We start from the raw sequence: 55387 nt of genomic DNA, 5'->3' as shown, positions 1-55387 counted from the left end.
CGCGGCCGTCCGTCACGCCGCGAGGCACATTCCGCCGTGCGGCGGGGCTGCCGCGCGCCCGGAGCTGCGGTCGCGCCCCGGGACGACCGAGGTGACCGAGGTGACCGAGGTGACCGAGGTGACCGACGTGGGTTCGGTCCCGGTCCGGGCCGGCCTCGCCCGAGCCGGGCGGGCAAGCTCACCGTGGGCCAGCGCGAGGAGATCGGCCAGTCCCAGGCCCAGGGCACGGGCGGCGGCCGCGAGGACTTCGGACGAGGCCTCCTTGCGGCCCCGCTCCAGCTCGGAGAGATAGGGCATCGAGATCCGGGCGGCGTCGGCCACATCCTTGAGCGTGCGTTCCTGGGCGAGGCGCTCACGGCGCAGTACGTCACCGACGACGTGCCGCCAGAGGGGCTCTTTGGCCGCGGGGGTCGGCGCCACTGTGGCCGGGCGGAGTGGAATGACGCGGGCTTGGTTCGGCACGTGGCTGCTCACCCCCTCAGGGTAGGAGCGTTGCGGTCGGCTGGGAGGCAGCAGAGTTCCGCCCCGTGCGAAATCACGCGTTCCGGCCGCCGATGCCCGCAGTGAGAGTGCCGGTGCGCGTTGCGGCAGCAACGGCGTTACGGCTTCCCCGGTTTGCGGGCCATGAGGTGGGCCTGCTGGACCTTCTCGTCCCGGCCGGGCTCGCGCAGCATCCGGGCGTCCACCACCAGCCCGGCCTGCTGAAGCAACTCGGCGACACGGTCGGGCGACAACCGGCGGAAGTCGAGCGACACCGGGTGGCCGAACGGCCGGGCCAGGTGCAGAGGTTCGTCGCCGACCTGGAAGGCGAGCAGCAGGTGGCCGCCCGGGGCCAGCACCCGGTGGAACTCGGCGAACACCACCGGCAGCCGCTCCGGTGGGGTGTGGATGATGGAGTACCAGGCGACGATGCCGCCGAGAGCGCCGTCGGTGAGGTCCAGGGCGGTCATCGAACCCTCGTCGAACCGCAGCCCCGGGTACGCCTCCCTGGCCAGCGCGACCATCGCAGGCGACAGGTCGACGCCAAAGGTGTTCAGCCCGAGTGAATTCAGGTGCGCGGTCACGAGGCCGGGGCCGCACCCGAGATCGGCGACCGCCCCCGCACCGGCGGTCCGCACGAGTTCGGCGAACGCCGCGAGAAGCGCACGGTCCAGCGGCCTGGCCTCGAGTGCGGTGCGGAAGCGCTCGGCGTAGTCGACGGCGACGGCGTCGTAGAACGCCCGGGTGGTGCGCAGGTAGGAGGGTTCGGCCACGGTCGAGGACAGTAGTCCCCCACGGCCCGCGCCCGACACCCCTCGCCGGCGCCCGCCACCACAGGGAGCGCTCGACCGAGCCACTCCTCGCAGGAGGAACCGTTCGCCCCGTGGCCCGCTCGCCCGTGGCCCGCTCGCCGCGTGGTCACGTGCCGGCGAACTCACGGCGGGGCGGTGAAGCCCCATTAGGGTTTGCGGCGTGGGGATCAGCGAGTGGGCAGAGACCGTACGAGCCGATGACGACGAGCGGGACACACCACCCCGGTGGCGCGTCCCGCTCGTCGCGACGGCCGTCGTCGTGCCGCTGTACCTCCTGTGGGCCGTCTGGCTCGCGACCGGTGGTGGCGACCTGGCGGCGCAGCTCGCCTGGGCGGGGTTCATGGAACGGCACCCCACCTCGGCGTACAACCTCTCCTGGTACGGGGGCGCCCACACCGCCAACTACAGCCTGCTGACGCCACCGCTCATGGCCGTCTTCGGCGTGCGCGCGGTGTCCGTCGCCGCCGGTCTGGCCGGCACCTGGCTGCTGGCCTGCCTGTTCGTACGCAGCGGAGTGCGGTGGCCCGGCCCGCCCGCCGTGCTCGGGGCGCTGGCTCTCTGGTGCGATGTCGCCTCCGGTCGTACGACCTTCGCGCTGGGCGTCGCGATCGGGCTGCTCGCCGTGCTGTACGTACGCAGGACGGGCGTCGCGGTGGTGTGCGCGGCGCTCGCTGCCATGGCCAGTCCGGTGGCCGGGCTCTTTCTGGTGGTGGCGGGGGCCGCGTATCTGCTGGACCGGCAGTGGCGCAACGGCGCCGCTCTCGTGCTGCCGCCGTTCGCCGTGGTGGGCGCCGTGACGCTGCTCTTCCCCTTCCACGGCGAACAGCCCATGGCGGCCGGGAAACTGTGGATGCCGCTGGCCGCCTCCGCCGCCGTGGCGGTCGCGGCGCCACGCGACTGGCGGGTGGTGCGGTACGGAGCCGGGGTGTACGGCGTCGGCGTCGTCCTCACCTATCTCATCGCCTCGCCGATCGGCACGAACGTCGAGCGTCTGGTGGGTCTCGTCGGGCCGCCGGTGCTGCTCGCGGCGGTGCTGGCGGGAGGGCTCGGCAGACTCCTGCGGGCCGTGCTCGCGATCGGGCTGGCCGTGAACACCTACTGGCTGATCGACAAGACCGAGGACGATCTGGTCGTCTCCGGCGAGGTGCCCGCGTGGGCCGCGCACACCGACGGTGTCGTACGGGAGTTGCGGCGGCTGGGCGCCGACCGCACGCGCGTCGAAGTCGTCCCCGCCCGCAACCACCGCGAGGCGAGCGTTCTCGCCCCGCACGTCAATATGGCGCGCGGCTGGAACCGGCAGCTGGATGTGGAGCGCGGGCGGCTCTTCTACGACGGGTCACTGACACCGGCGACGTACCGCCAGTGGCTGGACCGCTGGGCGGTGGGCTTCGTGGTCCTGCACCACGGGCGTCCTGACGGGCCCGCCGAGGAGGAGGCTGCGATCGTCAGGAGCGGGCCGGGCTGGCTGGAGCGGGTGTGGCAGGACGGCGGCTGGACGGTCTACCGGGTGCGGGACGCGGTTCCGCTGGCCGCGGCACCGGCGACGGTGGTCAGCGGCGACGACGCGGAGCTGGTCGTACGGATGCCGGCGGCCGGATCGGTGACGGTACGGGTCGCGTACTCGCCGTGGCTGCGGGCGCAGGGGGCGTGTCTGCGGCAGGAGGGCGAGTGGACGCGGCTGACCGTGCCGCGGGCGGGTGAGTACCGGCTGGACTCGCCCTACCGTCTGTCGCGCTCGGGCGGCTCCGGCTGCTGACGGTGGCCGGCGCCGAGGGCTGGTCGGGTTCTGGCACCGACTTCCCTGCGGGTCTCAACCGAGCTGGGCGGGAACCGTGAGGGACTGAAGATGCCGACGGAGGATGTCGCGCGCGGCATCAGGGGCGACACCGCCCGGGTACAGCACTCCCCCGAAGGCAAGACCGTCCAGAAGCGCGGCAAGCCGCAGCGTCTCCAGCTCGATGTCGAGGCCGGCGGGAATGCCGCCGGACTTCTGGGCCTCGTACAGCACCCGGGCGATCAGCTCGCGCATCTCGTCATGCATCCTGCGGGCGCACCGCCGGAATTCGGGGCGGGTTCCTGCGGCGGTGACGAACGCCGTCCAGAGCACGGCTTCTTCGCGGCGAGTGTCGTCGAGGGGGAGGAATTCGGCGAGCAGTTCCTCGGTGCGGACCCGGCGGTCGATACCGGCGTCCGGTTCGAGGAGCTGCTCCGCATGGCGGCGGATGCGGTTGTCGATGCGCCGCCGGAGCTCCTCCATCGTAAAGATCATCAGCTCCGTCTGGCCGGCGAAGTAGTGCCGCACAGAACCGATGGCCAAGCCCGCCTCCTGGGCGACGTTGCGCAGTGAAGCACTTTCCAGCCCATCCCGGCCCACAACGCGCAGCACCGCCTGTGCGACGTCCTGACGTCGGGCTTCGGCCACGACAACTTTTGGCATACTGTCTTTATAGCATGGTCACGCTAAATAAACTCCGTCCGCCGGACGCGGACAGGCTGGAACAAAGGGGGAGCTGTGGTGAATATCTGGTTACTCGTCACGATCATCGCCGTCGTGGCAGTCGCAGTGGTGGTCAAGCGGCTGATGGGCGAACCACTCAACGCCCGCGACTTGTTCGGACCACCGCTGGTACTCACCGGACTCGGAATCTGGGCACTCACCGAAGTCGAGGAACTGTCCGGGACCGACCTCGGCTGGGTGATCGGCGGAGCGGTGGTAGGCGTGGGGCTCGGCGCGCTGCGCGGAGCAACCATCCACGTCTACCCCAAGGACGGGATTCTCTTTCAGCGCTATACGGGCAGGACGTTCCTCGTCATCGTCGGGTCCCTGGTGGTGATGGCGGGTTTCGGCTTCCTCGCCGTACGGATGGGCATGCACGAGGAAGCGCGGCCGATCAACCTGTCCATCGGCGTCGGCTTCCTGGGCGAGGCGCTGGTCGTCGGCGCGCGGGGCCTGGCGAGCGGAGTCCCCTTCGCCCCCGAGAAGCCGAGCCTGCTCGACAGATATTCCGGGCGCTGAGCGCGGCGGAATCCGACAACGCGTCACCACAAGACTGCTGACACTTGCTATGAAGGCCGGTTACGACACCGACATCGTGGCTCGGGAACAAGGGACGACCGCCTCGTCGAGGTCGCGTCGGCCCGAGCTCCGGCTCCGGCGCTGACGGCCGGTTGTCAGTGGCGTGTGCCACGCTCGGATCATGATTGACCACATCTCGGTACAAGTGGCGGATCCGGCGGCCAGCGCCGCCTTCTACGACCGCGTACTGGCCCCGCTCGGCGGCAAACGGCTGCTCGACTTCGGTGAGGTGATCGGTTACGGCACGACGCAGCCGACCTTCTGGATCGGTCCGGTGACGACGCAGGGGCAGGCCCGCGAGGTGCATATCGCCTTTGTCGCGGCCGACCGCTCGAAGGTACGGGCGTTCTACGCGGCGGCCGTCGAGGCGGGGGCGGAGGTGCTGCACGAACCACGGGTGTGGCCCGAGTACCACGCGGCCTACTACGGCGCGTTCGTCAGGGATCTGGACGGCAACAACGTGGAGGCGACCTGCCATATGCCGGAGTGAGACCGGGGCGCGGCAGCCCTTCTTCCACCTGGGTTCGGTGCGCGCCCGGGACAGAACAGCCGGTCATCCGCATGCTGGGGTGCGGGCCGTTCCTCGGCTCGTCGGCCTGGCTCGGATCGCGCCGGGCCGCCCGCGCCGCACGGGCCTCTCCGTAGATCGTCGTCGTGAGATCGTCATCGTGGCTGTCATGACGCCTCGGCATGGGCCGCCCGGAGCCGGGCGGCGGTTGCCGAGGCGTCGTAGCCCGGGGCTACGCCGTCGACCAGGATCACATCACCGGCCATATGCCGGGTACGCAGCGGCAGAAGCTCCTGGTAGGCCTCGGATTCGTACCACCCGCGCGCCTGCTCCATGCCGCCGAAGCCGATGATGACGAGCGCGCCCGGCCACTCGCCCTCGCGAAGCTCGACGGTCGCGCCGTGGACGAGGAAGCGACCGCCGAAGGGGTCGAGGGTGGACTGGATCCGCTCCATGTAGTCGAAGATCTCGTCGTGCAGATGCGGGGCGGGCAGCAGGTGCCCGACGGCGTAGGCGGTCATGATGTCCTCCCGGTGCGGGGGCTCGTTCGGGGCTCGTACAGGGCTCGTTCGGATGTCTTCGATCCTGCCGGGGTAACGGGAGGCCGTCGATTACCCGCGAGGTAATGGCGGCAGGGTGCTCCCTGCCCAGGTCACAGACCCAGTCCCGGCATTCACCGGCTGTGGGGAGCCAGAAAGGGAACCACGACGCTCAGCGCGGGCTTCCCTCAGAGAAGTACCGGGTCGGGGCCCTGATCTGCAGAGCTGGTCAGGCCCCTCAGTGGTTTCTGGGGCCCGTATGCCCAAGGACCCTCCGTCAACGGCGGGCCCTTGGGCCGGACTCGGCCTGCGGAGGATTGCGTCAACCAGCGGGCCGGGGTTGCGGCGGTACCGCGGCGTGCGCCGATCCGGGCGAGGCTCCCGCTCCCGTGACACCTGTGGGCCGGGGGGCGCGCCGCCACAGGCGTCCCAGGGAGCGGTAGAAGCGGTCCGGCAGGAACGCGGCATCGGCGACGATCATCGCGCCGGAGAAGAGCGGCAGTCCCATGAGCACCGCGATATTCACGTGCATGCCCAGCAGAACGATCAGGACGGGGTATTTGAGCCTGCCGAACAGGACGAACGGAAAAGCGACCTGCACCAGCACCGTCAGGTAGCCGACGACGGCGATCAGCACGTGATGGCCGTCGATCATCTGGGACAGACCGGGCCAGGGCCGGAACAGGTCGATGTTCAGGACGTAGTGGAGGGCGGTGCCGTTGCCCCAGCTGGGGCCCTGCACCTTGTACAGGCCCGCGCACCCGTAGAGGAAACAGACCTGGACGGCGATGACGAACATGCCGCAGTTGTGCAGCACGGTGGTCAAGATGTCGCGGGTGTCGCCGAGTTGGTACCGGAGACTGCCGCCGCGCGGGCCAGTCGTCTTGCCCACCGGCGCTCGGAGCCCGGTCCTGCGCGCGTCGAGGGACCAGCGCCGGCCGGACGCGGTGAAGACGAGGTAGACGGCCATGAGGACCATGAGATTGTCCCCGCCGTCCGCCATGAAGATCGCCTTGGCGTGGAACGACACCACCACGACCGCGAACAGCACGGACACCGCCCGGGTCCGCCAGCCCAGCAGGAACAGAGCACACGTGACGAGAGCCACGGCGTAGCAGACCTCGAAGTACACCCGGCTGTCGGACAGGGTGAGGACGCTGAACCACCCGCTCTGGTCGAGCATCTGTCTGGCCAGCGCGGGCGTCCACGGTGAACCGGGGCCCCACATCTCGTCGCGGTGCGGAAACTCGCGGAGCAGGAAAGCGAGATAGAGCAGCCCGTACCCGATGCGCAGCACCGCCGCCGCATACAGGGAGACCGGCCGCTCGGTCAGGAGGACGAGGAACGCGTGGACCCCCTCGAGTACGCGTTGCGGCGTCCGTACGGCCGCCGGCTCGGTGGTGCGTCGGGACGTTGTGGGCGCGGCGACCGGTGCCTGCTCAGTCCGTTCCATGCGAGGCCACCTTCCACCAGGGCAGATACCGGGTTTCGACCCGCGCCGGTGCCGCGGTGGCCGGGCGGAAACCGCCCGCTGCGCCGGGCGCGGCGATGGGCAGGGTGATCACCCGAAGCTGGATGGACTCGAAGGTGCCGCCGCGTTGGGCGGCGACGCGATCCGCTGCGATGTTGCGCAGATACTTCTGCATCATCAGAGCCCGTTCCGAGCGCGGCCGGTCGTCGCCGCCGTGCGTTCTGAGGTAGGAATTCCAGGCCTGGCGCAGCATGTTCTGTGCCGTATGGCTCGGGAAGACACTGTGCTTGACGGCGGAATCGTCCATGGTGCTCAGATCGATCCAGTCGCTCACCCGTGCGGTGCCGTCCGGTGCTGTCAGCCTGGTCCTCGCCGAGATCTGCCGGTTGACCGACTGCGGATTCGGGGCGAAGAGCCGCCAGTTCTGCTCGAACACGGGCAGGACCCACGCGTTGATCTGCCGGCTGTACGCCTGCGAGATGGCGTTCGGGGGCGCAACGTACAGAAACACCAGGAGCACATGGACCAGGGCCACTGCCAGACAGAGGGCCACCGCGGCTCCCGTTCCCGCGCTCAGCGGGCGGGGTGACCCCGAAATCCCACGGGTCCTGCGCGGTCCCCCGCCACCGTCCTGCGCTGCCGGCTCAGCGCCGGTCCGCTGCGATTCCTTCACATTCGTCGACTCAACGCCGCCCAGCACGGTCCCACCCGGTCCTTCCCATCCCGACTGCTCGCACCTGCTGCTCCCTGCTTCCGCATGCGGCGCGCGACGGAATCGATGACGATCCCGCCGCGCGCCACCCGTCCCACTCGCCTGTGGGGCGACTACCTGTGCGCGCACTCCGCCGAAGCGACGCACGCGCGGCTCACTGCTCCCACCGAACTGCGGGGGAAGAACTCACTCGGTGGTGAACTGCGCCTTGTGCTTCCCCTCGTCCTTGTCGGGCTTCCCCGGCTTGTTGTGGTGGCCTGGCTTCCAGGGCTTCACCGGCTTCGGCTTCGAAGGATTCCAGCAGTGGTCGCAGTAATGTCCGCCGGTGTGTCCGCCCGAGCTGGTGCCGTGGGCATCACCACCGTTGGCATCACCACCGTTGGCATCACCACCGTTCGCGTCACCACCGTTCGCGTCACCACCGTTGGCATCACCACCGTTCGCATCACCACCGTTCGCATCACCACCGTTCGCATCACCGGTGGTCGCATCACCGGTGGTCGTGGTGGTGGCGGCGCCATCGGTCGTGGTGGTGGCCGCGCCATCGGTCGTGGTGGTGGCTGCGCCATCGGTCGTGGTCGTGGTCGTGGCCGCGCCGTCGGTTGTGGTCGTGCCGACGCCACAGTCATCCGGCCTGGTGATCACGTTGGTGTCCAGCGTCACGGCCCCGTTTCGGGCCAGCGCCCGGCCTTGGATGTTCGCCCCACTGACGACGGTGATCGAGGTGAGCGCCATGATGGTGCCCGCGAAGATGGAGCCGGCTTGGATCGTGGCCGATTCGCCGACCACCCAGAACACGTTGCACGCCTGGGCACCGTTGGCGAGGACAATGCTGCTCGTGGTTGTCGTTGTCAGGCCCTCAGGAATCTTGAAGACCCAGACGGCATCGGGGTTGTTCTGGGCGTCCAGGGTCCAGATACCGTTGACCAGGAGACCGGCCGTGGCGCCGTAGGTGCCCGGAACCAGCGTCGGAGTCACCGGCGCCGCGGAGATGTTGGATTGTGTGGGCTCGGCGAAGGCGAAGTCGTACGCCGTGCCCAGGTCGTCCTGCGCCTGCCCAGCCACAGCGTCCCCGGGGTGGAACGTACCGTCCACCACCACCCCGGGCGGGAATCCGCCCAGGGCCATCGACGGAGATACGCCGACGTCTCCGGTGATCACAGAACTGCCGGTGTTGGTGACAGCCGAACCGGCCAGCACCGCGAAGCTTTGCGCGGTACCCAGAGGTACAAGTGTTGCTGCTTTTGCCTGTGTAGGCGTCACTGCCACAACGGCCAAGGCGACCAGCAGGGCAAGTACCCCCGCGATCCAGGCCGTCATTGTGCGCCGATGCGGCGCATCGGGAATATTCAGTGTCATCGAGGAGCCAACTCCTGTGAGGGTGGTGACGCCCGGCGTTCACCGCCGGACGGAATCGCCTCTTCTGTCAGCGGCAGATTACGGCGATACCCCTCTTCGGCTATGATTCATCCGGGTGATGTCGCCGGAACTCACCATATAAATTCAAGAATGTATGACAAATATTGAGCCGACTGGCTGTCATTCATCCCGTGCGGCAAGCCACCGCCGTCGCTGCAGTCAATCACTCCTGACAGGCCGACCATCGGCCACTGCCCGTCAGCGGAGTGGGGAGCCGGGGTTCGTCCGCACCATTGATTTTCTCCACTGGGGGTGCTCACCTCGGGTTACGCCATGACACGTCGGCGGCACACAGAAAAGCGCGCCGGTACCGACCGCCGGCCCGCTGCTCACTGCCATTCCTGTGAAGTCGGAGGCAGAAGACGACTTCGACTCCGAATACTCCACGCCTTTGCGACATTTAACAAGCGGCAGCAAATGCCCTCTGGACGCATTCCGGAAACATAGGCCGGGCCGGATGCGAATTCGTGGATCCAGAGATCTTTAATGGCTGAGGTTACGGCGGTCGGAGGTCGAGGCCAGTCCTGGCGACGAGGCCCTCGATGAGAATGGGACCTGCACACTCCAGCCGATGCGGTGCGGCAGCAGGTCCAACCCGGCCAGGTGTGTGCCACGCCCAATCGGCGTCGCACCACTTCGTTGATCAGCCGGGGCCGGACAGTCCGCATGGTCCACGCACCGAGGCCCCGGCCCGCGCCGGATCGGCACGAAGCTGATCCGGCGCGGCCGGGGCCGCAGTTGAGCCGGTGGGACGCTGGGGCTCAGATCGTCGCCGTGTCGATCACGAAGCGGTAGCGGACGTCGCTCGCCAGCACCCGCTCGTACGCCTCGTTGATCTGGTCCGCGCGGATCAGTTCGATCTCCGCGCCCAGGCCGTGCTCGGCGCAGAAGTCGAGCATCTCCTGGGTCTCCGCGATACCGCCGATCCCCGAGCCCGCTAGGCTCTTGCGGCCGCCGATGACGGAGAACAGGTTGAGCGAGACGGGCTCCTCGGGAGCGCCCACGTTCACAAAGGCGCCGTCCGTCTTCAGCAGGCGCAGATACGCGTCCAGCGGCAGCGGCGCGGACACGGTCGAGACGATCAGGTCGAAGCTGCCGGCCAGCTCCTTGAAGGTCGCCTCGTCGCTCGTCGCGTAGTAGTGGTCGGCGCCCAGCTTCAGCCCGTCGTCCTTCTTGCGCAGCGACTGGCTGAGCACGGTCACCTCGGCACCCAGCGCATGGGCGATCTTGACGCCCATGTGGCCGAGGCCGCCCAGGCCCACGATGGCGACCTTCTTGCCGGGGCCCGCGTTCCAGTGGGCGAGCGGCGAGTAGAGGGTGATGCCGGCGCACAGCAGCGGGGCCGCGACGTCCAGCGACAGGCCGTCGGGGATGCGCAGCGTGAAGGCCTCGTCGACGACGATGTGGGTGGAGTAGCCCCCGTAGGTCGGCTCGCCGCTCTTGTCGAGGGCGTTGTACGTACCGACGTTGCCGCCCGAGCAGTACTGCTCGAGACCGGCCTTGCAGTTGTCGCACTCACGGCAGGAGTCGACCATGCAGCCGACGCCCACCCGGTCGCCGGCGGCGAACTTCGTCACACCGGGACCGACCTCGGTGACGATGCCCGCGATCTCGTGGCCCGGCACCATCGGGAAGATGCCCTCGGCCCAGCCGTCGCGGGCCTGGTGGATGTCGGAGTGACAGATGCCCGCGTACTTGATCTCGATGAGCACGTCGTGCTCGCCGACAGGACGACGCGGGACGGTGGTCCGCTCCAGCGGCGCCTTGGCGGCGGGAGCGGCGTATGCGGAAACGGTGGTGGTCATGGCTGTGAGCCTGCCGCGGGGCGGGGCACTTACCCAGCCCTCTGTTGTGCCTACGTCCAGCGTGCGTACGACTGGCAGGGTCAGGATGGACATGCTCCCCGGCCGGTAATACTTGGCTGTATGGACCAGCGAGCCGAACTCAGCGAATTCCTGCGCTCCCGCCGTGCCCGGCTGCAGCCGGAGGACGTCGGCCTGCCGCAGCTGGGCCGCCACCGTCGTGTCCCCGGGCTGCGCCGTGAGGAGCTGGCGCAGCTCGCCGGGGTCTCCGTCGCGTACTACACACGTCTCGAGCAGGGCAACGGACGCAATGTGTCCACCGAGGTGCTCGACGCGATCGCGCGGGCCCTGCGCCTGTCCGACGTCGAGCGGGACCATCTCAGCCACCTCGCGAAGCCGAAGCAGAAGAAACACCGGCGCATGGGCCGACCGCAGCAGCTGCGGCCCGCCGTGCAGCAGCTGATGGACGCGATGGACGGGGTGCCCGCGTACGTACTCGGGCGCCGGCTGGACATCATCGGCTGGAACCGCATGGCCCGCGCACTGCTCGGCGACTTCGCCGCACTGCCGCCGCAGGAGCGGAACATGGCCCGGCTCGTCTTCCTCGACCCCAACGCGCCTGATCTGTACGTCGACTGGGAGTGCAAGGCGACCGAGGTGGTGAGCGTGCTGCGGATGTACGCGGGCTGCTCGGCCGACGACCCGCAACTGCCCCCGCTCATCGGCGAACTGTCGGTCAAGAGCGAAGAGTTCCGCAAGCTCTGGGCCGCGCACACGGTCCAGGACAAGGGCCACGGCACCAAGCGGCTGCACCATCCGCTGGTGGGCGAGATGACCCTGTCGTACGAGACGCTGAGGCTGCCCGACGACCACGATCTGTCGCTGGTCGCCTACCACGCGGAGCCCGGCACGCGCGCGGCCGAGTCGCTGCGGCTGCTGGCCGGCTGGGGCGTGGACGAGGTGGCGGACGCCGACGCGCTCTAACGCCGTTACAGCTTGGCCTGGAAGAAGGCGACGGGACGCTCACGGCGGTAGCCGAGACCCGCGTTGACGGCCAGCATCGGGCCGTTGTCGTCGGCGACGGTCGTCGCGATCTCCCGTATGCCCGGTTGAAGCGCGCTCACCGTCCCCAGCATGTGGCGCTTGACCGCACGGCCGAGCCGGCGGCCCCGGTGGGCCGGGGTGACCACGGTGTCGTACTGGATGGCGCGGACGTCCGACGGGTCTCTCAGCACCAGTTCGGTGTAGGCGGCGACCTCGGCACGGCCCGTCGCGGCGCCCTCCACCGCGCCGTCGTCCGCCACGTGCAGCACCACCGAGGACAGGACCACGCCGCCCCGGTCCACAATCACCTGCGCGGCGGCCCGCACCCGGTCCGAGTCCCACACGTGAGCCCGCTCATCCAGGTCGCCGGTGGGAGCGTCCTCCATGGCGTTGTGGGCCTCGGCGAAGGCGTCGGCGAAGGCATCCGGCACGACGCCCGCCCACTGGCCGTAGGTGTAGCCCTTGGGCAGTGCGAGCTGCTCCGGGTGCGCGGCGAGCGCGCCCTGGACGTTCTGTACGTACCAGGCGAGCGGCAGCACATTCTCGAAGCCGAGCCCGGTGGCGAACTCCTCGCCCGCGCCGCCCGGTTCCAGGACGGTGGAGACCGACGTGCGTCCGTCGGCAGCCAGTTCGGCGCGTACGGCCGCCCAGAGCGCCGCTCCGACGCCGCGCCGTCTCGCCTCCGGACGTACGGTGAGCGCATCGAGGAAGGCGGTGTGGCGGTTACCCTCTTCCGTGAAGAGGACCAGCGAGGCCACCCCGTCGTACGAGCCGTCCCCCGAGCCCTCGTTCGAGCCGTCCTTCGGGCCGCCCTTCGAGCCGTCGGACGCTGTCGCGACGAGATGGAGCGTGCGCCCGCTCACCGAGGACTGCCGCAGCTTTCCTTCGGTCTCGACGCGGCCGGGTACCGGCACCCCGGCCGGCAGATCGTGGCCGTGCGCCGCGGTGACCACCGCGTGCCAGGCGTCGACAGCGGATTCGGCGGGCGGTACGGGGAGCTGTGTGATCGTCATATCGATGACGGTACGGGGAGAACGGACGAGGGCGGCGGCACCCCACGGGGTGCCGCCGCCCTCATGGGCATGACGTGGTGGCTCAGGCGGCCGAGCCGGCCTTCCACTCGCTCCAGCTCAGGTTCCAGCCGTTCAGGCCGTTGTCCGGCTGGACGGTCTTGTCCTTGGAGTTCTTCACGATGACGACGTCGCCGACGATCGAGTTGTCGAACAGCCAGGCGGCGGGCTGGTTCGGGTCACCCGCGCCCTTCACATCGTTCAGACCGACACAGCCGTGGCTGGTGTTGGCGCTGCCGAAGATCGAGTCGGCACCCCAGTAGTTGCCGTGGATGAACGTGCCCGACGTGGACAGCCGCATCGCGTGCGGGACGTCCTTGATGTCGTACTCGCCCTTGCCGTCCTTCTTCTTGAAGCCGACCGTCGAGCCGTCCATCCGGGTCTCCTTGAACTTCTCGGAGATCACCATCTGGCCGTTGTAGGTGGGGTTGTCCGGGCCGCCGGCGGAGATCGGGATGGTCTTGATCGTCTTGCCGTCCTGGGTGACCGTCATCGTCTTGGCCGACGCGTCGACGGTCGAGACCTGGTTACGGCCGATCTTGAAGGTGATCGTCTTCTGCTGGACGCCGAAGACTCCCTGGGCGCCCTGGACCCCGTCGAGGTTCAGCTTCAGGGTGACCGTCGAGCCCTCCTGCCAGTACTGGTCGGGGCGGAAGTCCAGCCGCTGCCCGTTGAACCAGTGACCGACGACCTCCTGGCCGCTGCTCGACGTCACGGTGACCCCGGCCTGGACGGCCTTCTTGTCCGTGATCGCCTTGTTGAAGTTGATCGAGACCGGCATACCGACGCCGACGGTGGAACCGTCCTCGGGCGTGAAGTTGCCGATGAAGCTGTTGGCGGGCGAGACGGTGGTGAAGGAGGAGTTCTCGTGGGCCTCCAGGCCCTTGGCGTCCTTCGCCGAGGCGGAGATCTTGTACGTGGTGGAACGCTCGAGCTGCCCGTCCGGCTTCCAGCTCTTGCCGTCGGGGGCGAGGGTGCCCTTGACGCTCGCACCGTCGGCGGTGGCCATGGTGACCTGAGTGAGCGTGCCCTCGCTGACGGTGACCTTGGCGTCGTTGTTGATGCCCGCGTTGGTCGCGCCGTTCTTCGGCGAGATGGCTATGCGGGCCTTCGACGCGTCCTTCGCTGCCGCCTCGTCGACCTGGGCCTGCGACTTCTTCGAGCTGTCGGCACTACCGCCCTTGTCACCGTCGCCGCTGCAGCCCGACATCACCAGCACGCCGCCGAGCACTGCGGACGCGGCTATGAGGCCTTTGCGCCGCTTGCTGTCCGTCATCACACGCTTCTCCATCGTCGCCGATTTACCTGACCCACTACCCTGATCCACTACATGGACAACACCCATTTCGGGCTGTCCGGTTCCATATCCGAAAGGGATGTGGGGAACACCACTCACAGATATTCATCGACGCAGCCACAGCCCCGGCGGTTGCACTGCGACACGAAAACGGACGGGCGCCGCTTCACGTCACGGCGCCCCCGAGCCCGTCATTCGCACGTGCTACGGCCGCCCGGCGTCACCGTCGTCCGCCTCGTCATCGTCGTCGTAGTCCCCATCTTCCTCGTCCGGATCCCAGTCCTCGGCATCGGGGTCGTACTCGATCTGCTCGCTGCTCCACGAAGCCTGCGCGAGCTCCACCCCCGGCACCTCGCTGACCAGGTCGAAGGGGTCCACGAGATAGGCGATGGCCTCCGCCTCGTCCTCGCGTACCGCCGACTCGGCGTGCGCACGCTCCTCGTCGGGCATGGAGTCGTCCGCCGCGATGCGTTCGAGGGCGCTGCCGGTCAGCGCTTCGGAGTCGTCGATCTCCAGCACCAATTCCACCCGCAGCCGCACATACCGTGATGTCTCAGAAGTGGTCATACGACGGAGCGTAGAGCTCCCGCGCCCGCGGCTTTCCCACGACCCGCTGCTTTCACTAGCATCAGCGCACCCGGCCAATTCGAGGATGCCTCAAGGGGGATCGAGTCCGTGTCCGTCGCACGTCGACCGCTTCTTACCGCCACTGCCGCAGGGACTCTGCTGTGTGCGCTGTGGTTCGTTCCCTCGGCGAATGCCACTGCCGAGCGGGAAGCGGTGCAGAGACAACAGACCGGCGCCAGTGCGTCGTCCCAGGAGCTGACCCTGGCCGCCACGGGCACCGTGGACACCACTCCGTATCTGGTCGGCGGCACTGCCTTCCTCGGCATCGGCATGGGCTTTGTGGCGTACTCCGTGCGCCGGCGCGGGGCCATGTACATGTGACGGGCCGGACAAGGGCCGCCCCACGGTGTGCGGAGCGGCCCTTGTCCGGCCCTGTGTGCTGCCGAACCTAGGCCAGCGGGCCGGTCACCGGCTCCACGGCCGCGACGAGCTTTCCGTCCCGTACGAACGCGTCGGCGGCCTCCAGGTCGGGCGCGAGGAAGCGGTCCGGGCCGGGGCCCTCGACACCTGCCGCGCGCAGCGCCGCGATGGCGGCCTGCGAGGCGGGCGCGGGGGTCAGCCCGCGCCGCAGCTCGATGGCGCGGGTCGCGGCGTAGAGCTCGACGGCGAGGATCCGGTTCAGGTTGCCGACGGCGGTGCGCAGCTTGCGCGCGGCCGACCAGCCCATGGAGACGTGGTCCTCCTGCATCGCCGATGACGGGATGGAGTCGGCGGATGCCGGGACGGCGAGCCGCTTCATCTCGCTGACCAGGGCGGCCTGTGTGTACTGGGCGATCATCAGGCCCGAGTCGACCCCGGCGTCGTCGGCGAGGAACGGCGGCAGACCGTGCGAGCGGTTCTTGTCGAGGAGCCGGTCGGTGCGGCGCTCCGCGATGGAGCCGAGGTCGGCGGCGACGATGGCGAGGAAGTCGAGGACGTACGCGACCGGGGCACCGTGGAAGTTGCCGTTGGACTCCACACGGCCGTCGGGCAGCACGATCGGGTTGTCGACGGCCGAGGCGAGCTCGCGGTCGGCGACCAGACGGGCATGGGCGAGGGTGTCCCGCCCGGCGCCGGCCACCTGCGGCGCGCAGCGCACGGAGTACGCGTCCTGTACTCGGGGCGCTTCCTCCTCCTGGAAGTGCCCGGTGAGACCGGAGCCCTTGAGTACGGCAGTCATATTGGCGGCGGAGACGCCCTGGCCCGGGTGCGGGCGGATGGCGTGCAGCTCGGGGGCGAGGACCTTGTCCGTGCCGAGCAGCGCCTCGAGGCTGAGGGCGGCGGTGATGTCGGCGGTGGTGTAGAGGCGCTGGAGGTCGGCGAGGGCCATGACCAGCATGCCGAGCATGCCGTCGGTGCCGTTCAGGAGGGCGAGGCCCTCCTTCTCGCGGAGCACGACGGGCGTGATGCCGTGCTCGGCGAGCAGCTCTCCGGCGGGCCGCACCCGGCCGTCGGGGCCTTCGGCGTCACCCTCGCCCATCAGCGTCAGCGCGCAGTGCGAGAGCGGGGCGAGGTCGCCGGAGCAGCCGAGGGATCCGTACTCGTGGACGACGGGCGTGATGCCGGCGTTCAGCACGTCGGCCATGGCCTGGGCGACCTCGGGGCGTACGCCGGTGTAGCCGGAGGCCACGGTCTTCAGACGGAGGAACATGAGCGCCCGGACGACCTCGCGCTCGACGCGGGGGCCCATGCCCGCGGCGTGCGAACGGACGATGTTGCGCTGCAGCTGGGCGCGGAGATCGGGGCTGATGTGCCGGCTGGCGAGCGCGCCGAATCCGGTGGAGACCCCATAGACGGGCTCGGGCTTGGCGGCGAGCGCGTCCACGATCCCGCGGGCGGTGGCGAGGGCGGCGACCGCCTCCGCGGAGAGCTCGATGCGGGCGCCCTCGCGGGCCACGGCGATGACGTCTTCGGCGGTGGTACCGGACGTCCCCACCACGACTGTGTGCATATCCATATTCAGGAGCGTACGGACTGAATCGCAACCTGTCACTAGCGGCGGGCCGGTCGGCCCCTTACTGCAATGTCACAGCGGTCTCAGGGCTCGCTCCAGGGCTCCGTGGCGTCCTCGGGACGCACGCCCCGGAACGCGCGGCGCTCGTGCGGCGAGCGCGGCGGAGTGTCCGCGAGGCGCATCACGGTGCCGTCACGGCCGGCGACTACCGGCTTCGGCGAGCGGGCCGCCTTCGCGCGGTACTGGGCCGCGTCCGCCAGCCGGAACAGCCGACGGGCCGAGTGGACCTGGCCGATCGGGTCACCGGTCGAGGCCACGCCGCAGGCCACACCCTCACCTAGCTCCAACTCCCCTGCACGCAGGCAGAGTTCGTCCGCCACCCGGACCACCTCGTCCGCCGCCGGACCGACCGAGACCAGACAGAACTCGTCACCGCCGAGCCGTGCCGCCAGCGTGCCGGGAAGCATCGCCCCGCAGAGCGAGAGGACCGAGCCGAAACGCTCGAGCAGCCGGTCGCCGACGGCATGGCCGTGGGTGTCGTTCACGCGCTTGAGGCCGTTGAGGTCGCAGACCACCAGGCTGACGACCGAGCTGTCCGTGCGGTGCCGTTCCAACGCCTCGTCGAGCCTGATGTCGACGGCGCGGCGGTTGGCGAGACCGGTCAGCGGGTCCGTGAAGGCGAGCCTGCGGACCTCCTCCAGCCGCTCGCTCTGGGCGATGCCGGAGGCCACGACGGAAGCGAGGACGGTCGCGAAGTCCGCGTCGTCCCGGTCGAAGACCGGCGCGCCCGGCGGCCTGGCCACATACAGTTCGCCCCAGGCCCGACCGTGCAGCACGATCGGCGCGACGACACAGCAGCCGCGGCCGCGCCGTCGCAGGGCCGCGACCCTCCCCCACAGGACTTCGTCCGTGGGAGGTGCCTTCTGGTGGCGGTGGCCGTGCGCGGGCGGCGCCGGTTCTTCCACCGTCGCCACCCAGGCGTCCGGCTCGCCGCCGCCCGCCCACCGCTCGTGCAGAAACTCCGTGATCTCCGGGAAGCGGTTGACCGGGTACGTCTCGGATTCGGGGAACTCCTCCTCCCCTGCCGCCCGTTCGCCGGCGTTCACGAGCACCTTGAGCCGGCCGAGCTCGCGCTCCCATACCGACAGCGCGGCGAAGGAGCCGGCCAGCGCGTGACAGGCGCCGAGCGCGGCCGCGCGCCAGAACTCGCGCGGTGTGTGGGCGGCCGCCATCGCCTGCGCCAGCGCCACCACGGCTCGCAACCGCCGATCCTCAGCCATCATCCCAGCTTAGGGAGGTTCGAAACGATTTGATCAGTTGGAGTGGGCCGTTGTCGGACGTCACTCGCCGGGCCACTGCGGCTTCCGCTTCTCGTTGAAGGCCGCGACGCCCTCCGCCCGGTCTCCGGAGAAGGCCACCGACCGCCAGGCCGAGTCCTCCACCTCCAGGCCGGCCCGCAGATCGAGCCCCTGTCCGAGCCGCATCGCGCGCTTCGCGGCGCGCAGCCCGACGGGAGAGTTCGCGGCGATACGTCCCGCAAGCGCGAGCGCCTCGGTCCTGGCGTCGTCCGCCAGCTGGTCGACGAGCCCCAACTGCCGCGCCTCGGCCGCCTCCACGCGCCGCGCGGTGAACACCAGCTCGGCGGCGCGCGCGGCACCGACGCGGCGCGGCAGCAGCTGGGTCCCGCCGCCGCCGGGGATCACGCCGACGGACACCTCGGGCAGCCCGACCACGGCGGTGGCGTCGGCAACGATCAGATCGCAGGCGAGCGCCAGCTCGAACCCGCCGCCGAGGGCGAAGCCGTGCACGGCGGCGACGGTGGGCATCGGCAGCTCGAGGACCCCGGTGTAGGCGGCCCGGGCGGTGGGCCGCTGCCGCACCAACTCGGCGTCGGAGAAGGAGTTCCGCTCCTTGAGATCGGCGCCCACGCAGAAGGCTCGCTCGTGTGTGGAGGTGAGCACGGTGACGCGCACGTCCGGGTCGGCGGCGAGGGCGTCACAGGCGGCGGCGATGGACCGGGCCATATCTGTGGAGACGGCGTTCATGGCCTTGGGCCGATCGAGCACGAGTTCCGCGACGTGCCCCTGCTCGCGCCTGCGTACGACGACGAATTCCCCGAACCGCTGCTCGGACTCGGTCATGACGGCACCCTCCCGGTTAACGATGGTTCACCGGATCATAGGCGCGCACCGCGCCGGGGTCTCCCCCCACCCGTCCGTCCTGTGAACCAGGGGTACGGGTCTCCGACGCCGGGAGCGGCGGCCTCGCGCCGCAACCATGGCATCGCGGCCCGCCGGTCAGGAGCCGCGATCCGCTGAACGGAGCTGCCGGCCGCACCGGCACCGCGCCGCGGCACGCGTACAGGGACGTCTGCCGGACGCCCGTGAAGCGGCTGCGGGTAGCGCGGGCGGACGACGCGGGGTCTCCTCCAGGAAGCGCTCAGCGGCCGGCCGAGCCGGGCTGCACCGAGCGGGGGCCGGGGCGCCCGCTCCCCCAGGCGGCGGCTTCGCACCGCCGCGCAGGCCGCTCGGCGCGCAGGCCCCGTCCGCACCGCGCCGCCCCACGGCTCAGGCGTTCGTCCGCCGCGACAGCTGCCACGGCTCCACCACGCCGAGGCCTCGCACCGGGCGTTGCCACATCGGCTGGAGGGCGAAGCGGTACGAGGGGGGTTCCTCGCCCTCCTTCTCCGCCGCTGCCGCCGCTTCCGCGGCATCCGCCTCGGAGGCCGGCGCGTCTGCGGTGCGCACCAGCTCCTCCGCGAAGGCCCCGTCCACCAGCACCCCGTCCTTCGGCGCTATCGAGGTCAGCCGGCTGGCCAGGTTCACCGTCGTGCCGAACACATCGCCCATCCGCGTGGTGACCGTGCCGAAAGCGATGCCGACGCGTAGCGCCGGCATCGTCTCGTCGTGCGTCATCGTTTCGATGAGGCGCAGCGCGATTTCCGCCGCCGTGCCCGAGTCGTCCGCCGCGAAGAGCACCTCGTCTCCGAGGGTCTTGATCAGCCGACCGCCGTGCGCGGCGACCAGGTCGGCCGAGGTGGTCTCGAACGCCTCGACCAGCTCGCCCAGTTCCTCCTCCTCCAGCCGCCGCGTCAGCCGGGTGAAGCCGACCAGGTCCGCGAAACCGACCGCCAGCCGGCGGTCGACCATCTCCTCGTCGTCCGCGGCCTGGACCACGCGCCCGGTGGCCGCGGCGAGCTGCCGCCGCCACACGTACACCAGGAATTCCTCCAGCTCGGGCAGCAGCAGCTCGACCAGCGGATAGGTGACCTCGGTGCGGGTCATGCCCGGCTCGGGCGGCTCGGTGAGGCCCTCCAGGAAAGAATCGATCTGCCATTCGGCCAGCCGGGCGGTGGTCTGGCCCGTCGAGCGGGCCACCTGGACCGCCATCGGCTCGCTCAGCAGGCCCGCCTCGACCAGACCGGCGAGCCGCCGCAGGGCCAGTACGTCCGCCTCCGTCAGCGCTTTCGCCTGCCCGATGTCGGCGAAGCCCATGGCCCGCCAGAAGCGGGAGGCGAGCTCCATCGAGACGCCTGCGGTACGGGCCGCCTGGAAGGGCGTGTAGCGTCGGTCGGCGCCGAGAATGAGCTGCTCCAGACGGATGGCCAGCGGGTCGACCGTCGGCTCCGCGGTGTGGTCGACCTCGTGGTGCGGGGTCGGATGCACCGACGAGGAGGAGGACGCAGGAGACGACTCCGAAGACCCGGAGGACCCGGCCGGGCCGGAAGACCCGTTGGATGCCACCGCGGACGAAGACCCGGACGAAGAGCCGGACGAATCGGACGCACCGGAAGAGGAGTCCGACGGGGGCTGCGCGCCCGCGCCGGAATTGGTGTCGTCGACGGTCACCAGCCGCCTCCTGCCCGTTCCCTGCGGCACTGCCCTGCCGATCTGTCGCTCGATCGCCTCAACGATACGACAGGTGTGCCCTGGCTCACGTCCCGGTCCGCCATCGGGATTCAGCCAGGTCCACCCGGGATCAGTCGGCCGACCGCAGGTGCACGATGTCACCCGCACTGATCGGCTGCTCCCCGCCACCCTCCGTGGTCAGCACCAGACGGCCGTCACCGTCGAGCGCGACCGCCTCGCCGGTGACCGAACGGCCACCGGGCAGCTCGGCCCGTACGGTGCGCCCCAGCGTCGCGCAGCCGGCCGCGTACGCCGCCTGGAGCCCGGAACGCGCCGGGTCGCCGCCCGCCGCGCGCCAGTCGCCGTACCACTGCTCCAGCGAGCGCAGCACGGCCCGCAGCAGCGGGTCGCGGTCGGTGGAGATCGCGTCCGCCAGCGCCAGCGAGCCCGCCGTCGGCACCGGCAGCTCGTCCGCGTGCAGCGTGACATTGAGGCCGATGCCGACCACCACCGCGTCGTCGCCCGCACGCTCCGCGAGGATCCCGCCGGTCTTGCGCTCCTCGCCGCCGACCGTCACCAGCAGGTCATTAGGCCATTTGAGGGACATGTCGACTCCGGCGGCCCGGGCGAGGCCGGTCGCCGACGCGACTCCGGCGAGCAGCGGCAGCCAGCCCCAGCGCTCCACCGGCACCTCCGCCCCGGGCCGCAGCAGTACGGAGAAGAACAGCCCGGAGCGGGCCGGCGACGTCCAGGACCGGTCGAGCCGGCCGCGGCCCGCCGTCTGCTCCTCGGCGACCAGCACCGCCCCCTCCTCCAGGGACGCGGCCCGTGCCGTCAGGTCGGAATTGGTGGAGCCGGTGCTGGGCACGATGTCGAGCGAGGTCCACAGCCCGCCCGGCAGCAGCAGGGCGCGGCGCAGTGCCGCGACGTTCAGCGGCGGCCGGTCGAGGTCGGACCAGCGGCTCTCGGGCGCATTCTCAGGCGTCATGCAAGCCAGGTTAGGTGTGGCAAACGCCGCACTGCCGAGCGCCATGCGCGCCGATACGCTACGTGTCAGTAGCCATTCCGGTTGACGTTGACCAGGACAGGGAGCCGCATCCCGATGTCGGAGTCCGAGATTGACATCCACACCACCGCGGGAAAGCTCGCGGATCTGCAGCGCCGCATAGATGAGGCGACGCATGCGGGCTCCGCGCGCGCGGTGGAAAAGCAGCACTCGAAGGGCAAGTTGACGGCCCGGGAACGGGTTGTTCTGCTGCTGGACGAGGGGTCGTTCGTAGAGCTCGACGAGTTCGCCCGGCACCGCTCCACCAACTTCGGCCTTGAGCAGACCCGCCCGTACGGCGACGGCGTGGTCACCGGTTACGGGACGGTCGACGGCCGCCCGGTCGCCGTTTTCTCGCAGGACTTCACGGTTTTCGGCGGCGCGCTCGGCGAGGTCTACGGCCAGAAGATCATCAAGGTGATGGACTTCGCGCTGAAGACCGGCTGCCCGGTCATCGGAATCAACGACTCCGGCGGCGCCCGTATCCAGGAGGGCGTCAGCGCGCTGGGCATGTACGGCGAGATCTTCCGCCGCAACACCCACGCCTCCGGCGTGATCCCGCAGATCTCGCTGGTCGTCGGACCGTGCGCGGGCGGAGCCGTCTACTCCCCGGCGATCACCGACTTCACGGTGATGGTCGACCAGACCTCGCACATGTTCATCACCGGACCCGACGTCATCAAGACGGTCACCGGTGAGGACGTCGGCTTCGAGGAGCTGGGCGGAGCCCGTACACACAACACCACCTCGGGCGTCGCGCACCACATGGCGGGTGACGAGAAGGACGCCATCGAGTACGTCAAGTCGCTGCTGTCGTACCTGCCGTCCAACAACCTCTCCGAGCCGCCGGCCTTCCCCGACGAGGCCGACCTGGAGACGAACGACGAGGACCGCGAGCTCGACACCCTCATCCCGAACTCCGCGAACCAGCCGTACGACATGCACACGGTCATCGAACATGTGCTTGACGACAGCGAGTTCCTGGAGACGCAGGCGATGTTCGCGCCGAACATCATCACCGGCTTCGGGCGGGTGGAGGGCCTTCCGGTCGGCATCGTCGCCAACCAGCCGATGCAGTTCGCGGGTTGCCTCGACATCAACGCCTCGGAGAAGGCCGCGCGCTTCGTCCGCACCTGTGACGCCTTCAACGTCCCCGTCATCACCTTCGTGGACGTGCCCGGCTTCCTGCCCGGCGTGGACCAGGAGTACGGCGGCATCATCCGGCGCGGCGCGAAGCTGATCTACGCCTACGCGGAGGCGACGGTCCCGCTGATCACGGTGATCACGCGGAAGGCCTTCGGCGGCGCGTACGACGTCATGGGCTCCAAGCACCTGGGCGCCGACCTGAATGTGGCCTGGCCGACGGCACAGATCGCGGTGATGGGCGCGCAGGGCGCGGTGAACATCCTGCACCGGCGCACCATCGCGGCCGCCGGAGACGCCGACAGCATGGAGGCGACGCGGGCGCAGCTGATCCAGGAGTACGAGGACACGCTGCTCAACCCGTACACGGCGGCCGAACGCGGCTACGTCGACGCGGTGATCATGCCGTCGGAGACGCGGGCACAGGTCGTGAAGGGCCTGCGCCAGCTGCGTACGAAGCGGGAAAGCCTGCCTCCGAAGAAGCACGGCAACATCCCCCTCTAGCCCCCAGGAAGGGACTTGACGATGATCAAGGTCGTACGAGGAAACCCGACCCCGGAGGAGCTGGCCGCCGCACTGGCGGTGGTTCAGGCGCGCGCCGCGGCGACGGCCTCCGTCGCGGACGGGGAACCGCTACTGCCGGAGCAGTGGTCGGACCCGGCGCGCATCGGGCGGAGCCGGAGGCCGCAGCCGGGACCGCGCGCCTGGGCGCGCACGTACTGGCCGGTGTAGGCCGGGCATCCGGGGCTCCGCCCCGGACCCGCGCCCCATCGGGCGGGACATGCTTGCGGGGCTCGGGTCCTGTGACCGCACCCGAGCCGCCTCGGCCGCCGTCCGCCGGTACCCCATGCGCCGAACCCCGGAGGACCGCACCAGGCCGAGGCGATCTAATGGGACAGCAGACCCGTTTACAGGGGGGCGACACCCGGAATTAGCCCGTTGTCACCCCGGCGGTTGAGTACGTGTACTCAGGCGCCGTCCGGGCCCCGGCAGCAGGATCGATTGCATGCTGTGGTCCGACCCGGAGAACGAACCCCCCGAAGAACTGCGCGAGATGCAGGCCATGATGCGTCGCGTGGGCTTCGTGCTGGCACTGGCCATGGTGCTTGCGATGTTCGTCGTCGGTCTCCACTGATCGCCGCCTACGATGGCCCCATGACCGATCAGCGTCGCCGTCTCGTCCTCGCCTCCGCCTCGCCCGCCCGCCTCAATCTGCTGCGTCAGGCCGGACTCGCCCCCGAGGTGATCGTCAGCGGTGTCGACGAGGACGCCGTATCCGCGCCCACCCCGGCCGAGCTCGCGCTGGCACTCGCGGAGGCCAAGGCATCCGTCGTGGCGGCCCGTGCCGATGTGATCAGGAGCAGCGCGCTCGTCATCGGCTGCGACTCCGTACTCGAACTCGACGGCCACGCGTTCGGCAAGCCCACCGACGCGGAGGAGGCCATCACCCGCTGGAAGTCGATGCGCGGGCGCGTGGGCACCCTGCAGACCGGGCACTGCGTCTACGACACCGCCACCGGCCACTACGCCTCGGGGACGGCATCCACGATCGTGCGCTTCGGCCGCCCGTCCGACGCCGAGATCGCCAGCTACGTCGCCAGCGGCGAACCGCTCCAGGTGGCGGGCGCCTTCACCCTGGACGGCCGCTCGGCACCCTTCATCGAAGGCATCGACGGCGACCACGGCAATGTCATCGGCCTCTCGCTGCCGCTGCTGCGGAAGCTGCTGAGCGAGCTCGGCCACTCCATCACCGACCTGTGGACATGACAGGTCACTTCCGCGCTCACGGGTGACGCCGACTCACATGTGCGGCCTGGGGAGCGAAGTCGTCGCCCTCAGGCCGGCGCCGCGCCGTTCGTGGGCGCCGCCCCGTTCGTGGCCGCCGGGGCGCCCTCCACCGGACCCCGCTCCCGCCTCCCGTACGCCACCAGCGTCAGCACGATCAGCCCCAGCACGACCATCATGAACGCGAACGCGTCCCAGCCGACCAGGCCCACCGTCAGGGCGCCCAGCACTCCGTGCACGATCGCGCAGCTGATCAGCAGGATCCGGCCGAAGCGCCCCGGGGCCCGGTCCCGCAGGCCGGTAATCAGCAGGACCACACCGCATGCCGCCAGAAACAGGCCGAAGACGCCGCCCATCACCCAGGTCCCGGTGACCATCGCAGCCGGGTCCAGGTCGGCGAGCGACATGTCCTGCCGGTGGACGAAGGTGGCAAGGATGCCGTTGATCAGCACGATGCCGACGGCCTCCACCAGCAGAACAATCGCGGCCACAATGGCCACCGGTCTGCGCGCCACGGCGCCCCCAACCCTCAGTTACCGGAAGTACGTACGACATCGCGAACGCTACTAACGGGTAAACCGTGGGACAAGGGGCCCGGCACGCTGAGTCCGACAGCAAAGAATCGTTCGCCCATTCGTAGGGACTCGACAAAGAAACGCCATACGGGACTGACCGCTCGAACAGAGACCTGTGCCACACCACAGGGCTACTGTGCGAGGGAGGAACCCGTCGTACCGTGGTGCGACAAGGGATTTCGCGACTTGCGCGAGCCTCGAATCACGCTCCGTGTGGGCAAGCTCACCATTGGGGACGGGTCGTAAGGCCGTGTCGGTAGTCCCTAAACTCAGCTTGTTCCAAGGAGGGAGCCATCGTGCGCAAGGTGCTCATCGCCAACCGTGGCGAAATCGCTGTCCGCGTTGCCCGCGCCTGTCGGGACGCCGGGATCGCGAGCGTAGCCGTCTACGCCGATCCGGACCGGGACGCTCTGCATGTCCGCGCGGCCGACGAAGCGTTCGCCCTGGGCGGTGACACCCCGGCCGCCAGTTATCTGGACATGGCCAAGGTGCTGCAGGCCGCGAAGGATGCGGGGGCGGACGCCGTCCATCCCGGATACGGCTTCCTTTCGGAGAACGCCGAATTCGCCCAGGCCGTGCTCGACGCCGGTCTGACCTGGATCGGACCGCCGCCGCAGGCGATCCGCGATCTGGGTGACAAGGTCGCCGCCCGTCATATCGCGCAGCGCGCCGGCGCTCCGCTGGTCGCCGGTACGCCGGATCCGGTGAGCGGTGCCGACGAGGTCGTCACCTTCGCCGAGGAGCACGGGCTGCCGATCGCGATCAAGGCCGCGTTCGGCGGTGGCGGGCGTGGTCTGAAGGTCGCCCGCACTCTCGAAGAGGTGCCGGAGCTGTACGACTCGGCGGTGCGCGAGGCCGTCGCCGCCTTCGGCCGCGGCGAGTGCTTCGTCGAGCGGTACCTCGACAAGCCGCGGCACGTCGAGACCCAGTGCCTGGCCGACAGCCATGGCAATGTCGTCGTCGTGTCGACGCGTGACTGCTCGCTGCAGCGCCGCCACCAGAAGCTGGTGGAGGAGGCTCCGGCGCCGTTCCTGACGGAGGAGCAGAACGCGGAGCTGTACGCCGCGTCCAAGGCCATCCTCAAGGAGGCCGGTTACGTCGGCGCCGGCACCGTCGAGTTCCTCGTCGGCACCGACGGCACCATCTCCTTCCTCGAGGTCAACACTCGTCTGCAGGTGGAGCACCCGGTCACCGAAGAGGTCACCGGTATCGACCTGGTCCGCGAGATGTTCCGGATCGCGGACGGCGAGGAACTCGGCTACGGCGACCCGGCCGTGCGCGGTCACTCCTTCGAGTTCCGCATCAACGGCGAGGACCCGGGACGGGGCTTCCTCCCCGCTCCCGGTACGGTCACGGCCTTCGCGCCGCCGGCCGGCCCCGGTGTCCGTCTGGACGCGGGTGTCGAGTCCGGCAGCGTCATCGGCCCTGCCTGGGACTCGCTGCTGGCCAAACTGATCATCACCGGCGCCACACGTCAGCAGGCGCTGCAGCGCGCCGCGCGTGCGCTGGCGGAGTTCAACGTCGAGGGCATGGCCACGGCCATCCCCTTCCACCGCGCGGTCGTCTCCGACCCGGCGTTCACCTCGGACCCGTTCACGGTGCACACCCGGTGGATCGAGACGGAGTTCGTCAACGAGATCAAGCCCTTCTCTGTGCCCGCGGAAGCGGAGGAGGACGAGGCCGGTCGCGAGACGATCGTCGTCGAGGTCGGCGGCAAGCGTCTCGAGGTCTCGCTGCCGTCCTCGCTGGGCATGACGCTGGCCAGGACCGGTCTGGCCGCCGGTGCCAAGCCCAAGCGGCGCGCCGCGAAGAAGTCGGGCCCGGCGGCCTCCGGCGACACTCTCGCCTCCCCGATGCAGGGCACGATCGTCAAGGTCGCGGTCGAGGAGGGCCAGGAGGTCACGGAGGGCGACCTGGTCGTCGTACTCGAGGCGATGAAGATGGAGCAGCCGCTGAACGCGCACCGCTCCGGCACCATCAAGGGCCTCTCGGCCGAGGTCGGCGCCTCGCTGACGTCCGGCGCGGTGATCTGCGAAATCAAGGACTGACGTCCGGTCGTATGTGTATGTGTGGGGCCTGCCCGGCTTTCAGCGGGCAGGCCCCACACGTGTGTTCGGGCGCGGTCGGCGGACTGCTGGTGCCGGTCCCGGCTTCGGGCACGGCGGAAGTGCTTCCAGGCGGCGGCAATATCGGAGGGTCACTCCGATTATGCGATGGCATCCTGGACACCGGGGGCGGACTCAGGGAGGACGGCGCGATGGCGACAAGTACGGCGGGCACGGCCGGTGCGACGGGTACGGCCGGTACGACGGCGGGCTCGCCGCGCCCCATGCGAGCCGACGCGCGCCGCAATTACGAACGGCTGCTGGCCGAAGCCCGTACCGCCTTCGCGGAGCACGGCACCGATGCCTCGCTCGAGGAGATCGCTCGCCGCTCGGGCGTGGGCATCGGCACGCTCTACCGGCACTTCCCCAACCGCAACGCCATGATGAACGCGGTCTTCCAGGAGGCGCTGGCGTCGCTGCTGCAGCGCTCGCGCGAGCTGGCTTCGGCCGAGCAGCCCTGTGGAGCTCTGGTGGAGTGGCTGCGCGCCATCATCACTCATGCGGGTGAGTACCGCGGTCTGGCGCGGGCGCTGATGTCGGCCTCGCACGACGAGAGTTCGGCGCTGTCCGGGTGCAGCGTGCCGATGCGCGACGCGGGCGAACGGCTGCTGGTGCGGGCACAGCAGAGCGGTGCGGTGCGGGCGGATGTATCGATCGGCGACCTGATGCAACTGACCAACGCGATCGCCCTGGCGGCGGAACAGGATCCGGACGACCCGGAATTGGCGGACCGCCTGCTGATGCTGACGCTGCGGGGCCTGAAGTCCGAGACGGAGATCCACGCCGGCTGAGGCCGCGGGGGGGCGAGGCGGGACCGCTCCCCTGCCCGCCCCTTCCCACAACCGGGGCAAGCCCCGGGCCCCGGACCGCGCCCGCGCCCCGCAGGGGCGGGTGATCGAGCGGCGGCCGGGTGGGACGAGAAACGTCCGCAGCGCGGAATCAGCGGCGGCGGAGGTCGGCCACCCGCGCCGCCCTTTCGCCCGGCGCCGGGTCCGCCAGCGACCCTCCCGCCGCGCTGCGCAACTGCGGCCCGCCGCGCGTACGCCGCTGGCCCGGAAGCGGGACGTCCCGGCGAGGCTGCCGCCCCGTCGGGAGGCCGTCACCGCCGGCGCCGGCCACCGCGATCTGGACCCCCTGGTCCGCCAGCGCCTGCAGCTCGGTTGCCGCACGGTCGTCATGCGCCGGCGGCTCGTCGGTCACCAGCCGCGTGATCACATCCGTCGGCACCGTCTGGAACATCGTGTCGGTGCCGAGTTTGGTGTGGTCCGCGAGGACCACCACCTCTGCCGCGGCCTGCACCAGCGCCCGGTCGACGCTCGCCGACAGCATGTTGGACGTGGAGAGCCCGCGCTCGGCGGTGAGACCGCTGCCGGAGAGGAAGGCCCGGGAGACCCGCAGCCCTTGCAGGGACTGCTCCGCTCCGCTGCCCACCAGGGCATAGTTGGAGCCGCGCAGCGTCCCGCCGGTCATGACGACTTCGACCCGGTTGGCATGCGCCAGCGCCTGAGCGACCAGCAGGGAATTCGTGACGACGGTCAGTCCGGGGACACGCGCGAGCCGGCGGGCCAGCTCCTGCGTTGTCGTCCCGGCGCCGACCACAACCGCCTCGCCCTCTTCGACGAGGCCCGCGGCAAGATCGGCGATGGCCGTCTTCTCCGCGGTCGCGGACAGGGATTTCTGCGGAAAGCCGGACTCCCGCGTGAAGCCGCCCGGCAGTACCGCACCGCCGTGCCGGCGGTCGAGGAGTCCTTCTGCCTCCAGTGCCCGCACGTCCCGCCGTACGGTCACTTCGGAGGTCTGGACAACGCGGGCGAGCTCACGGAGCGACACGGCCCCGTTGGCGCGCACCATTTCGAGGATCAATTGGCGACGTTCTGCAGCGAACACGAAACTGACAGTAACCTGACCGGCCGATAGTTTTCAGCACTATGCGCCGAATAACAGAAGTTGTGCACACACCTGGCCGCCAAGTGGTATTGGCGGCGCCGAAGTTGATCGGCCGGTGCGTGGAGTGCCCGGGGTTCTTCGGATTTACGCCCGCATCACGCCTCGCCGGTCGCCTTGCGGGTGTGCAGCTGCCGTGCCACCTCGGCGATCGACCCCGACAGAGAGGGGTACACAGTGAAAGCGTTTGCGATCTGTTCCACCGTCAGATTGTTGTCGACCGCGATCGAGATGGGATGGATCAGCTCACTCGCGCGCGGCGAGACGACCACACCGCCGACCACGATCCCCGTACCCGGACGGCAGAAGATCTTGACGAAGCCGTCCCGGATGCCCTGCATCTTCGCGCGCGGGTTGCGCAGCAGCGGCAGCTTGACGACCCGTGCGTCGATCTTGCCGGCGTCCACGTCCGCCTGGCTGTAACCGACCGTCGCGATCTCCGGGTCGGTGAAGACGTTCGACGAGACGGTCTTCAGGTTCAGCGGCTGCACCGCGTCGCCCAGGAAGTGGTACATCGCGATCCGGCCCTGCATGGCCGCGACCGAGGCGAGGGCGAAGACGCCGGTGACGTCACCGGCCGCGTACACGCCGGGAGCGCCGGTACGGGAGACCTTGTCGGTCCAGATGTGGCCCGAGTCCTTGAGCCGTACGCCGGCCTCCTCCAGGCCCATGCCGGCGGAGTTCGGGATCGCGCCGACCGCCATCAGGCAGTGCGTACCCGAGATGACGCGGCCGTCGGAGAGTGTGACCTCGACGCGGTCGCCGACGCGCTTGGCGGCCTCGGCGCGGGAGCGGGCCATGACGTTCATGCCGCGGCGGCGGAAGACGTCCTCGAGGACGGCGGCGGCGTCCGGGTCCTCGCCCGGGAGCACGCGGTCGCGGGAGGAGACGAGGGTGACCCGGGATCCGAGCGCCTGGTACGCGCCGGCGAACTCGGCGCCGGTGACGCCGGAGCCGACCACGATGAGCTCCTCGGGGAGCTCGTCCAGGTCGTACACCTGCGTCCAGTTGAGGATGCGCTCTCCGTCGGGCAGGGCGTCCGGGATCTCGCGCGGGTGGCCGCCGGTAGCGATCAGTACGGCGTCGGCGGTGAGCGTCTCCTCGCTGCCGTCAGCGGCGCGCACGATCACCTTGCGGGAGCCGTCCATGGCCTGGCGCCCGGAGAGCCGGCCGCGGCCGCGCAGCACGCGCGCGCCGGCCCGGGTGACGGAGGCCGTGATGTCGTGGGACTGGGCGAGGGCGAGCCGCTTCACCCGTCGGTTGACCTTGCCGAGGTCGACGCCGACGACCCGGGCGGCCTGCTCGATGTGCGGCGTGTCGTCGGCCACGATGATGCCCAGCTCCTCGTAGGAGGAGTCGAAGGTCGTCATCACCTCGGCCGTCGCGATCAGGGTCTTCGAGGGTACGCAGTCGGTGAGCACCGACGCTCCGCCCAGGCCGTCGCAGTCGACGACGGTCACCTCCGCGCCGAGCTGGGCGCCCACCAGGGCCGCCTCATAACCGCCGGGTCCGCCACCGATGATCACGATCCGGGTCACAAAAAAGTCCGCCTCGCATTGTCAATCCCGGCCCGCCTGCCCGCCCGACCGGGGTCCGGGGGGTGCCCCGGGGGAATGCAGTACGTACCCCATTGTCCCGCACGGTTCAAGTAGCTCTTCCCCCGGGGCTCCATACCGCCGCAACCGTGTGCGGTTCCGCCGGGTGGGCAGCCTCTCCGCCCCCTCCCGTACCCTCGATCCCATGTCGCTCTACGCCGCGTACGCCGGCAACCTCGACGCGCGGCTGATGTCCCGCCGCGCACCGCACTCCCCCTTGCGCGGGACCGGCTGGCTCAATGGCTGGCGGCTGACCTTCGGCGGCGAGCAGATGGGCTGGGAGGGCGCGCTGGCCACGATCGTGGAGGCGCCGCGCTCGCAGGTCTTTGTCGCGCTGTACGACATCGCGCCGATGGACGAGGACTCCATGGACCGCTGGGAGGGTGTCGGGCTCGACATCTACCGGCGGATGCGGATCCGCGTCGACACGCTGGACGGCGAGGAGCCGGCCTGGGTGTACGTGCTGAACGGGTACGAGGGCGGGCTGCCGTCGGCCAGGTATCTGGGGGAGCTGGCGGACGCGGCGGATTCGGCGGGGGCGCCGCACGACTATGTGATGGAGCTGCGCAAGCGCCCTTGCTGACACGGCGTGCGCCTGCCCGGTTGCCGCGTCGAGGTCGCCGGTTGCCCGGTCGCGAGTCGCGTTCAGCGGTTCGCACGTTCCTTTGTCGGAAACGACAAGACAACGATCCGAAGACCGTGGGCTGCATCATCTACGCGCGTAGGGAATGACCGGCTACCCTCGTCGGCGTGAACGCATCTGTGAATCCGGACCTCAACGGCGCTCTTGCCGACCCCCATGCCGCAGCCGACGCAGCAGCCGCGAGGCTGCGCGAGCTGACCGGCGCCGAGACGCACGACGTAGCCCTGGTGATGGGCTCCGGCTGGGCGCCCGCCGCCGATGCGCTCGGCGCGCCCGAGGCCGAATTCCCGGTCACCGAACTGCCCGGCTTCCCGCCGCCGGCGGTCGAGGGCCACGGCGGCAAGATCCGTTCGTACCGGATCGGTGAGAAGCGGGCGCTGGTCTTCCTCGGCCGGACCCACTACTACGAGGGCCGCGGGGTCGCGGCGGTGGCGCACGGGGTGCGTACCGCGGTGGCAGCGGGCTGCAAGACGGTCGTCCTGACGAACGGCTGCGGCGGCCTGCGCGAGGGCATGCGCCCCGGCCAGCCGGTGCTGATCAGCGACCACATCAATCTGACGGCGGCGTCGCCGATCATCGGCGCGAACTTCGTGGACCTGACGGACCTGTACTCACCGCGGCTGCGGGCGCTGTGCAAGGAGGTCGACGCCTCCCTGGAGGAGGGTGTCTACGTCCAGTTCCCCGGCCCGCACTACGAGACGCCTGCGGAGATCAACATGGTCCGCGTGCTCGGCGGCGACCTGGTGGGCATGTCGACGGTCCTCGAGGCGATCGCCGCGCGCGAGGCCGGCGCGGAGGTGCTCGGCATCTCGCTGGTCACGAACCTGGCCGCGGGCCTGACCGGCGAGCCGCTGAACCACGAGGAAGTACTGCAGGCGGGCCGCGACTCGGCGGCGCGGATGGGCGAGCTGCTGACGCGGGTGCTGGACCGCATCTGAGCGGCGAGGACCCGTCCGGCCGACCACCGCTGATGTGCAGGGGTGTGGGACACCCTCCACCCCGGCACACGCGGCGGCTTCGCGCCGTGTGCCGGGTGCGAGCGGCATGGCGCGGCAGGACGCGGGGCGTTCCGGCGAGCGGCGGAATGGCACCGCGGGGGCCACGGGAACCGCGTGGCGGCCGGGCGCAGGAGCTCGTACCTCCGGACGGATCGAGGGTGCACACCCCGCGCCCGGCGAGGCGACGGCTTCGCGCCGCGGCCGCAACGCAACCCAGGCACCAAGCACAGCAAGCCGGACACCACCCCCGGCACCGGCAGCGCGTTGGCTTCGCGCCGCAGCGGTCTCCGGGGTCCGCGTCCCCCGGAACCGGGACCGGCCGGCCCGAGCGCGCCGGAGGCCCCCGCACAGGGGAGCCGTGCCGCTTCGGTGCCGTGGATCGCGGGTACAGGACAGCCCCACGGCGCCACGGGCGCCACAGGGGATCGGGGGCGGCCCTCCGAAATAATGGGCGGGGCGACGGATGACACACGAGAGGCGGACCAACCGTGCAGCAGGACCTCATCGCGCGGGCGAGCGCGTGGCTGGCGGAGGACCCGGACAGTGAGACCCGGGACGAACTCGGGAAGCTCATCGAGACCAAGGACCTCGACGAGCTCGCCGCGCGGTTCAGCGGGATGCTGCAGTTCGGGACGGCCGGACTGCGCGGGGAGCTCGGCGCCGGGCCCATGCGGATGAACCGGGCCGTCGTCATCAGGGCCGCCGCCGGACTCGCCGCGTATCTCAAGGCGAGAGGACAGGGCGACGGGCTCGTCGTCATCGGATACGACGCCCGCTACAAGTCCGCAGACTTCGCGCGCGACACCGCCGCCGTCATGGTCGGCGCCGGGCTCCGCGCCGCCGTGCTGCCGCGGCCGCTGCCGACGCCCGTACTCGCCTTCGCCATAAGGCAGTTGGGCGCGGCCGCCGGCGTCGAGGTCACGGCCAGCCACAACCCTCCGCGCGACAACGGCTACAAGGTCTACCTCGGCGACGGCTCCCAGATCGTGCCGCCCGCCGACGCGGAGATCGCCGAGGAGATCGCGGCCGTGGCGAGTCTCCATGACGTGCCGCGGGCCGAGAGCGGCTGGGACACCCTCGGCGACGAGGTCCTGGACGCCTATCTGGCGCGTACGGACGCCGTCCTGACCACCGGCTCCCCCCGTACCGCCCGCGTCGTCTACACGGCCATGCACGGCGTCGGCAAGGACGTGCTGACCGCCGCCTTCGACCGCGCCGGCTTCCCCGCGCCCACCCTCGTACAGGAGCAGGCCGAGCCCGACCCGGCCTTCCCGACCGTCGCGTTCCCCAATCCCGAGGAGCCGGGGGCGATGGATCTCTCCTTCGAGACCGCGCGCCGGGCACAGCCGGACATCGTCGTCGCCAACGACCCCGACGCCGACCGGTGCGCCGTCGCCGTCCCCGACGAAGCCGCGCCCGGCGGGTGGCGCATGCTCCGCGGCGACGAGGTCGGCGCACTGCTCGCCGCGCACCTCGTCCACAAGGGGGTGTCTCCTCAGGACAGGAACGGCACCTTCGCCGAGTCGATCGTGTCCTCGTCCCTGCTGGGGCGGATCGCGGAGGCCGCGGGTCTGCCGTACGCGGAGACGCTGACCGGCTTCAAGTGGATCGCCCGCGTGGACGGCCTGCGGTACGGCTACGAGGAGGCGCTCGGCTACTGCGTCGACCCCGACGGCGTACGCGACAAGGACGGCATCACCGCCGCGCTGCTCGTCACCGAGCTGGCCTCGGAGCTGAAGGAGCAGGGCCGTACGCTCACCGATCTGCTCGACGACCTCGCCGTCGAGCACGGGCTGCACGCCACCGACCAGCTGTCGGTGCGGGTCGAGGACCTGAGCATCATCGCGAACGCGATGCGGGCGCTGCGCGAGCAGCCGCCGGCCGTACTCGCCGGGCTGCCCGTCGTCACCGCCGAGGACCTGAACCGCGGTACGGACAAGCTGCCGCCCACGGACGGGCTGCGCTACTACCTCGACGGCGAGTTCAAGGCCCGCGTCATCGTCCGCCCGAGCGGCACCGAGCCCAAGCTCAAGTGCTACCTGGAGGTCGTGGTGCCGGTCGCGGACGCGTCCGCGCTCGCCACCGCCCGGGAGCGGGCCGCCGAGGTCCTCGCCGGGATCAAGCGGGATCTCGCCGCGGCCGCGGGTATCTGACCGCGGGCCGGCGTGCGTACGGGAATGTCCGCCGGCCCGCGTACGCCCGTCCGCCGGTGGGCGCAGGAACCGCACGTCGGTGGGCGCAGGAACCGCACGACCGTCCGCACGGGTGAATCTCGTACGGAGTCGAGGCAGTGGCACCCGCTCCCCGGGACCGTCCGGGAAAGGGTGACCCGGTAGCGCATACCGAGTCCCAGGAGCTGCCGCTGTGCACCCCACCGCGACCGTTCGGCCCACCGTCCCCGCCTCCCGGCGCCCACCGGCCCCGGGAGGCGGTGCCGCGACCGGCGTACGGGACCGGCTGCGGCGCGCACTGCGGCGGGCCGCGCCCGCGCTGCTCGGCTATCTCGCGGTGCGGCTGTGCGGTCTTCTCGTCCTCGCCAGGTGGGCGCATCTGGGGCACCACGGTGTCTGGCCGACGCTCGCCACGTCCTGGGACTCCGGCTGGTACCTGGGCATCGCCGACCACGGGTACGCCGACACCCTCGGCACCCGCTTCAACACCAACAACCTGGCCTTCTTCCCGCTCTATCCGGTCCTGATCAAGGCCGTCGCCGGTGTCACACCCGGCTCGCGCGCCACGGTCGCACTCGTCCTCGCGGTCATGTTCTCGTTCGTCGCCGCGTGGGGGGTCTTCGCGGTGGGCGACCGGTTGTACGGGCGGCGGACGGGCACGATGCTCACCGTCCTGTGGGGCGTGCTGCCCGTCGCGATCGTCCAGTGGATGGGCTACACCGAGTCGTTGTTCACGGCGCTGGCGGCGTGGGCGCTGTACGCGGTGCTCACCCGGCGCTGGCTGTGGGCGGCTTCGCTGGCCGTGCTCGCCGGGCTGACCAGGCCGACGGGCATCGCGGTCGCGGCGGCCGTGTCCGTGGCCGCGCTGGCGGCGGCCTGCCGCGGGAACCGGCGGGCGCTCGTGGGGGCGCTGACCGCGCCGCTGGGGTGGCTGGCGTACGTCGCGTGGGTGGGGCTGCGGGTGGGACGGCCCGACGGTTACTTCGCCGTACAGAGGCTGTGGCGCAACGAGTGGGACGGCGGCGCGACGACGCTGCTGCGGCTGCGGCAGTACCTGCTGTACATGACGCGACCTCAGCTCTTCCTGGTGATGGTGTCGTTGATGCTGCTCGTGTCGGTCGGGCTGTATCTGCTCTGTCTCGCCGACCGGCAGCCGCTGGTGCTGCTCGTCTTCACCGGGGTGCTGCTGCTGGTCGTCCTGGGCAGCGGCGGCGTCTACTTCCCGCGCACCCGCTTTCTCCTGCCCGGCTTCCCGCTGCTGCTGCCGATCGCGCTGGCACTGGCCAGGGCGCGGCGGACGGCGGTGGTCGCGGTGGTGCTGGGCGCGTCGATGCTGTCGTCGGCATGGCTGGGGTCGTACATGCTGCTGGTGTGGAAGGGACCGCCGTGACCGTCGCGGTCGGACGTGGGCCGGATGCCTCGCGGACGCCGCGCGCGGCGACGAGGCGTCATCCGGCCGGACCGGCCCTTCATCGGCCTCGGCCGACGCCTCGGGACTCAGGAGCCGAGGAGGCGCCTCAGCCGATGGCCAGCAGCACCGCGAGCAGCACGGCGCCGGCCACGGCCGGCGCGATCACCTCGTACGCCCAGCGGACCTGCGGCCCGCCCTGCGCACCCGGCCGCGACGCATTGCGCTCGGCCAGTGCGCGCAGATCCGCGACCGTCCGGTCGGCGGGAGCCAGCCGCGCCTGGGAGTCGTTGACGTCGGCCGAGACGGACGTCCGGCTGTGCGGGTCGTCGTGCGCGTTCTGCACCTGCCTGCGCGAGACCCGCTTGCGCTGGCGCAGCGACACGGGGATGGCCCAGAGCTGGTACTTCGTGCCCTCCTGCGTGAGGACCTCGCTGGAGTACCCGGCCCGCACATCGGCGACGGCTGCCCACGGCAGGGTGATCGTCCGGAACGGATTCCTGATCCGCACCCGGTCATCGTTGGCGAAGACCGCGGGCCGCAGCGTGAACGCGACGATGAGCGGTACGACCAGCACCGCCCCGGCGAGCGCGAGCCACGGCGTCCGTCCCTCGCCGCGGACGAGCGCGTCCCCGGCGATCCAGACGATGAGTGCGAGCAACAACACACCGCCCGCGATCCCGGTGGGCGACCGGAAGACCCGGTCGGCGTAGGTGGGCTCGGAGGGCTGCTGCGGGCTACTCATGCCTCCGATTCTGCCGTACGCTCCAGCCTCTCCTCCCGCACGGGTCACGCCCGCCGCGAGGTCACCGTCCGGCGGCGCTGACCTGCCCCCCTGTACATGTCGCTACGCGCGTAGATATGCTCGTCTGGTGACCATGCCCACCACCCCACCCGCATTCGCTGACGTGACCGCGTCCGACAGCACACTGCGCCGCTTCCTCCACGGCCTGCCCGGCGTCGACGCCGTAGGCCTGGAGGCCCGCGCCGCAGGGCTCGGCACGCGTTCGATCAAGACGACGGCCAAGGCGTACGCCATTGATCTGGCCATCTCGATGATCGACCTGACGACGCTCGAGGGTGCGGACACCCCGGGCAAGGTCCGGTCGCTCGCCGCCAAGGCCGTCCATCCCGATCCCACCGACCGCACGGCCCCGACGACCGCCGCGGTCTGCGTCTATCCCGATATGGCAGCCATCGCCAAGGAGGCCCTGCGGGGCTCCGGCGTCAACGTCGCCTCCGTCGCCACCGCCTTCCCGGCCGGCCGCGCCGCGCTCGACGTCAAGCTCGCGGACACCCGTGACGCCGTCGCCGCCGGAGCCGACGAGATCGACATGGTGATCGACCGGGGAGCCTTCCTCTCCGGGCGTTACCTGAAGGTCTACGAGGAGATCCTCGCCGTGAAGGAGGCCTCGGGCGCCGCCCGGCTGAAGGTCATCTTCGAGACCGGCGAGCTCTCCACGTACGACAACATCCGCCGCGCCTCCTGGCTCGGCATGATCGCCGGCGCGGACTTCATCAAGACCTCGACCGGCAAGGTGGCGGTGAACGCCACTCCCGCGAACACCCTGCTGATGCTGGAGGCCGTGCGCGACTTCCGGGAGCAGACTGGAGTGCAGGTGGGCGTGAAGCCTGCGGGCGGCATCCGCACCAGCAAGGACGCGATCAAGTTCCTCGTGCTGGTCAACGAGACCGCCGGTGCGGACTGGCTGGACAACCACTGGTTCCGCTTCGGCGCGTCGAGCCTGCTCAACGATCTGCTGATGCAGCGTCAGAAGCTGGCGACCGGCCGCTACTCCGGCCCCGACTACGTGACGGTGGACTGAGCCCCATGGACATGGACAAGCAGCTGTTTGAGTACGCACCCGCGCCCGAGTCGCGGGCAATCGTCGACATCGCACCGTCGTACGGCCTCTTCATCGACGGCGAATTCACCGACGCCGCGGACGGCAAGGTCTTCAAGACCGTCTCGCCGAGCACCGAGGAGGTGCTCGCCGAGGTGGCCCAGGCCGGCGCCGAGGACGTGGACCGCGCCGTGAAGGCGGCGCGCAAGGCATTCGAGAAGTGGTCGGCGCTGCCCGGCGCGGAGCGGTCCAAGTACCTGTTCCGTATCGCGCGGATCGTCCAGGAGCGCTCGCGCGAGCTGGCCGTCCTGGAGACGCTCGACAACGGCAAGCCGATCAGGGAGACCCGCGACGCGGACCTGCCGCTGGTCGCCGCGCACTTCTTCTACTACGCGGGCTGGGCCGACAAGCTCGACCACGCCGGCTACGGCGCGAACCCGCGGCCGCTCGGCGTCGCGGGCCAGGTCATCCCCTGGAACTTCCCGCTCCTGATGCTCGCGTGGAAGATCGCCCCGGCGCTCGCGGCGGGCAACACGGTCGTCCTGAAGCCCGCCGAGACGACCCCTCTCTCCGCCCTCTTCTTCGCGGACATCTGCCGTCAGGCGGGACTGCCGAAGGGTGTCGTCAACATCCTTCCGGGTTACGGGGAGACGGGCGCCGCGCTCGTCGCGCACCCCGACGTCAACAAGGTCGCCTTCACCGGCTCGACCGCCGTCGGCAAGGCGATCGCCCGCCAGATCGCCGGCACCGACAAGAAGGTCACCCTGGAGCTGGGCGGCAAGGGCGCGAACATCGTCTTCGACGACGCCCCTATGGACCAGGCCGTCGAGGGCATCGTCGGCGGCATCTTCTTCAATCAGGGCCAGGTCTGCTGCGCTGGCTCGCGCCTGCTGGTCCAGGAGTCGATCCAGGACGAGCTGCTCGACTCCCTCAAGCGCCGGCTGTCCACGCTGCGCCTGGGCGACCCGCTGGACAAGAACACCGACATCGGCGCGATCAACTCCGCGGAGCAGCTGGCCCGGATCACGGCGCTGACCGAGAAGGGCGAGGCGGAGGGCGCCGAGCGCTGGTCCGCGCCCTGCGAGCTGCCGAGCTCCGGCTACTGGTTCGCGCCGACGCTCTTCACCGGCGTCACGCAGGCGCACACGATCGCGCGCGACGAGATCTTCGGCCCGGTGCTGTCGGTGCTGTCGTTCCGTACGCCGGACGAGGCGGTCGCCAAGGCCAACAACAGCCAGTACGGCCTGTCCGCCGGTGTGTGGACGGAGAAGGGCTCCCGGATCCTGGCGGTGGCGAGCAAGCTCCGCGCGGGTGTGGTGTGGGCCAACACCTTCAACAAGTTCGACCCGACCTCGCCGTTCGGCGGTTACAAGGAGTCGGGCTTCGGCCGCGAGGGCGGCCGCCACGGCCTGGAGGCGTACCTCGATGTCTGACGTGACCAACAGCGGCTCCGCCGTGCGGCGTTTGAGCGTCTTCAAGACCTACAAGCTGTACGTCGGGGGCAAGTTCCCCCGGAGCGAGAGCGGCCGGGTGTACGAGGTGACCGACTCCAAGGGCAAGTGGCTGGCGAACGCGCCTCTCTCCTCCCGCAAGGACGCGCGTGACGCGGTCGTCGCGGCACGCAAGGCGTTCGGCGGCTGGTCGGGCGCGACCGCGTACAACCGCGGCCAGATTCTCTACCGCATCGCGGAGATGCTGGAGGGCCGGCGCGAGCAGTTCACCGCCGAGGTCGCGGCCGCCGAGGGCCTGTCCAAGTCCAAGGCCGCGGCCGTCGTCGACGCGGCGATCGACCGCTGGGTCTGGTACGCGGGCTGGACGGACAAGATCGGCCAGATCGTGGGCGGGGCGAACCCGGTCGCCGGCCCCTACTTCAACCTCTCGACGCCGGAGCCGACGGGCGTCGTGACCATCGTCGCGCCGCAGGAGTCGTCCTTCCTGGGCCTGGTCTCGGTTCTCGCCCCGGTGATCGCGACGGGCAACACCGCGATCGTGGTGGCGAGCGAGAAGGCACCGCTTCCCGCGCTCTCGTTCGGCGAGGTGCTGGCCACTTCGGACCTCCCGGGCGGCGTGGTCAACGTGCTGTCCGGCCGGACCGAGGAGATCGCGACCCCCCTCGCCGCGCACCAGGACGTCAACGCGATCGACCTGACCGGAGCGGGCGAAGTTCTCGCGAAGGAGCTGGAGATCGCGGCGGCGGACAACCTCAAGCGCGTTCTCCGTCCACAGCCTGTGGATTTCTCGGCCGATCCGGGCACGCACCGCCTGACGGCCTTCCTGGAGACGAAGACGGTCTGGCACCCGACGGGCTCGCTGGGCGCGTCCGGTTCGGCGTACTGACCCGACCCCTCCCATGGCCGAGCCCCCTGCCGTCCCGTCCGGCGGCAGGGGGCTCTCTCATGTCCCGGTTTCATGTCCCGGTTTCATGCCCCGGCTGCGTGGTCGGCTGCCGACCTCGGCTCAGACCGGCAGCGACCCCGCGGCACCACCGGCCACCGGCAGGTCCTTGAGCGCGGCGCCGTCCGCCAGGGGCCCGGTGGCCGCCTCGGTGGAGACCGGCTTGAAGTCGGCGACCTGGGTGCCCACGCCGTTGTCCAGCGGGTCGACGCCCGTCTTGGCCAGCGGGTTGAGCTGAAGGCTCTTGACCTGCCCGGCGCCGCTCACCGAGTTCGCGACCGCGCCGGTCAGCACCTGGCCCTGCCCCTGATCGAGCGTGCCGAGGCCCACGGGCGCGACCGGCGCGGCGTGCGCGGCATCGCCCGCGCCGAGGACCGCGGCCACCGCCGCGACGGTCATACCTGCGCGCAGCAGCGCGAGCCGGCGGGACTTGGGAGCTGTGTGACGTGCCATGGGATTCCTGACTGAGTGAGTAATCGGACGAGCACGCAGCGTAGTTGAGGTGTGATGCTCCGTACCACCGTCCGCCCCGAGGGGTCCCCTTCACGGGGCAATGCCTCACACTGGTGTCCCGTGAGCTCTTCCCCCATACCCACCCGCGTTGTGCTGCTCGCGGGCCCCTCAGGTTCCGGAAAGTCCTCCCTCGCCGCCCGTACCGGCCTGCCGGTACTGCGCCTGGACGACTTCTACAAGGAGGGTGACGACCCGACGTTGCCGCTCGTCGAGGGCAGTACGGACATCGACTGGGACTCGCCGCTGTCGTGGGACGCGGACGCGGCGGTGGCCGCGATCGTCGAACTGTGCGCTGCGGGACGTACGACGGTCCCCGTGTACGACATCGCGACGAGCTCCCGCATCGACCGGGAGGCGCTCGACATCGACCGCACGCCGCTGTTCGTGGCGGAGGGCATTTTCGCGGCGGACATCGTCGGTCGCTGCCAGGACCTCGGCGTACTGGCGGACGCGCTGTGCCTGCGCGGCCGACCGTCGACGACGTTTCGCCGCCGGCTGGCGCGGGATCTGCGCGAAGGCCGCAAATCGGTGGGGTTCCTGCTGCGGCGGGGCTGGCGTCTGATGCGCGCGGAACGCGGCATCGTGGCGCGCCAGACGCAGTTGGGCGCGCACCCCTGCGGGAAGGCGGAGGCACTGGGCCGCCTCGCGGCGGCCGCGGCGGGCCGCTGCCGGACGCCCGCGGCACGGACGTCGGCGTAGCGGACGTCGGCGCCGCCGGTCACCCTTCCCCGCATCGGCCCGTACCGCCGGTGCGCGGGTCACCGCAAACAGAGAAAAGCGGGGCCGGACAAGACCCCCCCGGCCTGTCCGGTCCCGCTCTGTATCCCCCGTGACCCCGGTCGGTCCCCCGTGACCCCCGTGGATCCCCCGATCCCGCCGTCTCCCCCGAAACGGCGGCCCCGTTCCCCCCGTTGCCCTCAGGCCACCAGCTCGCCGAAGGACTCTTCCTCGTCACGGCCGAAGCTGAGGACCTCGTCCTCACGCAGCCGGCGGAGCGACCGCCAGATGCTCGACTTCACCGTGCCGACACTGATGTCCAGGATCTCCGCGATCTCCGGGTCCGTGCGGCCCTCGTAGTAACGGAGGACGAGCATCGTCCGCTGGAGTTCGGGAAGCCTGGCCAGCGCCTGCCAGAGCACCGCGCGCAGTTCCGTACCGCGCATGGCGTCGATGTCGCTCGCCGTCTCCGGCAGCTCCTCCGTCGGGTACTCGTTGAGCTTGCGCCGGCGCCAGGCGCTGATGTGCAGGTTGGTCATGGTGCGGCGGAGGTAGCCCCCGACCGCCGCCTTGTCGCTGATCCTGTCCCAGGCCCGGTATGTCGAGAAGAGGGCGCTCTGCAGCAGATCCTCCGCCTCGAACCGGTCACCGGTCAGGTGGTACGCGGTCGCGTACAGGGAGGCACGGCGTTCCTGCACGTAGGCGGTGAACTCCGCCTCGGACAGGCTCGTCCGCTCCCCCGTTACCTCCCGGTACGCCTCCCCGCCGCCCCCCACAGGCGCGTCAACCACCGCCATGTACGACGGCTTGTGCTGACGCCCGGCGCCGCGAACGCACCCCCGCCCGTTCACAGCGCCGGACTTCTCCGTGCTCCGCACGACGTCGTGGAGACGCGTGACAACTGCGCTTGAGGTGGTGCTGTGCAGTGCGTTCATCTCGCGCCCCCCGTCGATTGGAGTCTGCTTCGGTCCGTGTGCCAAGAAGCTTGCCCAGGCAGTTTCATGGCGGTGTCCGCCGACTGTCACAGGCGCGTCACAAGCCCCGCCGGAATGGTCGCGGAGGCGGTCGGAAGGCAGTCGGAAAGCGTTTTGGGAAAGGGCTTGCACGGCTTGCCACAAGGGGAGGAGTCGTGTGAGAGCCCACCAACTGTCGAACTCCGGCTCCCCCATGGGTCAGAATGACCTCCGTGCCCTTCCTGTTGCTGATCGAGGACGACGACGCCATCCGCACGGCCCTCGAACTTTCCCTGTCCCGCCAGGGCCACCGAGTGGCCACCGCGGCGACGGGAGAGGACGGCCTGAAGCTGCTCCGCGAGCAGCGGCCGGACCTGATCGTGCTGGATGTGATGCTGCCCGGCATCGACGGTTTCGAGGTGTGCCGGCGGATCAGGCGCACCGACCAGCTGCCGATCATTCTGCTGACCGCACGCAGCGACGACATCGATGTGGTCGTGGGCCTCGAGTCGGGCGCGGACGATTATGTCGTGAAGCCCGTCCAGGGCCGTGTGCTGGACGCCCGTATCCGTGCCGTGCTGCGGCGCGGTGAGCGCGAGTCCACCGACTCGGCGACCTTCGGCTCGCTGGTGATCGACCGCTCCGCGATGACGGTCACCAAGAACGGCGAGGATCTTCAGCTCACGCCGACCGAACTGCGGCTGCTGCTCGAGCTCAGCCGACGGCCCGGACAGGCGCTGTCGCGGCAGCAGCTGCTCCGGCTGGTGTGGGAGCACGACTACCTCGGTGACTCGCGGCTGGTCGACGCCTGTGTGCAGCGGCTGCGGGCGAAGGTCGAGGACGTGCCGTCCTCGCCGACCCTGATCCGTACGGTGCGTGGCGTGGGCTACCGGCTGGACGTCCCGCAGTGAGCGACACGCGTGCCGCAACGCCCATGGACGGAACAGCCGGGTGACCACTGCCGCCAAGCGCGCGATCCTCGCCGGACTCCGCTGGACGAGCCTGAGGCTCCGACTTGTCGTCGTCTTCGCGCTGGTCGCGCTGACCGCCGCGGTGTCCGCCTCGGGCATCGCGTACTGGCTCAACCGCGAAGCCGTGCTGACCCGTACCCAGGACGCGGCGCTCGGCGACTTCCGGCAGGAGATGCAGAACCGGGCGGCGGCGCTGCCGCTGCGTCCGACGCAGAACGAACTCCAGAAGGCGGCCGAGCAGATGGCGGGCGGCAGCGCCGGCTACAGCGTGCTGCTCATCGGCGAGCGCGCCAAGGGCAAGCCGATCGTCGGTACGTCCGACCCGGACAGTTTCACGCTCGACGACGTACCGGCGAGACTGCAGGAAGCGGTGAACCAGCGGCAGGACGTCGGGGCCGGCAACTCCGTCCCGTACCACCTGTACTGGCAGCGCACCGAGCGCAACGGCAAGCCCCATCTCGTCGGCGGCACCAGGATCGTCGGCGGCGGGCCGACCGGCTACGTCTTCAAGTCACTGGACCAGGAGCGTCAGGACCTCAACTCGCTCGCATGGTCGCTGGCGATCGCCACCGCGCTGGCCCTCATCGGCTCCGCGCTGCTCGCGCAGGCCGCGGCCACGACCGTACTCAAGCCCGTGCACCGGCTGGGTGAGGCGGCGCGGCGCCTCGGCGAGGGCAAGCTCGACACCCGGCTTCGGGTCTCCGGCACGGACGAACTGGCCGAGCTGGCAAGGACGTTCAACAAGACCGCGGAATCGCTGGAGAAGAAGGTCGCGGACATGAGCGCACGGGAGGAGTCCAGCCGTCGCTTCGTCGCCGACATGTCGCACGAGCTGCGCACCCCGCTGACCGCTCTCACCGCCGTCACCGAGGTGCTCGAGGACGAGGCCGACAGCCTCGACCCGATGATCGCGCCCGCCGTGAACCTGGTGGTGAGCGAGACCCGGCGGCTGGGCGATCTGGTGGAGAACCTGATGGAGGTCACCCGCTTCGACGCGGGCACGGCCCGGCTCGTACTGGACACGGTGGACGTCGCCGACCAGGTCACCGCCTGCATCGACGCGCGCGCCTGGCTCGACGCGGTGGATCTGGACGCCGAGCGCGGGATCATCGCGCTGCTCGATCCGCGCCGGCTCGATGTGATCCTGGCCAATCTGATCGGCAACGCACTCAAGCACGGCGGCTCGCCGGTACGGGTGTCGGTGCGGCCGGTCGACCACGAACTGCTGATCGAGGTTCGCGACCACGGGCCCGGCATCCCCGAGGACGTCCTGCCGCATGTCTTCGACCGCTTCTACAAGGCGAGCGCCTCCCGGCCGCGCTCCGAGGGCAGCGGTCTCGGGCTGTCGATCGCGATGGAGAACGCCCATATCCACGGCGGCGACATCACCGCGGCCAACTCCGCGGACGGGGACGGTGCGGTGTTCGTACTGCGGCTGCCGCGCGACGCCTCGTCGCTGAGGGACGGCGACGGACACGGCGGCACGGACCCGGACGCCGGTACGGACCCCGACGCCGACGGCGACGCGGGCCGCGCCGACGGCCGTGGAGAGGAAGACGCCCAGTGACGCCGAAGAGCCGTACCCGGCGGGCGGCAGTGTCGATCGCCGTACTCGTGGGCGTCGTCGCGCTCGGCGGCTGCGGGATCAGGACCACCCAGGTGCCGGTCGACGCCGGGCCCGCGCCCTCGCGGGTGCCCTGCGAGGTGTCCGGGGAGAGCATCACCCCCCAGACACAGGAGCAGGGCGTCCCGGTCCGCGTCTACCTGGTCTGCGCCTCGCAGCTGGAGTCCGTGGACCGTACGGCGCGGATGCCCGGGGAGAAGGGCGTCGACAGCCGCGTACGGGTCGCGCAGGCGCTTCTCGACGAGCTCGAGAAGGAGCCCTCGCCCCCGGAACACGAGGCCGGCTTCGCCACGTACGTACGCGGGCCGCTGGTCCTGACGGGTGCCCGCAAGGGCGATCCCGCGGGCACCCTGCGCCTCAGCCGCCAGCCGGAGGATCTGCCGGCGCAGGCACTGACCCAGATCGTCTGCACCTTCGCGGAGAGCAGGGCTGCCGCCACGAGCGGTTCGGTGCTGCTCGGCGGACCCGGGGAGTACCCGCCCCGGGCGTACCAGTGCTCCGCCGGGATCAAGGAACGGCCGGATGAGGCGGTGCCGACACTCGGCGCGCTCCCGTCGTCCTCCGCCGCTCCCTGACCAACGTCGCAGCCCTGTCCGGAGCCTGGTCCGGAGCCGGTTCGAAAGCCGATTCCGGAGGGGGTTCAGGGGCGGGTTCCGCTTCCTCTTAGACGCTCGCGGAACCGATCCCGGCGAAGCGTGCGTCTTGGGGGGCGTGCAGCGTCAAGGTCCGGTCGGCAGTGCCGCCATCCGCTTCCGCGCGGCGGGGGTCATCCTCCTCCTCGCGCATCTGCTGCTCGTTTCCTGGCTGACGCTGCGCCCACTGGACGTGGTGTGGGTGACGGCCGCGAATCTCGAGCCGCTCGCCGGGATAAAGGCGGATCTGGCGATGGGCACTGTCGAAGCCGCGCGCCGCATCGGCGAAGGCCTGCTGCTGCTGGCCCCGCTCGGCATACTGCTGCCGATGGCGGGCGGCCGGCTCACCGTCTCTCCGCTGGCATCGATGGCCCGTACGGTCGCGGCCGGGGCGCTGCTGTCGCTCGGCATCGAGCTGCTGCAGACCGGGGTGCCCGGACAGGTCGTCGATGTGGACTCCCTGCTGCTGAACACGGCCGGGGTCGCGCTGGCCCATCTGGCCTTCGTGCCCGCGGGCCGGGCCCGGCTCCGCCGCAGGCAGGGACGGGCGGCCGCGGGCTCCACCAGGCAGCGGCACGGCGCCATGCTGCGGGAGGAGTCGTCTCAGGGGCCGACCCCGACGATTCCAAGGGTCGGGATCGCACCGTAGAGCGACGCTCCGACCCCTTTCGCGAAGCCACTATGGATGCATCGGGAGCACAACAGACGCTCCCCAACAGGTTCTCGCGAAGGAGCCCACCATGGCCGCACTTGTCCGCCCCCGAGACGGACGCATGATCGGTGGAGTGTGCGGGGCGCTGGCACGGCGCTTCGGCACCTCCGCGACCACGATGCGTGTGATCTTCCTGCTCTCATGTCTGCTGCCCGGCCCGCAGTTCCTGCTCTACCTGGCGCTGTGGGTGCTGCTGCCGTCCGAGAAGGCCGCCGGCACGGCCTGGTAGCAGGACCGGACGCCCGGTAACAGGTCCGCGCGGCGCGGTCGTACGTCGGTACGGCACGGTTGTACGCCGTCATCGCCCCGTCGTGAGCAGTCAGCCGGCAAGCACCTGGACGACCTTCGCCAGCTGTTTGTCGGCGACCTCCTGCGGGACGCGCGGCGGTGTGCGCCGCGCGAGGTCCAGCGCCATGAAACGCGCCACGGTCGCTCCCTTGCGGACCACGACCATGTGGATCGGGGCGACGGCGCCCTCGTTGGTCCCGACGGTGGTCCAGCTGACCGTCTCGTCGGCGCCGCGGGTGGTGAAGGCCGCGGCCTTCACCTCGCGGTAGGCGCCGCTGCGGCCGTCGAGGGTCGCACCGAAGCCGCCACCGCACGCCGCCACCGCCGACTTGAGTCCGGCCATCAGCTTTCCGGCGTCCGCCCGGCTGTACGAACTGAGCGAGGCGGAGACCGCGAGTCCGAGATTCTTGAGGGAGCCGAGACCGCGACTGACGGTGCGGTCGGCCTGCGGGCTCGGTCTGTCGCCCATGGCATCGGCGAGCGGCTGGCACTGGGGCTTGTCGGAGGCGGGCTGACCGGAGGGCGCGAGCGCGCTCTTCCCCGAGGACACCTGGAAGCCGGCCAGATCGCCGGTGGCCAGTGCGGCCCGCTCCAGCTGCGGCCCGTTGAGCGGCGCGGACGCATCGCTGCCGCCGGCTCCACCACCGCCCTTGCCCGTATCGGTACCCGTACCAGTACCCGTACCTGCGGACGTGGCCGTGACCGTGGACGCGGGCGTGTCCTTGGCGGGGCGCCCGTCGTCGCCCCTCGTACAGGCCGTGGCCAACAGGAGCGCGGGGACGGTGGCGAGTGTGGTCAGTCCTGCGGTCTTCACGCGCATGGCCGCGATCCTGGCACAAGCGAAGTGGGTGTACACCCGATTCGGGCGTACACCCACCTCTTGCGTACGGAGCCGGCGTACGTCAGCTGAGACCGGGCAGGCCGCCGCCGGCCGGCAGACCGCCGGCCAGCGGAAGGCCGCCCAGCAGCCCACCGACCGGGTCGACGGCCTGGTCGGTGGGCAGTTGGGGGGCGCCCGCCGGAAGCTTGGTGAGCGCATCGTGGACCGGCACGACGCTGGGGACGGAGTCGGGGACGGGTACGGCGGCGGCCGTGCCGGCGGCGGCAGCGGCAAAGGCGGCGCCGACGACGGCGACACCGAGAGTCTTGGCAGCAGACTGCTTCATCAGGGGTGAGTCCTTGGGACGGGGATTATGAGCGACTCTGCAAGCTAGCCACGCTCGCACAGGGGTCGCAAATACCACGAAGCGGCCGGAAGTTGACATTCCCGGCCGCTTCGGTATAGGTGTCGCGATCAGCTGCCACCGTGGGAAGAATCGCTGGTCGTGGCGGTCTGCCGGAACAGCCACTCGGACTTCAGCTCGGCGTATCCGGGCTTGATCACATCGCTGATCATCGCCAGTCGTTCATCGAAAGGAATGAACGCCGACTTCATCGCATTGACGGTGAACCACTGCATGTCGTCGAGGGTGTATCCGAAGGTCTCGGTCAGCAGCTCGAATTCGCGGCTCATGCTCGTACCACTCATCAGCCGGTTGTCGGTGTTGACCGTCGCCCTGAAGTGCAGCCTGCGCAGCAGGCCGATGGGGTGTTCGGCGTACGAAGCGGCCGCGCCGGTCTGCAGATTGGACGTCGGGCACAGCTCCAGGGGGATGCGCTTGTCCCGTACGTACGAGGCGAGCCGCCCGAGTTTCACACTGCCGTCATCGGCGACCGTGATGTCGTCGATGATCCGCACGCCGTGCCCGAGCCGGTCGGCACCGCACCACTGGAGCGCCTGCCAGATCGACGGGAGTCCGAAGGCCTCGCCCGCGTGGATCGTGAAGTGGTTGTTCTCCCTCTTCAGGAACTCGAAGGCGTCGAGGTGGCGGGTGGGCGGGAAGCCCGCTTCGGCTCCGGCGATGTCGAAGCCGACGACGCCCATATCCCGGTAGCGGTTGGCCAGCTCGGCGATCTCCAGGGCGCGAGCGGCGTGCCGCATCGCGGTGAGCAGGGCGCCGACACGGATACGGTGGCCGCTCTCGCGGGCCAGCCGCTCGCCTTCGCGGAAGCCGGCGTTGACCGCCTCGACGACCTCCTCGAGGCTCAGGCCGGCTTCCAGGTGCTGCTCGGGTGCGTACCTGACCTCGGCGTAGACGACTCCGTCCTCGGCAAGGTCCTCGGCGCACTCGGCGGCGACGCGGAAGAGCGCCTCGCGGGTCTGCATGACGGCGCAGGTGTGCGCGAAGGTCTCCAGATAGCGCTCCAGCGAGCCGGAGTAGGCCGCCTCGTGGAACCAGATGCCGAGCTTGTCGGGCTCGGTCTCGGGGAGCTCGTCGTAGCCCGTCTCGCGGGCGAGGTCGATGATCGTGCCCGGTCGCAGCCCGCCGTCGAGGTGGTCGTGGAGGAGCACCTTCGGAGCGCGGCGGATCTGGTCCGCGGAGGGCGTATTGAGGGTCTGGCTCGTCATCTGCGCACTCTACGCCCTACGCGCGTAGAGAGCGCCCCCTCACCCCGCCCGTCGATACATAACAGTGACCGTGCGGACGGGTCGCGTACACCTGTCCTTCTGAGAATGTTCTGTCATGGCACACCACGCACTGCCCCTGTGGTGGGGGCGTCCGGCCGATGAGGCCGGAGGAGCGGAAACCCGCCGTGAGGCGACCGTGGCAAGGGCGTCGCGAGGGAGCCGTACCCCGCCGCGCGCCCGCCTCGGACGCGCGAGCGGCGGACGCGTCGCCGGGCAGGACTCCGCGGTCTGCGGGGTGGTGCTGCTGCTGCCGGACGGCGAGCCGGAGTCCCTGCGCAGACCGTCCCGGCTCTCGTACACGGCGGCACTGCCGCTGGGCCGCGCGCTGGCCCGGGCGGGCCGCGCGGACGGGCTGGTGGTGCACCGGGTCCGTTACCGCTGCCGCGGCTGGAACGGCCCGGACGCGCATCTCGCGGCCGACGCGACATGGGCGGTGGACGAGGTGGTACGTCGCTACGGCGACGTCCCGGTGTGCCTCACCGGCCACGGCATGGGCGGCCGCGCGGCTCTGCACGCGGCGGGTCACCCGGCCGTCAACTCCGTGCTGGCGCTGGCCCCTTGGCTGCCGGAGGACGATGTGGCGGCCACACCGGAGCCGGTGAAGCAGCTGGCGGGGAAGCACGTGCTGATCGTGCACGGCACGAATGACACGCGCACGGACCCGGAGCTCTCGTTCCGCCTGGCCGAACGCGCGAAGAAGTCCCACCGCGACGTCTGCCGCTTCGAGGTCCACTCGGACGGCCACGCACTGCGCCAGCACGACGAGGAAGTCCGGGCGCTGGCGGCGGACTTCGTGCTGGGCGCGCTCTTCACCAGGACCTACGCCCGCCCGGTGGCGGACGCGCTTGCGGCGCCACCGCCGCTGGGCCTGCGGATGCCACTGGCGGCGGGCTTCGGCCGCGCACTGCGTCGGTAGGGTCCGCCCCGAAGCGCCGCCTAGATCCGGCTGGAGTGGTCGAGGACGCGGCGATGGGCGGGGGCGTCGGTCTGCAGGGCGTCCAGCGCGACGGGGTCGGCCGTGGACGACTTCGAGGACTGTTTCGGCGGGAGAAAGCACGGCGAAGTCACCTTGAGTGTCGCGAGGCCCTCACCCTTGGCGCGATCCACGACACCGGTGATGGCTTCCATCCAGTAGTCATCGGGCTCCGTGCGCATGCCGACCCGCGGAAACGGGTCGGCCCAGTCCTCGTCCGACGAGTTGGACTTGTAGCCCAACTTCAGCCAGGCGTCCCGTGCCTGGAGCACCAGCTTCTTGGCCTCGGAGCCGGGAACTCCGGTCAGCTCGTAGAACAGGGTGACCTGCACTCTGTCGTCGGCACTGCGGCCGTCACTGGCCAGGCAGGGGCCAATGGGCCGGGGGCCCGTGCGCTCCAGGGTCGGCTTGGGGGACATGCCGTCCGCAGCCTGGTGAATGATTTCTTCTGCTCGGTCGATCGCCTGCTGCTCGTCCATCGTGACCTGCTTCGGTGTCGTTCCGCCGTCTCCCTGCAATCCGCATGCCGTCACAGCGACCGTCATAGCGACCACGGCAGCAATCGACATTGCTCTGCGCAGATTCACGGCTGTCCTCCGGTGACGAACTTCGCCACGGTTTCGTCAGACGTCCGCGGATGCCGGACGGAGGACAGGCGTCGTCACCGCGACGCGCACCGCGCCGGTGGTCGAGGGAGCGAGCTGCGCGACCGTACCCTCTTCGACGTGAAGAGCGACGACGGCAGGGGTGCCCGCGCCCGTCTGAACATGGCGGACGTTCCAGCCTGCCCCCTCGAAATATTCTTGCGCGCGTGCCAGCGCCCGTACGGTCTCGGTCGTTGTCAGCGGCTGCGTCGACCACGTGTGGTGGGCCGACGTGTCGGCAGCGTCCTGGACCGTGCGCAGACCTTCACCTTCCTGTGTCGGAGCGGACTTGACCTGGAGGGCTTCGTAGATCCGGCTGGAGTGGTCGAGGGCGCGACGCTCGGCGGGGTCGTCGGTCTGCGGGGCGTCCAGCGCGACGGGGTCGGCCGTGGACGATGTCGAGGACTTCCCCGGGGGAAGGAAGCAGGGCGAGGTCACCGTGATCCCGGCAAGTCCCTCGCCCTTGGCGCGGTCCACGACACCGGTGACGGCACCCATCCAGAAGTCGTCGGTCTTGGTGCGCATGTCGACCGAGGGGAACGGGTCGGACCAGTCTCCGTCCCCGTCCGAGGACTGGAAGTCGTACCCCTGCTTCACCCAGGCGTCCCGTGCCTGCCTCACCAGATTCTTGGCCTCGGTACCCGGCACACCCGTTAGTTGGTAGGAAAGGCTGAGCTGCGCCCGCCCGCGGGAGTCGTGGTCGTCTGCGACGCATGCGCCGACGGCGGAGGGCCCGATCTGCTTCAGAATCGGCTTGGGCGACATGCCGTCCACCGCTTGGCGAACGATCTCCCCGGCCCGCTGGGTTGCCCGCTGCTCGTCCATGCTGACCTGCTTCACGTTCGTGCCTGTATCGCTGTCCCTCTGAGCTCCACACGCCGGCACCGCGACCGTCATGGCCAGCAGCGTCGCAATGGACACCCTTCTGGTCGCTGTCACGACTGTCCTCCGGTCACGATCTTGGCCATCCCTCGTAGGGAAGCTCCGTCCCAGTACTGCGAGTGGGCGGGAGTCCCGTTCAGACCCCAGTCCCCGCCATCGGCGACCTTGAACGTCCGCCCGCCGAAGTCGTCGCTGGTCGGATCGTAACCGTAGAGGATTGAGTGATCGTCGAAGAGTCGCATGTATGCCTTCGGGTTCAGGGGCGCCAAGGTGCCCGCAAATGGCGGGGCAAGGTTGATGAGGTCATTCGCGGCTGTCGCCGAGAACACCTGGTCGGCCGGAATATGCAGGTCCTTCGCGTGATCCACACCCACGCCCGGGCTGCCGACGAAAATGGCCTTGTCCACCGGCAGGTCAGGGTGGTCCCGCATGGTCTCGCCGGCAACCAAGGTGCCATAACTGTGGCCTAGGACAGTGGAGTTCACCTCCCCGGCATGAGCTGCGTCGATCCCGGTCAGGAAGTCGTTCAGCGGCTTCCGCGCATTGTCGGCCCACGTCGTTTCGGTGGCATCGCTCAGCACGCTCTGCGGGGCGTCGTAGCCGAGCCACAGGATCGACGCCGTCTGGTGGGCGGGATCGGCGATCGTGGCCTGCGTCCGCAACAGTTCGGCACGTCGAATGTCACCTTCGATGGAGCCCAGATTGGCCCCCGTTCCCGGAACATACGTCACCACGTTGTCAGCGGTATCCGGGTCGCCGATGGAGACGATGGCATGCCCCAGCTTGTTGGTGTCGAAGCCCAGAAGGTACGTCGGAGGAAGCCCGGACGAGGCCGAAGTGTACAAACGCTTCTGGATGGCGTTCACACCCCCCAACGACTCCTCCAGCTCCAACTTGCGGTCGCCGTACTTTTCGTGCCACTCCTGCCACTCGTCGCTGCGCACTGTCCTGCCGTGGCCGGGGTGCTTCGCGTATTTCGGCGGCTCCGGGGGAATCGCGTTGAGTTCGAGTTGGTACTGGGCGCGAGTTTCGGCAAACACCATGCGGTTCGCGTCGTCGCGGACGGTGGACGGGATGCCGTCGAGCGCTCCGATGGAGGCCGGGTAGAGGGTCGTGTACTCATCACGCTGCTCCTGGGACAGGCCCTTCCACCACTCGGCGTTGTGGGCTGGGGACTTGTCCTTGGGGATCTCCGATTCCTCGCGGTACTTGGAAGCCTTCCGGAGGTCTTTGGTGTCCCGTGCGGCGTCGATGAACATCGCGTCGGTGATGTCGAGGCCCTTGACGCCGTCCGGGATCTTGAGTTTGCGCAGGATGCCGGCGTACCGGCCGTCGATCTCGTCGGCTTCCCGGAGCGCGGTGGCGATGTTCTCGGCGATCTGCTCGGCCAGGGCCTTGTTGGCGTCGCTGCCGCCTTCGGCCCTGCCTGGCAGGAGGGGAACGGGGGCTCCGGGGCTGGCTGTTCCGCTGCCGGAGGCAGGCACCTTGATGAAGGACGGGGAGACGGGGTATTCGACGGAGCCGTCGGGGTTCACCGTGAACGTCCTGGGGGCCTCCGCCAGCGCATCCTTGAGCCTCTTCTGCGGGCCGGCGAGTTCGCCGGCCAGTCCGTTGAGGGCGGTGCGGATGAGTCCGCACTCGGCGTGGATGTACTGGTAGTTGCGGCTGAGCCGGGCCAGATCGCCGATGGCAGCATCGGCGGTGTGGCCCTTCTGGGTCTCGCGGAGCTTGCCGAGCATCTCGTTGTCGACGCGGTCCTTGGCGGCGTTGGCGCGGCTGGAGACCTTGCCCCAGCCGTCCGCCGCGTCCTCGTACTCCTTGGTATTCAGCTTCTCCAGCTGCTCCCAGGTGATCACCTCGGACCCCCGGTCCCGCCCTCGAAGGTCCGCTTGGTCGTGACCTCTCGCTCCCCGAACTCCTTGCCCGCGCCGCTGAGGGAGCCCTCGAGCCGCCCGCACTCGTCACGGACGGCGGTGAGACGCACCTTCCAGGAGGTCAGGACCTCGCTCATCGCCTTGGTGCTGTCCAACCCTGCGGTGCTCTTCGCCTCGACCTTGGCAGCCGTCTCCAGTTCGGTCAGCGCGGAGGCCGAGGACGTGTGCAGCGCACCGGCTACACCCGACGCGCGGGTCCAGGGCCCCTGGCTGGCCTTGTGGTCCGGGCCGCCCTTGCCGCCGTCTCCCGGCGCGTTCGCGGACGCCAGAGTCATCGTTGCCCCGGAGCTGTCCGCGTCGAAAAGCTCCTGCCATCTGGCGCTGAGCGCCATGAAGTGCCCCCCGTGGTCGTTTTGTTACTCCCGGGGAACTTAGCAACAGGAGAGTCTCCGAGGGACGGAAAGGGGCCGGAGATGAGTACCAGTACCTAGAAGAATGAGCATGCAACGTCGGGCCGGTCAGGGTCCGGAGTTCGCACCAGACGGTTGGTGGACGGTGACCGGGGGTGCCTTCGCCGAGGCGGCTGATGACGTTGCTCGGCAACTCGGCGGAAACTGACCCTCACTCCGGCAGCAAACGCCCCCGTCGCGACAGCAAGAACTTCTTGAATGCCGCCACCGGAGCCGTGTCCGGGTGGCCGTCCAGCCACGCCACGCCGATCTCCCGTACCGCACGCGGCGCCGTCACCGTCAGTTCCACGACGCCCGGGCGGGCCACCGCCGGGGGCGGAAGCAGGGCCACGCCCAGGCCCGCGGCCACCAGGCCGCGCAAGGTCTCCGCCTCCTCGCCCTCGAAGGCGATCCGCGGTGTGAAGCCAACCTCCGCGCACAGGTCGTCGGTGATGCGCCGCAGCCCGTAGCCGGGTTCGAGGGTCACGAAGGTTTCGTCCGCCGCTTCGGCCAGGCGGATCCGCTTACGGCCCGCCAGGCGGTGGTCGTCCGGCACGACCAGCCGTAGCCGCTGTTCGTCCAGGCGCCGGGCCACCAGGTCCGGCGCGTCCGGGACCGGCGAGGTCAGGCACAGGTCGAGATCCCCCGCGCGCAGGCGCTCGAGCATCGCCTCGCCGTAGTTCTGGACGAGCGTGAAGCGGATACGCGGATGGTCGGCGCGGAAGGCCCTGATCAGCCCCGGCACCGTCTCGGAGCCCATCGTGTGCAGAAAGCCGAACGCGACCTTGCCCCCGCTCGGGTCCGCGTCCGCCTGCACCGACTCCGCCGCCCGTTCCACCTCCGCCAGGGCCCGCTCGACGGAGGTGAGGAAGGTGCGGCCGGCCGGGGTCAGCGACACCGTACGGCCCTTGCGGGCGAACAAGGTGACCCCCAGGTCCTCCTCGAGCCGCACGATCGCCCGCGACAGCGTGGACTGCGGGACACCCATCTCCTGAGCGGCTCGCGTCACATGCTCGTGGCGGGCGACCCCGGCGAAGTACGCGAGGCGCGGAGCAAGCAGCAGCGCTGTGTCCCTTGCGTGTTCTTCGTAACTGCCTGGTGACAGCCGAGGCTGTGAGCTGTGTTGATGCGCCATGGGAACGATTATTGCAATTTCATGCATTGGACGCATGAAAAGTGGCGGCCTACTTTTGACGCATGCCTCCTGCCAGTACCAAGGCGCCCACCACCGTGGGCGCCGCCCCGCCGTCCCCCTCGCCCTCCCCCGCACTCCTCGCCCCGGGCGGCCCCGGCTACCGCCGCATGAGCTTCGCGCTCTTCGCCGCCGGTGTGGCCACCTTCGCCCTCCTCTACTCCAC

The 55387-nt window shown here is 70.2% G+C and carries 56 protein-coding genes (1 of these 56 running past the window's edge); 26 read left to right on the top strand and 30 right to left on the bottom strand.

Annotation, left to right across the window (positions count from 1 at the left end; all coding sequences use genetic code 11):
* Window positions 1–12 precede the first annotated feature (12 nt).
* Both ACWDZ6_RS13655 and ACWDZ6_RS13650 read right to left on the bottom strand, forming a co-directional pair.
* Window positions 13–474 carry a helix-turn-helix domain-containing protein gene (locus tag ACWDZ6_RS13655; protein ID WP_451502960.1) on the bottom strand — a complete coding sequence of 154 codons (462 nt, stop codon included), beginning with the start codon at window positions 472–474 and terminating at the stop codon, window positions 13–15.
* Between the two features lie 125 nt (window positions 475–599).
* Complete coding sequence (locus ACWDZ6_RS13650; protein ID WP_451502959.1) at window positions 600–1253, bottom strand: class I SAM-dependent DNA methyltransferase; 654 nt, start codon at window positions 1251–1253, stop codon at window positions 600–602.
* A gap of 205 nt (window positions 1254–1458) precedes the next feature.
* Between ACWDZ6_RS13650 and ACWDZ6_RS13645 the strand changes: the two genes are divergently transcribed.
* Window positions 1459–3048 (top strand): hypothetical protein, encoded by a 1590-nt coding sequence (locus ACWDZ6_RS13645; RefSeq protein WP_451502977.1) that lies wholly within the window; start codon window positions 1459–1461, stop codon window positions 3046–3048.
* A gap of 54 nt (window positions 3049–3102) precedes the next feature.
* On the opposite strand, the gene ACWDZ6_RS13640 is transcribed toward ACWDZ6_RS13645, so the two are convergent.
* Window positions 3103–3729, bottom strand: a complete 627-nt coding sequence (locus ACWDZ6_RS13640; protein ID WP_451502958.1) for a TetR/AcrR family transcriptional regulator — start codon at window positions 3727–3729, stop codon at window positions 3103–3105.
* 78 nt (window positions 3730–3807) lie between these two features.
* Between ACWDZ6_RS13640 and ACWDZ6_RS13635 the strand changes: the two genes are divergently transcribed.
* Together ACWDZ6_RS13635 and ACWDZ6_RS13630 are read left to right on the top strand one after the other, a co-directional pair.
* Window positions 3808–4308 (top strand): DUF1453 domain-containing protein, encoded by a 501-nt coding sequence (locus tag ACWDZ6_RS13635; RefSeq protein ID WP_451502957.1) that lies wholly within the window; start codon window positions 3808–3810, stop codon window positions 4306–4308.
* Between the two features lie 181 nt (window positions 4309–4489).
* Window positions 4490–4858 carry a VOC family protein gene (locus tag ACWDZ6_RS13630; protein ID WP_451502956.1) on the top strand — a complete coding sequence of 123 codons (369 nt, stop codon included), beginning with the start codon at window positions 4490–4492 and terminating at the stop codon, window positions 4856–4858.
* 185 nt (window positions 4859–5043) lie between these two features.
* Here the strand turns inward: ACWDZ6_RS13630 and ACWDZ6_RS13625 are convergent, their stop codons facing one another.
* From ACWDZ6_RS13625 to ACWDZ6_RS13605, 5 genes are all read right to left on the bottom strand, one after another.
* A complete protein-coding gene (locus ACWDZ6_RS13625; RefSeq protein ID WP_451502955.1) occupies window positions 5044–5397 on the bottom strand; it encodes a DUF1330 domain-containing protein in 354 nt (117 codons plus the stop codon).
* 340 nt (window positions 5398–5737) lie between these two features.
* Window positions 5738–6868: an HTTM domain-containing protein gene (locus ACWDZ6_RS13620; RefSeq protein WP_451502954.1), complete on the bottom strand. Its 1131-nt coding sequence runs from the start codon at window positions 6866–6868 to the stop codon at window positions 5738–5740.
* Window positions 6855–7439, bottom strand: coding sequence for a DUF5819 family protein (locus ACWDZ6_RS13615; protein WP_451502953.1), 585 nt, complete (start codon window positions 7437–7439; stop codon window positions 6855–6857). The genes ACWDZ6_RS13620 and ACWDZ6_RS13615 overlap by 14 nt, the downstream gene beginning before the upstream one ends.
* Window positions 7440–7784: 345 nt before the next feature.
* Window positions 7785–8957, bottom strand: a complete 1173-nt coding sequence (locus ACWDZ6_RS13610) for an ice-binding family protein (RefSeq protein WP_451502952.1) — start codon at window positions 8955–8957, stop codon at window positions 7785–7787.
* Between the two features lie 821 nt (window positions 8958–9778).
* Window positions 9779–10822, bottom strand: coding sequence for an NAD(P)-dependent alcohol dehydrogenase (locus ACWDZ6_RS13605; protein ID WP_366730158.1), 1044 nt, complete (start codon window positions 10820–10822; stop codon window positions 9779–9781).
* Between the two features lie 120 nt (window positions 10823–10942).
* Between ACWDZ6_RS13605 and ACWDZ6_RS13600 the strand changes: the two genes are divergently transcribed.
* Window positions 10943–11803 carry a helix-turn-helix transcriptional regulator gene (locus tag ACWDZ6_RS13600; protein WP_366730157.1) on the top strand — a complete coding sequence of 287 codons (861 nt, stop codon included), beginning with the start codon at window positions 10943–10945 and terminating at the stop codon, window positions 11801–11803.
* A 5-nt stretch (window positions 11804–11808) separates the two neighbouring features.
* On the opposite strand, the gene ACWDZ6_RS13595 is transcribed toward ACWDZ6_RS13600, so the two are convergent.
* From ACWDZ6_RS13595 to ACWDZ6_RS13585, 3 genes are all read right to left on the bottom strand, one after another.
* A complete protein-coding gene (locus ACWDZ6_RS13595; protein WP_451502951.1) occupies window positions 11809–12876 on the bottom strand; it encodes a GNAT family N-acetyltransferase in 1068 nt (355 codons plus the stop codon).
* Between the two features lie 82 nt (window positions 12877–12958).
* A complete protein-coding gene (locus ACWDZ6_RS13590; protein ID WP_451502950.1) occupies window positions 12959–14224 on the bottom strand; it encodes a L,D-transpeptidase in 1266 nt (421 codons plus the stop codon).
* 210 nt (window positions 14225–14434) lie between these two features.
* The gene (locus ACWDZ6_RS13585; RefSeq protein ID WP_366730154.1) at window positions 14435–14797 is read right to left on the bottom strand and encodes a hypothetical protein; all 363 of its coding nucleotides are present in this window, start codon (window positions 14795–14797) and stop codon (window positions 14435–14437) included.
* A 108-nt stretch (window positions 14798–14905) separates the two neighbouring features.
* Between ACWDZ6_RS13585 and ACWDZ6_RS13580 the strand changes: the two genes are divergently transcribed.
* Window positions 14906–15178, top strand: coding sequence for a hypothetical protein (locus tag ACWDZ6_RS13580; RefSeq protein ID WP_389174585.1), 273 nt, complete (start codon window positions 14906–14908; stop codon window positions 15176–15178).
* Between the two features lie 67 nt (window positions 15179–15245).
* On the opposite strand, the gene hutH is transcribed toward ACWDZ6_RS13580, so the two are convergent.
* The 5 genes from hutH to ACWDZ6_RS13555 all read right to left on the bottom strand — a co-directional run bounded on the left by hutH (window position 15246) and on the right by ACWDZ6_RS13555 (window position 21626).
* On the bottom strand, window positions 15246–16787 hold the full coding sequence (hutH, locus tag ACWDZ6_RS13575) for a histidine ammonia-lyase (protein ID WP_451502976.1): 1542 nt from the start codon (window positions 16785–16787) through the stop codon (window positions 15246–15248).
* Window positions 16788–16873: 86 nt separating this feature from the next.
* Complete coding sequence (locus ACWDZ6_RS13570) at window positions 16874–18073, bottom strand: diguanylate cyclase domain-containing protein (protein ID WP_451502949.1); 1200 nt, start codon at window positions 18071–18073, stop codon at window positions 16874–16876.
* A 57-nt stretch (window positions 18074–18130) separates the two neighbouring features.
* Window positions 18131–18931, bottom strand: a complete 801-nt coding sequence (locus tag ACWDZ6_RS13565; protein ID WP_451502948.1) for an enoyl-CoA hydratase/isomerase family protein — start codon at window positions 18929–18931, stop codon at window positions 18131–18133.
* Window positions 18932–19357: 426 nt separating this feature from the next.
* Window positions 19358–20455, bottom strand: a complete 1098-nt coding sequence (locus ACWDZ6_RS13560; protein WP_451502975.1) for an adenylate/guanylate cyclase domain-containing protein — start codon at window positions 20453–20455, stop codon at window positions 19358–19360.
* 313 nt (window positions 20456–20768) lie between these two features.
* Entirely contained in the window at window positions 20769–21626 is an 858-nt protein-coding gene (locus ACWDZ6_RS13555) for a biotin--[acetyl-CoA-carboxylase] ligase (RefSeq protein WP_451502947.1), read from the bottom strand.
* Window positions 21627–21740: 114 nt separating this feature from the next.
* On the opposite strand from ACWDZ6_RS13555, the gene ACWDZ6_RS13550 reads away from it, so the two are divergent.
* From ACWDZ6_RS13550 to ACWDZ6_RS13535, 4 genes are all read left to right on the top strand, one after another.
* Entirely contained in the window at window positions 21741–23330 is a 1590-nt protein-coding gene (locus tag ACWDZ6_RS13550; RefSeq protein ID WP_451502946.1) for an acyl-CoA carboxylase subunit beta, read from the top strand.
* Window positions 23331–23351: 21 nt separating this feature from the next.
* Window positions 23352–23558, top strand: coding sequence for an acyl-CoA carboxylase epsilon subunit (locus ACWDZ6_RS13545; RefSeq protein ID WP_326655366.1), 207 nt, complete (start codon window positions 23352–23354; stop codon window positions 23556–23558).
* Window positions 23559–23832: 274 nt separating this feature from the next.
* Window positions 23833–23961, top strand: coding sequence for a morphogenic membrane protein MmpB (gene mmpB / locus ACWDZ6_RS13540; RefSeq protein WP_326652175.1), 129 nt, complete (start codon window positions 23833–23835; stop codon window positions 23959–23961).
* Between the two features lie 20 nt (window positions 23962–23981).
* The gene (locus ACWDZ6_RS13535) at window positions 23982–24593 is read left to right on the top strand and encodes a nucleoside triphosphate pyrophosphatase (protein ID WP_451502945.1); all 612 of its coding nucleotides are present in this window, start codon (window positions 23982–23984) and stop codon (window positions 24591–24593) included.
* Between the two features lie 68 nt (window positions 24594–24661).
* On the opposite strand, the gene ACWDZ6_RS13530 is transcribed toward ACWDZ6_RS13535, so the two are convergent.
* Complete coding sequence (locus tag ACWDZ6_RS13530) at window positions 24662–25126, bottom strand: hypothetical protein (RefSeq protein ID WP_451502944.1); 465 nt, start codon at window positions 25124–25126, stop codon at window positions 24662–24664.
* Between the two features lie 356 nt (window positions 25127–25482).
* Between ACWDZ6_RS13530 and ACWDZ6_RS13525 the strand changes: the two genes are divergently transcribed.
* Both ACWDZ6_RS13525 and ACWDZ6_RS13520 read left to right on the top strand, forming a co-directional pair.
* Window positions 25483–27234: an acetyl/propionyl/methylcrotonyl-CoA carboxylase subunit alpha gene (locus ACWDZ6_RS13525; RefSeq protein WP_451502943.1), complete on the top strand. Its 1752-nt coding sequence runs from the start codon at window positions 25483–25485 to the stop codon at window positions 27232–27234.
* 209 nt (window positions 27235–27443) lie between these two features.
* Window positions 27444–28082: a TetR/AcrR family transcriptional regulator gene (locus tag ACWDZ6_RS13520; protein WP_451502942.1), complete on the top strand. Its 639-nt coding sequence runs from the start codon at window positions 27444–27446 to the stop codon at window positions 28080–28082.
* Between the two features lie 148 nt (window positions 28083–28230).
* Here the strand turns inward: ACWDZ6_RS13520 and ACWDZ6_RS13515 are convergent, their stop codons facing one another.
* A complete protein-coding gene (locus ACWDZ6_RS13515) occupies window positions 28231–29178 on the bottom strand; it encodes a DeoR/GlpR family DNA-binding transcription regulator (RefSeq protein ID WP_451502941.1) in 948 nt (315 codons plus the stop codon).
* A gap of 155 nt (window positions 29179–29333) precedes the next feature.
* Window positions 29334–30773: an NAD(P)H-quinone dehydrogenase gene (locus ACWDZ6_RS13510; protein WP_326652169.1), complete on the bottom strand. Its 1440-nt coding sequence runs from the start codon at window positions 30771–30773 to the stop codon at window positions 29334–29336.
* Between the two features lie 202 nt (window positions 30774–30975).
* Between ACWDZ6_RS13510 and ACWDZ6_RS13505 the strand changes: the two genes are divergently transcribed.
* From ACWDZ6_RS13505 to ACWDZ6_RS13490, 4 genes are all read left to right on the top strand, one after another.
* A complete protein-coding gene (locus ACWDZ6_RS13505; RefSeq protein ID WP_326652168.1) occupies window positions 30976–31413 on the top strand; it encodes a gamma-glutamylcyclotransferase in 438 nt (145 codons plus the stop codon).
* A gap of 167 nt (window positions 31414–31580) precedes the next feature.
* Window positions 31581–32411, top strand: a complete 831-nt coding sequence (locus ACWDZ6_RS13500; protein ID WP_389174559.1) for a purine-nucleoside phosphorylase — start codon at window positions 31581–31583, stop codon at window positions 32409–32411.
* A 548-nt stretch (window positions 32412–32959) separates the two neighbouring features.
* Entirely contained in the window at window positions 32960–34624 is a 1665-nt protein-coding gene (locus ACWDZ6_RS13495; RefSeq protein ID WP_451502940.1) for a phospho-sugar mutase, read from the top strand.
* A 211-nt stretch (window positions 34625–34835) separates the two neighbouring features.
* Window positions 34836–36032 carry a hypothetical protein gene (locus tag ACWDZ6_RS13490; protein WP_451502939.1) on the top strand — a complete coding sequence of 399 codons (1197 nt, stop codon included), beginning with the start codon at window positions 34836–34838 and terminating at the stop codon, window positions 36030–36032.
* A gap of 127 nt (window positions 36033–36159) precedes the next feature.
* Here the strand turns inward: ACWDZ6_RS13490 and ACWDZ6_RS13485 are convergent, their stop codons facing one another.
* On the bottom strand, window positions 36160–36795 hold the full coding sequence (locus ACWDZ6_RS13485) for a PH domain-containing protein (RefSeq protein ID WP_451502938.1): 636 nt from the start codon (window positions 36793–36795) through the stop codon (window positions 36160–36162).
* A 133-nt stretch (window positions 36796–36928) separates the two neighbouring features.
* Here ACWDZ6_RS13485 and deoC point away from each other — a divergent pair, with 133 nt between their 5' ends.
* The 3 genes from deoC to ACWDZ6_RS13470 are packed head-to-tail and all read left to right on the top strand — an operon-like array spanning window position 36929 to window position 40231.
* On the top strand, window positions 36929–37876 hold the full coding sequence (gene deoC / locus ACWDZ6_RS13480; protein ID WP_451502974.1) for a deoxyribose-phosphate aldolase: 948 nt from the start codon (window positions 36929–36931) through the stop codon (window positions 37874–37876).
* Window positions 37877–37881: 5 nt separating this feature from the next.
* Entirely contained in the window at window positions 37882–39327 is a 1446-nt protein-coding gene (locus ACWDZ6_RS13475; RefSeq protein ID WP_351444587.1) for an aldehyde dehydrogenase family protein, read from the top strand.
* Window positions 39320–40231 carry an aldehyde dehydrogenase family protein gene (locus ACWDZ6_RS13470; protein WP_366730142.1) on the top strand — a complete coding sequence of 304 codons (912 nt, stop codon included), beginning with the start codon at window positions 39320–39322 and terminating at the stop codon, window positions 40229–40231. Before ACWDZ6_RS13475 ends, ACWDZ6_RS13470 begins: the two co-directional genes overlap by 8 nt.
* Window positions 40232–40351: 120 nt before the next feature.
* On the opposite strand, the gene ACWDZ6_RS13465 is transcribed toward ACWDZ6_RS13470, so the two are convergent.
* Window positions 40352–40741 (bottom strand): hypothetical protein, encoded by a 390-nt coding sequence (locus ACWDZ6_RS13465; RefSeq protein ID WP_451502937.1) that lies wholly within the window; start codon window positions 40739–40741, stop codon window positions 40352–40354.
* 54 nt (window positions 40742–40795) lie between these two features.
* On the opposite strand from ACWDZ6_RS13465, the gene ACWDZ6_RS13460 reads away from it, so the two are divergent.
* On the top strand, window positions 40796–41500 hold the full coding sequence (locus ACWDZ6_RS13460; RefSeq protein ID WP_451502936.1) for a uridine kinase family protein: 705 nt from the start codon (window positions 40796–40798) through the stop codon (window positions 41498–41500).
* A 218-nt stretch (window positions 41501–41718) separates the two neighbouring features.
* On the opposite strand, the gene ACWDZ6_RS13455 is transcribed toward ACWDZ6_RS13460, so the two are convergent.
* A complete protein-coding gene (locus ACWDZ6_RS13455; RefSeq protein WP_366730139.1) occupies window positions 41719–42453 on the bottom strand; it encodes a SigE family RNA polymerase sigma factor in 735 nt (244 codons plus the stop codon).
* 251 nt (window positions 42454–42704) lie between these two features.
* Here ACWDZ6_RS13455 and afsQ1 point away from each other — a divergent pair, with 251 nt between their 5' ends.
* The 5 genes from afsQ1 (at window position 42705) to ACWDZ6_RS13430 (ending at window position 46639) form a co-directional block, all read left to right on the top strand.
* Complete coding sequence (afsQ1, locus tag ACWDZ6_RS13450; RefSeq protein WP_175257369.1) at window positions 42705–43382, top strand: two-component system response regulator AfsQ1; 678 nt, start codon at window positions 42705–42707, stop codon at window positions 43380–43382.
* A 40-nt stretch (window positions 43383–43422) separates the two neighbouring features.
* Window positions 43423–45009, top strand: coding sequence for an ATP-binding protein (locus tag ACWDZ6_RS13445; protein ID WP_451502935.1), 1587 nt, complete (start codon window positions 43423–43425; stop codon window positions 45007–45009).
* Window positions 45006–45641 carry a hypothetical protein gene (locus ACWDZ6_RS13440; protein ID WP_451502934.1) on the top strand — a complete coding sequence of 212 codons (636 nt, stop codon included), beginning with the start codon at window positions 45006–45008 and terminating at the stop codon, window positions 45639–45641. Before ACWDZ6_RS13445 ends, ACWDZ6_RS13440 begins: the two co-directional genes overlap by 4 nt.
* A 136-nt stretch (window positions 45642–45777) precedes the next feature.
* The gene (locus ACWDZ6_RS13435) at window positions 45778–46347 is read left to right on the top strand and encodes a VanZ family protein (RefSeq protein ID WP_451502933.1); all 570 of its coding nucleotides are present in this window, start codon (window positions 45778–45780) and stop codon (window positions 46345–46347) included.
* Between the two features lie 91 nt (window positions 46348–46438).
* Window positions 46439–46639, top strand: a complete 201-nt coding sequence (locus ACWDZ6_RS13430) for a PspC domain-containing protein (protein WP_326652156.1) — start codon at window positions 46439–46441, stop codon at window positions 46637–46639.
* A 90-nt stretch (window positions 46640–46729) separates the two neighbouring features.
* Here the strand turns inward: ACWDZ6_RS13430 and ACWDZ6_RS13425 are convergent, their stop codons facing one another.
* From ACWDZ6_RS13425 to ACWDZ6_RS13415, 3 genes are all read right to left on the bottom strand, one after another.
* Window positions 46730–47518: a hypothetical protein gene (locus ACWDZ6_RS13425; protein ID WP_451502932.1), complete on the bottom strand. Its 789-nt coding sequence runs from the start codon at window positions 47516–47518 to the stop codon at window positions 46730–46732.
* A gap of 82 nt (window positions 47519–47600) precedes the next feature.
* Window positions 47601–47864, bottom strand: coding sequence for a hypothetical protein (locus ACWDZ6_RS13420; RefSeq protein WP_351444598.1), 264 nt, complete (start codon window positions 47862–47864; stop codon window positions 47601–47603).
* A 128-nt stretch (window positions 47865–47992) separates the two neighbouring features.
* Window positions 47993–49147, bottom strand: coding sequence for an adenosine deaminase (locus ACWDZ6_RS13415; RefSeq protein WP_326652153.1), 1155 nt, complete (start codon window positions 49145–49147; stop codon window positions 47993–47995).
* A 295-nt stretch (window positions 49148–49442) separates the two neighbouring features.
* On the opposite strand from ACWDZ6_RS13415, the gene ACWDZ6_RS13410 reads away from it, so the two are divergent.
* Window positions 49443–50123: an alpha/beta hydrolase gene (locus ACWDZ6_RS13410; protein ID WP_451502973.1), complete on the top strand. Its 681-nt coding sequence runs from the start codon at window positions 49443–49445 to the stop codon at window positions 50121–50123.
* 20 nt (window positions 50124–50143) lie between these two features.
* On the opposite strand, the gene ACWDZ6_RS13405 is transcribed toward ACWDZ6_RS13410, so the two are convergent.
* From ACWDZ6_RS13405 to ACWDZ6_RS13385, 5 genes are all read right to left on the bottom strand, one after another.
* Window positions 50144–50725, bottom strand: coding sequence for a hypothetical protein (locus ACWDZ6_RS13405; RefSeq protein WP_451502931.1), 582 nt, complete (start codon window positions 50723–50725; stop codon window positions 50144–50146).
* A 78-nt stretch (window positions 50726–50803) separates the two neighbouring features.
* Window positions 50804–51664: a hypothetical protein gene (locus tag ACWDZ6_RS13400; RefSeq protein WP_451502930.1), complete on the bottom strand. Its 861-nt coding sequence runs from the start codon at window positions 51662–51664 to the stop codon at window positions 50804–50806.
* A 95-nt stretch (window positions 51665–51759) separates the two neighbouring features.
* A complete protein-coding gene (locus ACWDZ6_RS13395) occupies window positions 51760–53562 on the bottom strand; it encodes an alpha/beta hydrolase (RefSeq protein WP_451502929.1) in 1803 nt (600 codons plus the stop codon).
* Window positions 53559–53972, bottom strand: a complete 414-nt coding sequence (locus ACWDZ6_RS13390) for a hypothetical protein (RefSeq protein WP_451502928.1) — start codon at window positions 53970–53972, stop codon at window positions 53559–53561. Before ACWDZ6_RS13390 ends, ACWDZ6_RS13395 begins: the two co-directional genes overlap by 4 nt.
* A gap of 229 nt (window positions 53973–54201) precedes the next feature.
* Complete coding sequence (locus ACWDZ6_RS13385) at window positions 54202–55164, bottom strand: LysR family transcriptional regulator (RefSeq protein ID WP_451502927.1); 963 nt, start codon at window positions 55162–55164, stop codon at window positions 54202–54204.
* A 62-nt stretch (window positions 55165–55226) separates the two neighbouring features.
* Between ACWDZ6_RS13385 and ACWDZ6_RS13380 the strand changes: the two genes are divergently transcribed.
* Window positions 55227–55387: the start of an MFS transporter gene (locus tag ACWDZ6_RS13380; protein ID WP_451502926.1), read on the top strand. It continues 1123 nt past the right edge of the window; 161 of the gene's 1284 nt are visible here — the first part of the coding sequence; the start codon lies at window positions 55227–55229; the stop codon falls past the right edge of the window.

The sequence above is a fragment of the Streptomyces sp. NPDC002926 genome, from assembly GCF_053591755.1.
The sequence above is the reverse complement of the archived record's forward strand: the minus strand, read 5'-3'. Positions and strand labels throughout refer to the sequence as shown.

What these genes read in the sequence shown, in the direction of transcription:
- ACWDZ6_RS13625 (WP_451502955.1), bottom strand. Translation starts at nt 5,397, where the DNA reads ATGACCGCCTACGCCGTCGGGCACCTGCTGCCCGCCCCGCATCTGCAC.
- ACWDZ6_RS13605 (WP_366730158.1), bottom strand. Translation starts at nt 10,822, where the DNA reads ATGACCACCACCGTTTCCGCATACGCCGCTCCCGCCGCCAAGGCGCCG.
- mmpB (WP_326652175.1), top strand. Translation starts at nt 23,833, where the DNA reads ATGCTGTGGTCCGACCCGGAGAACGAACCCCCCGAAGAACTGCGCGAG.
- ACWDZ6_RS13550 (WP_451502946.1), top strand. Translation starts at nt 21,741, where the DNA reads ATGTCGGAGTCCGAGATTGACATCCACACCACCGCGGGAAAGCTCGCG.
- ACWDZ6_RS13585 (WP_366730154.1), bottom strand. Translation starts at nt 14,797, where the DNA reads ATGACCACTTCTGAGACATCACGGTATGTGCGGCTGCGGGTGGAATTG.
- ACWDZ6_RS13520 (WP_451502942.1), top strand. Translation starts at nt 27,444, where the DNA reads ATGGCGACAAGTACGGCGGGCACGGCCGGTGCGACGGGTACGGCCGGT.
- ACWDZ6_RS13425 (WP_451502932.1), bottom strand. Translation starts at nt 47,518, where the DNA reads ATGCGCGTGAAGACCGCAGGACTGACCACACTCGCCACCGTCCCCGCG.
- ACWDZ6_RS13555 (WP_451502947.1), bottom strand. Translation starts at nt 21,626, where the DNA reads ATGACGCCTGAGAATGCGCCCGAGAGCCGCTGGTCCGACCTCGACCGG.
- ACWDZ6_RS13640 (WP_451502958.1), bottom strand. Translation starts at nt 3,729, where the DNA reads ATGCCAAAAGTTGTCGTGGCCGAAGCCCGACGTCAGGACGTCGCACAG.
- ACWDZ6_RS13590 (WP_451502950.1), bottom strand. Translation starts at nt 14,224, where the DNA reads ATGGAGAAGCGTGTGATGACGGACAGCAAGCGGCGCAAAGGCCTCATA.
- ACWDZ6_RS13570 (WP_451502949.1), bottom strand. Translation starts at nt 18,073, where the DNA reads ATGATGGCTGAGGATCGGCGGTTGCGAGCCGTGGTGGCGCTGGCGCAG.
- ACWDZ6_RS13460 (WP_451502936.1), top strand. Translation starts at nt 40,796, where the DNA reads ATGCTCCGTACCACCGTCCGCCCCGAGGGGTCCCCTTCACGGGGCAAT.
- ACWDZ6_RS13390 (WP_451502928.1), bottom strand. Translation starts at nt 53,972, where the DNA reads ATGGCGCTCAGCGCCAGATGGCAGGAGCTTTTCGACGCGGACAGCTCC.
- ACWDZ6_RS13465 (WP_451502937.1), bottom strand. Translation starts at nt 40,741, where the DNA reads ATGGCACGTCACACAGCTCCCAAGTCCCGCCGGCTCGCGCTGCTGCGC.
- ACWDZ6_RS13485 (WP_451502938.1), bottom strand. Translation starts at nt 36,795, where the DNA reads ATGAGTAGCCCGCAGCAGCCCTCCGAGCCCACCTACGCCGACCGGGTC.
- hutH (WP_451502976.1), bottom strand. Translation starts at nt 16,787, where the DNA reads ATGCACACAGTCGTGGTGGGGACGTCCGGTACCACCGCCGAAGACGTC.
- ACWDZ6_RS13475 (WP_351444587.1), top strand. Translation starts at nt 37,882, where the DNA reads ATGGACATGGACAAGCAGCTGTTTGAGTACGCACCCGCGCCCGAGTCG.
- ACWDZ6_RS13455 (WP_366730139.1), bottom strand. Translation starts at nt 42,453, where the DNA reads ATGAACGCACTGCACAGCACCACCTCAAGCGCAGTTGTCACGCGTCTC.
- ACWDZ6_RS13600 (WP_366730157.1), top strand. Translation starts at nt 10,943, where the DNA reads ATGGACCAGCGAGCCGAACTCAGCGAATTCCTGCGCTCCCGCCGTGCC.
- deoC (WP_451502974.1), top strand. Translation starts at nt 36,929, where the DNA reads ATGCCCACCACCCCACCCGCATTCGCTGACGTGACCGCGTCCGACAGC.
- ACWDZ6_RS13430 (WP_326652156.1), top strand. Translation starts at nt 46,439, where the DNA reads ATGGCCGCACTTGTCCGCCCCCGAGACGGACGCATGATCGGTGGAGTG.
- ACWDZ6_RS13595 (WP_451502951.1), bottom strand. Translation starts at nt 12,876, where the DNA reads ATGACGATCACACAGCTCCCCGTACCGCCCGCCGAATCCGCTGTCGAC.
- ACWDZ6_RS13630 (WP_451502956.1), top strand. Translation starts at nt 4,490, where the DNA reads ATGATTGACCACATCTCGGTACAAGTGGCGGATCCGGCGGCCAGCGCC.
- ACWDZ6_RS13385 (WP_451502927.1), bottom strand. Translation starts at nt 55,164, where the DNA reads ATGGCGCATCAACACAGCTCACAGCCTCGGCTGTCACCAGGCAGTTAC.
- ACWDZ6_RS13535 (WP_451502945.1), top strand. Translation starts at nt 23,982, where the DNA reads ATGACCGATCAGCGTCGCCGTCTCGTCCTCGCCTCCGCCTCGCCCGCC.
- ACWDZ6_RS13405 (WP_451502931.1), bottom strand. Translation starts at nt 50,725, where the DNA reads ATGACGGTCGCTGTGACGGCATGCGGATTGCAGGGAGACGGCGGAACG.
- ACWDZ6_RS13610 (WP_451502952.1), bottom strand. Translation starts at nt 8,957, where the DNA reads ATGACACTGAATATTCCCGATGCGCCGCATCGGCGCACAATGACGGCC.
- ACWDZ6_RS13415 (WP_326652153.1), bottom strand. Translation starts at nt 49,147, where the DNA reads ATGACGAGCCAGACCCTCAATACGCCCTCCGCGGACCAGATCCGCCGC.
- ACWDZ6_RS13505 (WP_326652168.1), top strand. Translation starts at nt 30,976, where the DNA reads ATGTCGCTCTACGCCGCGTACGCCGGCAACCTCGACGCGCGGCTGATG.
- ACWDZ6_RS13545 (WP_326655366.1), top strand. Translation starts at nt 23,352, where the DNA reads ATGATCAAGGTCGTACGAGGAAACCCGACCCCGGAGGAGCTGGCCGCC.
- ACWDZ6_RS13420 (WP_351444598.1), bottom strand. Translation starts at nt 47,864, where the DNA reads ATGAAGCAGTCTGCTGCCAAGACTCTCGGTGTCGCCGTCGTCGGCGCC.
- ACWDZ6_RS13620 (WP_451502954.1), bottom strand. Translation starts at nt 6,868, where the DNA reads ATGGAACGGACTGAGCAGGCACCGGTCGCCGCGCCCACAACGTCCCGA.
- ACWDZ6_RS13470 (WP_366730142.1), top strand. Translation starts at nt 39,320, where the DNA reads ATGTCTGACGTGACCAACAGCGGCTCCGCCGTGCGGCGTTTGAGCGTC.
- ACWDZ6_RS13565 (WP_451502948.1), bottom strand. Translation starts at nt 18,931, where the DNA reads ATGACCGAGTCCGAGCAGCGGTTCGGGGAATTCGTCGTCGTACGCAGG.